This is a genomic window from Chloroflexota bacterium, assembly GCA_016197225.1.
GTDB lineage: Bacteria > Chloroflexota > Anaerolineae > Anaerolineales > VGOW01 > VGOW01.
The window spans coordinates 1-56,331 of the sequence record JACPWC010000102.1 but is presented as its reverse complement, the minus strand read 5'-3'; the positions used below and the strand labels follow the sequence as shown (position 1 = coordinate 56,331).

The following is a 56,331-nucleotide window of genomic DNA, read 5'->3' as shown; positions in this document are numbered from 1 at the left end:
AGGATTTTGACTCGCGGATGTTTGTTGGCCAGTTCAATCGCCTCCAGCGGATCAATGCCCAAATTCTCAGCTACTGCCGCAAACTCGTTGGCCAGGGCAATGTTCACGTCGCGATAGGTGTTCTCCATGAGCTTGCAAAGCTCGGCGGTCACATCGTCGGTCTGGTACAAGTTGCCTTTGACGAAGGTGGCATACACGGCTGTCGCCAGGTCGCGCGCTTTTTGATCCGCCGCGCCGATGATGCGATCATTGTGGACAATTTCGTAGAACACGTCGCCCGGCAGGATGCGCTCTGGGCAGTGGGCGAGATACAAGTTTTCGCCAACCTTGAGGCCGCTCTTTTCAAGAATCGGAGTCATAAAATCGCGGCACGTCAGCGGCGGCACTGTGGACTCGAGGATGACGACGTTGCCGGGTTTGAGGTAAGGCACAATGGACTCGGTGGCGTCGCGCACGTATTTCATCTCGGCCACTTTTTTGCGGTGGTCAACCGGGGTGGGAACGGCGATGAGGAAAACGTCGGCTTCGGCGGGCATGGTTTGGGCGCGCAGGTTGGCCCGCACTTCCGGCTCGTCCATAATCGCCTGCAGTTCGTCTTCTTTGATATGCAGAACGCCTTCGTTGATGGCCCGGACGATGTTCTCGTTGATGTCCACGCCAATGACGGCGTGGCCGGCGCGGGCCAACAGCAGGGCGGCGGGCAGGCCCACATAGCCCGTGCCGATGACGACGATGGTTTGTTTATTGGTCTTAGTCATTTGGTTCTCTCGACAATTGGTTATTGGTTATTGCTTTTTGTAAACTTGTTTTTGCCACTCGATAGTGCGCGGGATGCCGACCGCGAGCGGAACCGTCGCCACATGGCCTAAATCGCGGACGGCTTTGGCCGTCGTCGTCTTCTTGTCGCGAGTGTTGTGCGCTTCCAGCGGCACGTACTTCACCTGCCGGTCGTCCTTGCCCAGATAATTCAAAATCATATCGGACAAAGCCTTGATGTCGTGATACTCGTCGCCGGCGATGTTATAGACTTCGCCCGGCTTGAAGCGTTCCGAGATGTTGGCCAGGGTGCGCACGGTATCGTCAATATAGGATGAAGTGCGGTGATGATCCAGGTAGACGGTGTAGGGCAGGTCATGCAGGGCGCGATAGACGAATTGGCAGACGACGCTACGATACTCGGAGTACGGCTCGCCCGGCCCGTAGGTGTTGAAGAGCCGCACCCGCACCGTCTCGGTTCCAAAGCGGTCGGCCGAGTTCATGATCTGCATTTCGTTGACCCACTTGGAGACGGCGTAATCGTTCATCTGGCGGATGGGGCGCTCCATCAGCACCTCTTCGCTCATCACCCCACTCCAGTCGCCGTACACTTCGGAACTGCTGGTGAAGACCATGCGAAACTTGCGCTCTTCCTGAAAGCGAAGAATGTTTTTAGTGCCGATGGCATTGGACTGCCAAACTTTCTCGTAGTAGTCCTCGCCGTTCCAGCGGCCAAACTCGGCGGCGAGGTGGTAGACAAACTCGAAGTCAACCCGGTTGAACACGCGCTGAACCTGGCGGTAGTCGCCCACGTCACAGCGCATGTAGTTGGGGCCTTCGGCGTGAGGCAAATCGCAGACCCACACTTCGTGGCCGCGCCCTCGAAGTTCGCGCGCCAGCGGTGCGCCGACTGCGCCCAGGCCGCCTGTTACAAGAATCTTCATAATCCAGTATTGCCTTTCTTCTCAAAGTTCCGGGCGTTTCCCTATTTCCTGGCGCGGGAAATGAGGGGACGAGTGGAACTTGGAAAATGTAATTTTGTTCGCAATTCCGCCGCCACAAAGGACGCCGCCCAGGTTGCGGCAGGAATGCCTATCGAAAGCGCCGGAAGAGTGAAGCGGATTGGATCGATGGTAAAAACGAAGGTGCTGATGTGCAGACCGAAGCTGGCGAGCGGCGCGCCGAACATGATCAGGGCGGCGAAACTGCCGCACTGCCGCCAGCAGCGAATGAACAGGTAAATGGCCGCCACTGCCACGGCGGCTTCCCCGGTTGCCACCAGCCAATTCCCGCGTGTGAGCATGTTCAGGCTGTCGCCGAGAAACTGCGGCGAAAAGTGCATCAAGGTGTAATTGAAGTAGGCCTGACCGTTCTTGTCGAAGCCGAGCCAGCCGCTGATATAAGGCATGTTCAGAACGTGGCCGTTGGCAATAGCGTTGTACCAGAATTGCGGCGTGAAGCCGATCAGCAGGCCGAGGCCGCACAGCAACAGGCCGCGCCATTGCCGCACCCACAGTAAGGCAAGAAAGACCATGCCCAAAATGGCGGTTGACTGAAAACGAAAGACGGCGGCCAACCCCAGGGTCAGGCCGCCAATGAGAAAGAGCGCCGTTTGCCTGCGCCCATCCGGCCTCATTTCCTTTGCCTGCACTACCAGTAATAGGCCGAGCAAGGACATGAACAGCGCCGGCGGATCCGTCAGGCCATTCATCCATAGTTGGCGCGGAACATACACCGCCCGCAATTGTCTCGCTTCGCCGTGCAGGCCCAAGACCAGCCACAGGGCATAAGCCGAAAACGCCCAGAGGCCGGCAGCGGCCAAAGCCAACCGCCGGTCGTGAGTTAGGCGGTAAGCAAGTTGGGCCATCACCCACACGCTTAACCCGCCTAGAACAAAGCCGTTTATGATTACCAGCCAGGGCAGGATGTCTCGAAAGCTGGATGCGCCCGTTAGCTTGAGCAATCCAGCCATCACTAGCGGCTGGCCAATGCCAAGTGGCAAGGCAATCGGCTGGCCGGCGGCCAGCGACTGGGCCATTTTGAAATATAAGTCGTTATCGCCGCCGTGCGGGAAATACCAGCCGTCGTGTTCCTGAAGTCTGGGGATGTCGTTTAGAAGAATCCAGCTCATTGCCAGCCGCGCCAGCACCAGAGCCAACACCACCCCCGGCCACCACCGGGCGCGCGCCATGTCAGGAGGAGCGGTTTGTGTCGTCACGTCCAATCATCTCCAAAATTCGTTTTGCCCGCTCTGCCCAGGTGTAACGTCTGGCAGTTTGTTGAGCCTCGGCGGCTAAACGATTAGCCAGAGCCGGGTCGCGCAAAACGCGCTCAATCGCCGCGCGCAGTCCAACCGCATCGTCGGCCCCAACGAGCAAAGCATTCTTCTCGTGGGCCAGCACGGTGCGCAGAACCGGCAAATCGCTGGACACGATCGGGCGGCGGGCGGCCAGGTATTCAAACAACTTCATCGGCGAAATCCATTCGGCAATGTCTTCACCGCTCGGCGTCATCACCCGTTTGCCGTAAGGCATTGCCAGCACGTCGGCGGCAAACAAGTAGAGCGGCACACGCGCCGGCGGCTGGTAGCCTTCAAAACGAATACGGGTTGCTCCAAGAGACTCCGCCCGTTCGCGCCAGACGGCAACTTCTTCGGGGGAACGCCCACCTGCGATTAACAGATTCACGGGCAGGCCGGATACTGCCGTGAAGAGCGACTCCAGCCCTCGCCCCTCGTACAACCCGCCAACGTATACCACCCACAGCCCCGACTCCAATCCCAACTGCTCTCGGGCCTGGGCAGTCGTCAGCGACGGGTTGAACCGGCTCATGTCCACTGCATCGGGAGCGACGTGAGTGACCAGGCCGTAATCGCGCCGGTAAATGTCCTGAAGCGGCTCGGAAATAGTAAACAGCCGCCCACGCGGATGACGGCCAATCCATTTCAACATGACTCGCTCGCGCAACGTCGCCGGGCGGCCATGCACTTCCACTGCCGCCTTTGCGCCGCGCGCCAGAGCCAGCACTGGCGCTGTTAGATCGCGAATGCGCGAATAGCAGATCCAATCGGAGCCTTGTTCGGCGAAGACGGCTTGAGCTTGAAGCAGATCGGTGGGGCGCGGCCAGCGAGGCAATGGCCGGGTCTCGAAGCTGAATATGGGCGGAAGGCCGTAATGCGCAAATACATCCGCGTTAATTTGTGTTGCCGCCTGGCGTGCCACCAATTTTACCAGAGCGCCAACCTCGGCAAATGCGGCGCACATTTGCATCACCTGCACCGACGACGCTTTCGGCGCCGGAAAGGCGGCGGTGGTGATGTACGTCAGACGCGGGCTGTTTGCCATGTGTCGTAAACCTGGGCCGCCCACAGCGCCGCCCCGCCCAACCTGGCTCCGTTGCGAGTCTCCACCTTTTGCCAGTTCAACATCGGCGACGAGAATCCTTTTTTGCGGCGGCTGAGGATCGGCCCGGGCAAGATGCCGGCCAACGCTTCGCGAAAGATGGCTTTGCGGAAACGAAATTCGGAGGGCAGGGACGCCGTCAACTCCACCCACTCGTGATCCAGCAAAGGAACGCGAGCCTCAAGAGAAGCCGCCATGCTGGCCCGATCCACTTTGGTGAGAATGTCATCCGGCAAATAAGTCTTGAGGTCAACGTATTGCAAGCGCGAGAGCGGATCAAGATCGTCACGCCAGTAGCGGCGCAAGTGCCAGTAGTCGTCGTAGCCGCGAAACTCGCGGGCCAGGTCGGGCAGGAGTTTCGGCTTTTGATAAGTTTTGATCGGGCTGATGATTGCGCCGTAACGGTCTACGCCATCTTTGCCGCGCACGTCAAGGCTGGCAAGGTTGATGACGGCCTGTATCTTGGGCAGACCGGCCAGCGGCTTCAGCAGGTTCAACGCCACATCGTCGAATATCAACTTTCTCAGCGCCGGACTGCCGCGATCCTGGGCCGCCAACTCCAGCCAGCGCCAGTATTTGAAGTATCCGGCCAGCGTTTCGTCGCCGCCGTCGCCGGCCAACACTACCTTCACGTGCTTAGCAGCCAACTCCGAGACGGCCAGCGTTGGCAACCCCGAAGTTTCGGCGAACGGCTCGTCGAACAAAGTGATCGTTCGGGCCAGCCCCTCGGCCAGACTCTCTTGTGACACAATGCGAGTCCGGTGGAGCGTGCCAAAGGTTTCGGCGGCTATTTGGGCAAATTCCAGTTCGGAGTGTTCAAGCACATCGAAGCCAATCGAAAATGACTGTAAGGGCGACTCGGGTGGCCGCCCTTTTGTTGCTGCCGCAGTCACCGCCGTTGAGTCCAGCCCGCCGGAGAGCAGGACGCCCACTGGCACGTCGGCGATGAGGTAAGCTTTCGTCGTCTCAAACAGCTTTTCACACACGGCCTCGGCGGCCTCGGGCCGGGTCAGAGACGAAGCGCCCCACTCTTTCACATCCCAGTATTCTTTTATTTCCGGCTCATGGCCGTTGAACTTGAGAAAGTGGGCGGGCGGCAGTTTGCGGATGAATTTGTAGACCGTCTTGGGCGTAGGAATGTAGAGGTAGGTGAAGTAATCCCACAACGCCGAGTGATCCAGATCGGTTTTCAGGTTTGGCAGGGTGAGCAGTGATTTGATTTCGCTGGCGAAGGCGAAACGTTCACCATCCCAATAATAGTGCAAAGGCTTAATGCCAAGCCGGTCGCGGGCAATGAAAAGGCTCTGATTGGATTCGTTCCAGATAGTAAAAGCAAACATGCCCCGCAAACGCTGGAGCAAGCCCTCGCCCCATTCTTCGTAGCCATGCAGAATTACCTCGGTGTCAGAGGTCGAGCGGAACTCGTGCCCGGCGCGAACCAACTCCTGGCGCAAGGTGGGATGGTTGTAGATTTCGCCGTTGAAGACGATCCACAAACTGCCATCCTCGTTACTCATCGGCTGGTGGCCGCTGGGCGAGAGGTCAATAATCGCCAGCCGCCGGAAGCCGAAGCCAAGGCGACGGTCGGCGTTGCAATACACGCCCCAATCGTCCGGGCCGCGATGCGCTTGCCGATCGCTCATTGCTCTGAGCGTTGTTTCATCCACCGGCGTGTTTCGTTGCCACAGGCCGCAAATGCCGCACATGTCTCAATGCTCCCCGTTGCCCGTTTTCTGCGCCACCAGCAAATATCCGGCAGTCATGAACGGGCCGGCCACCCGGCGATTGACATGTTGATAACGTTGCCCCTTGGCCTCGGCGGCTAAACCGTAGATCAGGTGAGCCAACAGCAAGTAGAAGTAATGTCGCAGTCGCGAGTCCTGCCGTTGAAACGCGATCCGCTGAATCAAAATCGCCAGCGTTTGTTCTTCGTCGAAGAGCGGCTTGATTTGACGAATTTGAAACCCGGCCAGGTCGAACAACCGGGTCAGGCCGTAAACAGTGAAGCGTTGATAATCGTAAGGCGCTTCATGCACCGGGTAGACGAACGGCGTGGTAAGAAACAACTGCCCGCCGTCATTCACCACCCGCCCCATCTCTCGCGCCGCCTGCGCCGGGTCGGCGAGATGCTCCAGCACTTCCGAGCAGACGATTTGCTGAAAGCTATTAGCGGCGAACGGAAGATAATGAGCATCGGCGATGACGTGGACGCCCCGCCCCGGTTCAATGTCCATGCCGACTCGGTTGGGGAAAGCGCCGGCGTTGGGGGAGCGGCCACAGCCCAGGTCGAGTGTCTGCCGGTTGTTGGCAAAAGCCTCGACCTCGCGGCGGATGACGTGCTTGCCCACTTTGGTTTCGAGGCGGCTGAGGATGGGTCTTAACAGCATCATCCCGCCAGAGCCTTCCGGGTCGCCGGATAAGTCAGGCTGAGCCAGGTGACGTGAAAGCTCACCAGGGCAATGGCCGTGCCGACACTGCCCCACCGCCAGGTGAGCACCAGCAGGAGCGTCAACATGACGAGCGAGCTGATGGTGTTGATGGCGGTGAGTTGTTTGGCCCGGCCAGCCGAGAGCAGAACGCTGGGCGCCCACAGCATAATGGCCAAAATGTTCGTCAACAAAATGATGTAGAACAACGGAATCGCCGGAATGTATTCCGAGCCAAAAATGACGGGAACCAGCCACCCTGAGAACAGATAGGCGCCGATAAATGAACCGGCCAGCCCGATCGCGATCCCTCGCGTCAGGCGAGTCACCATCGCTCTTACTCGCGCCGGGCCTTCGGTCGTGTAAAGTTTTGCCACCTCAGGGAAAAGTGTGTCGTAAACCGGATTAGTGAGGCGGCCAAAATAAGAGGCCAGTTGTTTCGCCAACCGGTAAACGCCGGCCTGAGCCGGGGTGGTAAACCAGCCCAGCACCACGAGATCGGCGTTGTTCATTGCGATCTTTCGCAAGGTGTCAATGTTCATACTGAAGAGCATGACCCAAATATCGTGCCAGTCTTCGCGCAGAGAGCGCAAGTCTGCCGTGAACCAGTGGCGGCGGAACCTGGATTTGAGTTCACGGCCAGCCAGGAAAGTCAGGATCAGCGTTTGGCCCAAATTGGTCAGCGTCGCCGCGATGATCATCCCGGCCACCCCGCCTCCGAGCGCCAGCATGATCACCGACAGCGCGAACAGGGCAATGGCCGACACAACGTTGTAGGCGGAAATAAATTTGAAACGGTCAAACACTCGCAGGAGCGCCATCCACACGCTCATGCTCACCAGAACCAGGGCATGAAACGCTTGCAGGCGGATCAGATCAGCGCCGTCAGGTCGTTTGACCACCAACGCGGCCAGCCAGCCCGCCGCGAGGCTGATAACAGCAAAGATGATGGCGCTCATGGAGAAGTCTATGAAAAGGCACAGCTTGAGGATCGCCAGCGCGCGTCCTTCGTCATTCACCATCAAATATTTCGTGAAGTATTTGATGACGGTCTCCCACAACCTGAACGAGAGCAATTGCCCGACCAGAGCCACCGAACTGATGACGATGCCCAGCGCACCATAGTTTTCAGCGCCCAGCCAGCGAGTGACGAGCGGGAACTGCACGGCGCTGATCAACGTCACCAGCGCTTCAGCGCCGAACAGAAACGATGCGTTTTTGATCAGCCGCTTGAGCGCGTTATCGCCAACCCAGTTGCTCAGGCGGGCACGCAGGTTTCTAGTCATGCGCTCTCATCACAAAATCTAAAATTGTCTTCGCCCGCGCATCCCAAGTATAAGCCTCAACGTCGCACCAGGCCTGGGCGGCCAGACGCTGTGCCAGTGAGGCCTCACTCAACAAACAGCGCAAGCCGTCCGCCAACGCAACGACATTGTCTGGCTCGACTAGAACCGCATTCTCGCCGTCGCGCAACACTTCGCGCAAAGCGGGCAGGTCGCTGGCGACGATGGGCCGGGAGGCGGCCATGTACTCGAACATCTTAAGCGGCGACATCCAATCCGTCGTCACCCCGCCGGGGGCAACCGTGCGGCGAGAATAGGGCATCGCCAGCACATCTCCCGCCGCTAGATAAAGCGGCACTTCGGCGGGTGGCCGGTGGCCCTCGAATCGGACGTTGGTTACACCTGCCTGGGCCGCGTAGTTTTTCAACCGCGTGACGGACTGCCGATCCTGCCCGCCGACGATCACCAGCACTGCCTCCACTGTCTTAATGGCGACGATCAATTCTTCCAGCCCGCGCCCCTGGTACAGGCCGCCTGTATAAACCACCAGTTTTTGTTTCAAAGGCAAGCCAAGCCGGGCGCGAGCCTCCGCTTTAGTGAGCGCCTTTGAAAAACGCGACAGTTCGACGCCGTCGGGAGCAGTGATGACCGACGCCTCCGGCAAACCCAGCGCAACATACAACCTGCCTAACGAATGGCTAATCGCCACTGTTCCCCTCACCCGATTCAATACCCGTCGCCGGAATAAACGACCCAATGACGACATGGGCAAAGTATGCGCTTCAAAGAGCATTTGCCGGCGCGCTTGTGGCAGACCGAACGCCAACAATGCCAGCACGAATGGATCACGAGAATAGTAGATGTCGGCAGGTGAGCGCCACAGGCTAACCAGCAATGCCGCCCCAAAGGTGAATGTTTGTACCATGAAAATGAGCTGCTCGAGCGGATGTCGCTGGTTGTTGGGAGCGATCCAATCTATGCAAGGAACCCGGCGTGTCTGAAAGTTGCGGGGCACGCCATAATATTCATACAGATCAACTGCGGCAAATGTGTTGCGGCGGTCAGGATAATAAAGCGTCACGTCCGCCCCGGCGGAGGCAAAGGCGGCGCACATCTGAGCCGTTTGCATGGCATTAGCCCGCTCGGACGGGATGCGGGCGTTGGCGATGAAGGCCAGCTTCATAATGCTTCCAGCGCGCCGAGCACCCGCCGGGCGATCGGGACGGGCGAATAGTTTTCAACCGCGTGGCGGTGTCCCTGCTTGGCCAACCGGGCGCGTAATTCTGAGTTATGCCTCAAAAGGAGAATCGATTCAGCCAGCGATTCGGGCGAGCCAGGCTCGCACATCAGCACATGCTGGCCCGATGAAAAAAATTCGCGGGCCGGGGCTGTGTTTGCCGTGATCGCCGCCCGGCCAACGGCCAGCCCTTGATAGAGTTTGTTGGGGATGGCGCGATTGGCTTTCTCGTTATTGCCAAACACACCCAGGGTTATATCGGCGCCGCCAATCAGCGCCGGAAGTTCGGCGGCGCTGACGGGCGGCATAAAATTCACATTGCCGATCTGGAGCGTCTTGATCAGGTTTTTAGTTTCTTGCAAAGTCTGGCCGGCTCCGAGGAGCGTGAAGTGAATCGTCGGGTCGGCGGATGTGACTATCGAGGCGGCGCGGGCGATCACATCCGCGCCATGCGAAGGAATGAAGGTGCTGTAAAAGAGAATACGGAATTTGTCGTCGGGAAGGCGGGGCGGGGCAAGAGTAAAGATGTCGTCTTCAAAGCCGAGCGGCACAACGACAAACTTGGCCGGGTTGGCGCGAAACGCTTGCGCGTAAAAGTCGCAATGAGCCGACGTGTCCACCAAAATCCTGGCTGGCAGGCGAGTCGCCAGCCAGTCCAGCCCCCACATCATCAGCGAGCGGGGCGACAACGGCGAGGCCTGCATCCGATCACTGGCAATAGAGTCATAGAGCGAGATCAAAAAATCGTAAACAAGTGGAAGCTTGTGTTTACGGGCCAGATACCAGGCCTGAGGCAGAACAGCGTGATTGAACTCGGCAACCAGCAGAGCGTCAAACTTGCCATTGAGTTTGGCAAATTCGGTCCACAGCGCCGATCTGAGTTGATAGCCGCTCAGGCGGTGCGAGACGAAACACTCCACAACATCCACGCCCAACTGCCTCAAACCTCTCGCAATCACGCGGTGGCGCGGGTAGCTGGGGCGGGCCATGCCAAAGTAGCAAATCCGCATACACGACTTAGCGTTTACCTCGTTGCCACGGCAGAGTCTCACGAAAATTTTCGCTCCAGGGATACGCCTTCTCGAAATCGCCAGTGAAGCATTCGATGTCTTTAGTCTGGCCTTTGACAACCGCCGGAACACCGACGGCAAACATTCCGTCCGGCACATCCTGAGTGACAAGCGACTTGGCTCCTATCACCGCGCCCTCGCCGACGGCCACGCGCGGCATGATGGTGGCGTAAGCCGAGATCACCGAGTAGCGCTTGAGGGTCGGCCCCTGGCGGCACAGCCCGCACGGCGGATGCGGCGAGTCCAGCGTAGCGGCAAAAGGATACACGCACACAAACTCTTCAATTTCTGTAAACGAGGCCAGGAAGACGTTGTTGTGAAAACGCGAGTGATGCCCGACTTTGAGATGCCCGTCGGTCTGAGAAAAACTTCCATACGAGCAGTGGTCGCCGAAGATCGAGTACTCGCGCATCACCACGTTGTGGCCGGTTTGGAATTCTGCTCCTAGTTCGCACCCGGCGTAAATGATAGTGTTGGAGCGAATAGTAGAGTCCGGGCCGAGGCGAGTGGCCGGGTTCTCGTAGTTGGGATCGCGATAGTAGCCGGCCAGCGGCTCGCCCAGAGTCACCCGCGCGCCAATAAAGGAGCGGTCGCCGACAATCACATTGTCGTAAATAATCGCTCCCGGCCCGACGACGACGCCCTGCCCAAGCTGGGCTGAGGGGGATACTTCTGCTGTCGGATGGACTTGGGGCTTTGTGGCGCGCGGATGCTCGAGTTTGAACATGTTAGTTCTTTCCGACTCTGTCTCTTATACCACACACAAAATCCGCCCCGAAGGGCGGAGCGCTCATTATACTTCCAAAGTCACAGTTTCAAGGAATTTGTTCGGTTTAGACATAAGAGTCAATCCTCTCCTTGAAGACTTGAATGAGTTGATCCATCAATCGCTCAAGGCTGTGCGCCGCCACAGCCCGCGCTCGCACTGCGATGGCTCGCTCCGCCGAGCCAACCGGGTCGGCCAAAATCATCGCCAACTTGTCAGCCAACACTTCGGGATCATCAACGGCTTGCCAGTCTGCGCCCTCTGCGCCGAGCAGGGAGGCAAAGGTCGGGTCTGCGGCCAGCACCGGCCTTCCGCAGAACATGGCCTCCAACGTCGTTTTGTCCATTCCTGTTTTAGCAGAGAGGTTGACTGCGACCGCGCTCCGAAAATACCATTCGGCAATTTGCGCGTGCGGCACCGCCCCCACAAATTCAACATCACTGGCGGCCAGCGTTCGCAACTTTTGCTTGTAGGATTCGGCGCCGGGCGGCGCAACGCCGACAATAGCGCAACGAAATTCAAGGCCACGCGCCCGCAAACGCTTCACAGCCTCTATCAACAATTCATAGCGTTTGATTGACGAGAGGCGGCCCACAGCCAGTATCAACGGCGGTTCTTCTCCCGCCAGTGGAAGAGGGGAGAATTGCGCCGGATTGATGCCATGCCCAAGCACGCGCGCTTTTGGCGTTGCCAATTGTAAACTCTCGCGCGAAGCCGTGACGACCACGTCGCTCAATGCTACTGCCAGCTTCAATTGAAGAGTCACGGCCCGGTGAGTGTGCCACATCACTAACGGGATACGGCGTAACTTTGTGAACGGGGCGGCGGCGATGGCAAACGGCGGACTCATGTGAGTGAACACGCCGTCGGCTTCCCCGATGGTGGCCGCCATTGCCTTGGCAAAGTTGATCGCCCGCCCGGCCCGACTCGCGCCGCGTTCTTTGCCCAGCGAGATCACCTTCACGTTTGAGGGCAAATCCACTTCGCCTTTTGCCAGGCAAATTACCGTGAGTTGCTCCACCCGAGCCGCCAGTGACTTCACCCAGCCGTGCGCAAAGCCCAACAACCAGTCGGCGCGATCTACTTTCTGAGTGATGAAGAGCAGTCTCATCGCGTAGCGCACATCTGCCAGGCGCGGATGATCGCCGCCTGCAATTTCTGCGAGTCAAACTCCTGAGCGGCAAATTGCGCCCCGCGCTGGCCCATCGCCCGCGCCCGCGGCAAGTCGGCGGCCAGGGCCAGCATATGCTCGGCGAGCGCCGCCGAGTCTCCCGGCTCGGAAAGAAAACCGGTCTCCCCGTGCGCGACGGCATCCCACACGCCCGGCGAGCGGGCGGCGACAATTGGTAGTTCGCTGATCGCCGCTTCCATCAACACCCGGGCCAGGCCTTCGTACCACGAAGGCAACACGTAAACATCGGCGGCCCGAAACGTGGCCGGAATGTCGGCATGAGGAACCGGGCCGGGCCAGATCACGTTTTCGCCAAGCTTGAGCGAGTCCGCCAAAGCAATTAATTGAGGCGCGCGCGAAAAATCGCCAATCAGCACCAGCCGCGTCTGAGGCATCTGGTCGAAGACAGTGCGCGATGCGCGCAGAAGGGTAGGCAAATTCTTGAAAGGGACCGGGCGGCCTGCCCACAAGAACACAGGCGCGTCGTCCGTTACGCCCCAACCGGCGCGAATGGCTTGCCGCTGTTCGGCAGTGATTGGCTTTTGAAAATTTTGAAAGTTGACCGGGATCGGAATGCGCCAGACGCGGTCGGCGGGCAGGCCCAGCGCCAGATAACGCTCCTGTTGGTGAAGGTTAGAGACGCGCCAGCCGTTTGCCTGCCGCAAAACCTGCTTGCCCACAACATTTAGCGCGCCGTGAATCATCGGGCGCTCGGCGATCCAGTGCGGGTTGTCGAAGAAGGTGCTGTGGCTCTGAATCTCAAGCGGCCAGCCGTAACGCTTTTTGAGAATCGTCCCGATTAACCCGCCGACGAACGGGTCTTGCACCGTCACCAGATCAACTTTCTCACGCCTGGCAATTTCGCCGGCAACACGAACGGCATTCGGAATGAAGAGAGGCCAGTTGGGCTTGGAAGCTGTATAAACTGTGAGCGACTCGGATAGGGCGACCGGCTTTGCGCCCGTCCCGCCCTCGCGGGGCAGAATCAAACGAAGCGAGCCGATGGCTTGAGCATAACGCATCTGCCGCTGACGCGCGTCGTCGGTGTTGCTAGTGAGCACACTCGCCGCCAGCCCCACCGAAATCACATTCATGGCTCAAGGACTCCCAGCAGAGTCGACTCATATTCGTCCACCAGGCGCGACCACGAGAATCGATCCAGCCGGACGAAGGCGGCGGCGGCCCGGGCCGCCGCTTGCTCCGGGTGACTCAGCACGTCTATCATCGTTGACGCCAGCGCCTGCACATCCCCTTTGGGCACAACCCAGCCCGTTTCGCCGCGCGTCACCACTTCCTGATTGCCGCCCGCATCGGAAACCACCACCGGGGTTCGGGCTTGCATAGCTTCGAGCACCGTGTGCGGCAATCCTTCGTAAGTCGAGAACAACACAAACACATCGGCGGCCAGCAAATATTGTCTTACGCGCTCCGGCGGTTGAGCGCCGGCAAACTGCACGGCTTCGCCCAGCGGTGCGGCCTGCGCTTCAAGCGCCGCTCTCTGCGGCCCATCGCCGACCACCATCAGTTGCGTCGTCGGAAACTTGCGCCGCACAATCTCCAACGCCCGGATCACTTCGGCCACACCTTTCCACGGCGCAAGGCGGGCAACCGTCACCAACAGCGGGCCGCTCACGTCCAACGCCTGCTTCGCCGTCTCGCGCCTCGGTTCCTCTGCCTGCTCAAGCGCATTGTAAATGACGCGCACGCGGGCCGGGTTGATGCCCCAGCCCTTCACCAGCCCTGCCGAATAATGGCTGGGGGCAATGACGCGCAACGCGGCGCGGGTGTACCACCTTTGCGCAGCACGTAAAAGATTGACGCGCAAAGAATGCGGCGCAGTCTGAAAGTCGTCAATCGTCTGCCCGGCAGGTATCCAGCCGTGCCGGGTCGAAAACTCCCAGGCGAAGTCGCCAACATTTTTCAGCGCCAACGGTTTACGCAAAAAAAGATTGACGAGGGCGACCGGCAAGCCGTAATCGCTGACAAAGAAAACGTCGGCCCGGCGGCTGGCGCGCAAAACGGCGAGGATAAAATTCAACAGGCGGATCGGGATGGAATGGCGGCGCGAGATTCGGGTGACGGGGTAGCCGTAGTTTGCCGGGGAGCCAGGTTCGCCGTAGGTGATGACTTCTACCGTGTGGCTCCGTTCCACCAGTTTAGGCAGAAGGTGAAAGAGGAACGTCGGCGGCCCGCCCGGTTCGGGATGAAAGGTGCCGGAGACAACACAAATGCGCATTTTAGATTGCGGATTTTAGATTGCGAATTGAGCAGCAATCCCCAATCCGCAATCTAAAATCCAAAATTACAGTAAGACGACGCGCGCGCCCTTCACCCCTGCCCGGCTCATGGCGTTGCGCGTGTCCACGATGAGCTTGGCCTGGCGGCCCAGGGCGGCATAGTCAAACGTGGAATGATCGGTGATGATAACCAGGCAGTCGGCTTCGCGAACGGCGGCTTCGACCAGCGGCGCGGATTTTTTCTCGCCATGCCCGCCGGCGTGCTCAAGCGAGATAGACGGAATGAACGGGTCATGATACTCCACCCGGCCGCCGCGATCTTCGAGAAGCTTGATCACGTCCAGCGCCGGCGACTCGCGCACGTCGTCAATGTCTTTCTTGTAAGCCACGCCCAGCACCAGGATGCGCGAGCCTTTGATAGGCTTACCGTCTTCGTTCAGAGCTTCAGACACTTTGCCCACCACGTGGCGGGGCATGTTCATATTGATCTCGTCGGCCAGTTCAATGAAGCGGGCATTGTAGTTGAAGGACTTCATCCGCCACGAGAGGTAGAGTGGATCAATGGGAATGCAGTGGCCGCCGAGGCCGGGGCCGGGATAAAAAGGCATGAAGCCAAACGGCTTGCTCTTGGCGGCGTCAATCACCTCCCACACGTTCACGCCCAGCTTGTCGCACATGATGGCGACTTCGTTCGCCAGGCCAATGTTTACCGCCCGGAAGGTGTTCTCCAAAAGTTTGACCATCTCGGCGGCCTGCGTGCCGTTGACTTTGACGACGGTGTTGATCGCCGTCGAGTACAGGGCGTGGACGGCGTCGGTGCAATCGGGGGTGAAACCGCCGACAACTTTGGGCGTGTTGCGGACGCCGTAAGTTTTATTGCCCGGATCGATCCGCTCCGGCGAGAAGGCGAGGAAGACATCAACGCCGACGTTGAAGCCGCGCTGCTTGAGCCGGGGCAGAAGGATCTCGTCGGTCGTTCCAGGGTAGGTAGTGCTTTCGAGGATGATGAGCAAGCCGAGGTGGGCGTGCTTGGCGACTTCGTCGGCAGAGGCAATCACGTACGACATGTCGGGGTCGCGGGTTTTGCGGAGAGGGGTGGGCACACAAATGCTCACCGAGTCCGCCTCACGCAGGGCGGCGTAATCGGTGGTGGCGGTGAGCTTGCCAGACTTAACCAAGGCGGCCACTTCTTCCGTCGGCACGTCGGGAATGTAACTGCGCCCGGCCAGAATGGCCTCTATCTTGCGCGAATCCAGATCGATGCCGATCACCTTGAAGCCTTCTTTGGCAAATTCGACGGCCAGCGGCAGGCCTACGTAGCCCAGCCCGACAACGCTCAATACGGCGGAACGATTTTTTACTTTTTCAAGGAACTCTGTTTTTAGGGTCATAGTCATCCTTCAGAATAAACTCATTTGTTGTGGGTCTTCATCTGCCGTCGTCGGTGTTTCCATCGCTTCCATTTTGGCGATCAACTCCGGCAGTTTTTTGAAATCCTGCTCTATCAGCGAGCGGTACTGCGGCTGGTGCAGGGCCGCGGCCGGGTGGAACATGGCCACCACCAGCCGCCCGCCAATCGTCCGCGCCTGGCCATGAATGGCCGAAATTTTTGCGCCGGGGAAAAACTTTTCCATTGAGTAGCGGCCCAGAGTGACGATCACTTTAGGTTTGATGACGGCGATCTGCCGCTCCAGATAAGCATTGCAGGCTTTAAGTTCTTCCGGCTCCGGGTCCCGGTTCTGCGGCGGGCGGCATTTGACGACGTTGGTGATGAAGACCTCTTCGCGTTTCATGCCAATGGCGGCCAGCAGTTCCGACAAGAACTTGCCCGCCGCGCCCACGAACGGCTTGCCCTGCTCGTTTTCGTGAAAGCCGGGGCCTTCGCCGATAAACATGATCCTGGCCGTGGCCGGGCCGTCGCCGGGAACGGCGTTCTTGCGCGTGGCGTGCAGTTTGCACTTCTCGCACACCGACACTTCACTGGCAATCTGTTGCAGGTTATCAGCAGATTCAATCATGGGTGATCTCCTCATCAACGGATTTGCCGGGTTTGGGAGAACAGAACAAATCCGTTCAACCCGAAGAGGGTAAATCCGTTGATGAAATCACTCAAACAGTCCAGCGTTCGCGCTCACCCACTCCCACAGGCGGCGTACGCCCTCCTGCGGCGACACTTTTGGCCGCCAGCCAAGTTCCTGCCCGGTCTGGCGAATGTCGCTGACGTATACCTTCTGGTCGCCGGGCCGCCAGCCGCCATGTTGGGTTTCGATCTTTCGCCCGGCCAGCGCCTCGAGCAGGGGCCGCACTTCCGTCCAGATCGAAAGTGTGAACTCCGGGCCGCCGCCGATGTTGAAAATTTTGCCGGCGATCTTGTCGGGCTGGTTGAGAGCAATATCGTACGCGTTGAGCAAATCGTCAATCCACAACATGTCACGCACTTGCTTGCCGTCGCCGTAAATGTTGATCGGGCGGCCCTTGACGGTGGCGATGACAAAGTGCGCCAGCCAGCCCTGATCTTCCACGCCAAACTGGCGTGTGCCGTAGATACAACTTTGGCGAAACACCACCGTCGGCAAGTTGTAAATCCGCGCGTAGTCGCGAACGTACTGGTCGCCCGCGCCTTTTGAACAGCCGTAAGGCGAGTGGAAGTCGAGCGGCTGAGACTCGGGCAGGCCGAGCGGCAGATCGGTGTAACGATAACGTGTCGGCCCTTCGCTCACTCGCACATCTTCCATGCCGCCATACACCTTGTTGGTCGAAGCATAGACGACGACCGGTTGAGTGCCCGCCAGCCGGGCCGCCTCCAGCACGTTGAACGTGCCGAGGGCATTGATCTCAAAATCTTCGCGCGGGTTGGCAACCGAAGTCGTCACCGCTACCTGGGCCGCCAGATGATAAATAGCCTGATGGCCTTTGGCCGCCTGCTCCAGGGCCGCCGCGTCACGCACATCGCCATAAATAAAGTTCAACTCGCCCCGCGACTTCAGCCATTCTAAATTGGTCTGAGCGCCTTTACGCGAAAGATTGTCGAACACCGTTACGTCGTGACTCTCGTGCATCAATCGCGCCGCCCAGTTGCAACCAATGAAACCGGCGCCGCCTGTTATCAAAACTTTTGCCATCCAGTCTATCCTTTATGAATTCACAATGCGTAATTCTCAATTCGCAATCATGACTTTTGCATTGCAATTTGCAAATTGAGCCTTATCGGTTTGGCCGTCATCAACAGGGCGTCTTCGCCGTTGTCACGATAATAGCCCTTGCGACGGCCCACTTCCTCAAAGCAATACTTGCGATACAAGTTCTGAGCCGCCGCGTTCGACTGGCGCACTTCGAGCGTCGCCAACTGCGCGCCCAAGCTCAACGCATGTTCCAGCGCCGTCCGCAGTAACCGCTCGCCCACGCCAGTTTGTCGCCGTGTTGGATGCACCGCAATCGTGCTGATGTGAGCTTCGTCCACAATGTACCAGTATCCCACAAAGCCCACCACCCGCCGCGCTTCCTTCAAGCCAAGCCACGACCGCCACCCGCGTCGCTCGCCGTCTACAGCCACAAAAAAATGAGCGTCGTCATTCTCCAGCAACTCGTGCCGGTACGAGTTGGCCGACCACGGCAACGGAAACGACAGGTAATCAATCTCAACCACCTGCGGAATGTCGGCTACGGTCATCGGCTGAATCGTAATCATCACCCTCCCGAAGCCGGCTGGTGAGCGTAGATCGGGGCCAGGATTGCGGCATCGTCGGTTGCCCCATCATGCCACCGTTCCCAGGCGATCTCGGCCAGGCAGGCGGCCCGGCGCACATTTTGCGAAAGCGATCCGATCTTGATCTGATGACGACTCAACACCTCAAGGCCGTCCGGATCGATCTCGCCGACGACGGTTTCACCGCCGCTCGCGTGGATTGCCACATCGTCCCACGTTCCCAGCACAGTTGGAGAAGCCGCCCGTCCGTTTTCATACTTCGCCCAGATCACCCGCCTGCGTCCGGCCTGAATGGCGGCAATCAAGTTCTCGCCCGGCAAAGCCCGCGCCAGCACGTCCAACGTTGGCACGCCGATCAGCGGCAGGTTGTTGGCTAAGGCCAAGCCTTTCGCCAGGCCCAGTCCGATCCGCACGCCGGTGAACGAGCCGGGGCCGATGGCAACCGCAACTGCCGTCAGGTCTTTCGCCGAAACATTCTGGGCTGTCAGCATCCGTTCGAGAGCCGGGGCCAACTCGACGGTGTGATTGTTCTGCGTGTGCCACGTCGCTTCGGCCACGATTGCGCCTTCTGAAGCCAGGGCCAGGCTGATGTTGCGAGTGGCGGTATCAATTGCAAGAATCACGTTCCGAAACATCAAACGTCAAACGTCAAACGAGAATCTGCCCTTGTCGCTTGACGTTTCACGTTTCATCCCATCATTTTTATCAACTGTCGGTATCGTTCACCGCTCGCCTCAATCCGCAGTGCCCTTGTTTCTTCGCCCGTCCACGTCAACTCGATCCACAACCGTTCAGGCGGCAGGCAGGCCAGGGCGCGCTCCGGCCACTCGATGAGAAGGGTGCCGGCCGTGTCGTTCAACATCTCAGGCAGGCCAATGCTCTCGGCGTCTGCCGCGTCTCGCAAACGGTAAGCGTCCACGTGATAGAGGCGGCCTCCCCCGGCGTTGCTGTATTCGTTGACGAAGACAAAGGTGGGGCTGTTCACCGCTTCCAAGGCTCCCCAGCCATGACCGATTCCCACCACCAGAGTCGTTTTCCCGGCCCCCAACTCGCCCGCCAGGCAGATCACATCTCCGGGCTGAAGCAACTGGCCCAGCCGGTTTCCGATCTGTTGTGTTTGAGCCGGGCTGTGGGTGGAAAGTTCGAGCCTGTCAGTCACTTGGGCGATTATAACATTGACCATTGGACAGAATCAGGGCGAGCGGCTATCATCTGCGCCATGCGCGTTTTGATTATTTCCGACATTCATGGCAATTTGACTGCCTTAGAGACGGTGCTGGCCGACGCCGCCAACGATTATGATACGGTGTGGTGCCTGGGCGACTTGGTGGGCTACGGCCCCGACCCGAACGAGTGCGTCAACCGCATTCGCGCCCTGCCCAACCTGACCTGCCTGGTGGGCAACCACGACCGGGCCGCCATCGGCAACATTGACATCTCGGCCTTCAACGTGGACGCCCGGCTGGCTATTGCCTGGACTCAGCGGGCGCTGACAAACGAGACTCGCGACTATTTGATCAACCTGCCGGAGCGCTCGCTTCACGGCGATTACACCCTGGTTCACGCCAGCCCCCGCCAGCCGGTGTGGGAGTATATTCTCGATCGCCACACCGCCGACCAGAACTTCGCCCACTTCAACACGCCTTACTGCGTGGTCGGCCACACCCACATGCCCATCATGTACATCAAGCTCAATGGCGACGTGATGGAAATGCGAGCCAACTATGACGAGATTCTGGCTTTGGGCAACGACCGGATTATCATCAACCCTGGCAGTGTGGGCCAGCCCCGCGACAGCAACCCCGACGCCGCCTACGCCATGCTCGATTTTGAGACCCACCACTGGGAATTCCGGCGCGTGCCTTACGACATCGCCGCCACTCAGGCCCGCATGTCCGACGCCGGTCTCCCCTCCCGCCTCATCGCCCGGTTGCAAAAAGGCTGGTAGTCGCTCTCCATCCCGATCACATTTCGCCATGACAGTTATTCGCTCCGCAGTTGCACTGCGGAGCGTTTGTTTTGTCATCTCTTTGTCAGTCGTTTATCAAGCCTGGCAGCGCGCGTTGTGCTATGCTGATAGCAATAGAACACAGGAGGAGACCACCATGAAAACCAAACTATTCACCCTGACTGTCATTTGCGTTTTGGCCCTGGCCGCCTGCGGCGGAGCGGCGGCAACGCCTGAACCTTCTTTTGCCGCCAATCTAGCGTCGGCTACTGCGGCACCTGCCGCCACAGAAGCCCCGGCGCTGGCTGGCGGCGGCGGAGCAACCACCGTCGAACGCCTCGTTATCAAAAACGCCAGCCTGTCAATTGTGGTGGATGACCCGACCGCAGCCGTGCGGAGCATCACCAGCCTGGCTGAAGGCACGGGCGGGTTTGTCGTGTCCACCAACACATTTCGGATTACCACCGGCCCTGATGCGAAGTCTGTCCAACAGGCGAACATAGCGATCCGTGTGCCGAGCGGGCAGTTTAACAGCGTGCTGGAGCAAATTCGGGCGATGGCCGTCGAGGTACAGAACGAAAACATCTCCGGCCAGGACGTGACCGCCGACTACGTTGACCTGCGAAGCCGCCTGAAGAATCTGGAGGCCGCCGAAGCTCAATTGCAGTCCATCATGGAGAAGGCGACCAAGACTGACGATGTGTTGAATGTTTACAACCAGCTTGTGTCCACTCGCGAGCAGATCGAAGTGATCAAAGGCCAGATGAAGTATTACGAAGAGGCCGCGGCTCTGTCGTCCATCAACATTGAACTCACGCCAAACATTGTCACCCAGCCCATCGAAATCGGCGGCTGGCACCCTGAAGGCACGGTCAAGCAGGCCATTGAAGTTCTGGTTCGCATCGTGCAAAGCCTGGTTGACCTCGTGATCACCCTGGGCATCATCTGTGGGCCGTTCGCCGTCGTGCTGGGCCTCCCAGCCCTGTTCGGCTGGCGCTGGTGGTGGAACCGCCGCCAGAAAGCCAAAGCGGCGGAGGCGCAACAGAAGTAACTGGCCTTACGCAAAGGTGACTGTCACTGGCTACAAAGCCTTGAGATTCCGGGCACTCAAAGCCAGTGACAGTCACCTTAGGGCAACTCCCCACCAGAGCCAGGGCAAGGGAACTTCCGGCAAGGGGCGCGCGTCCTTCCTTCACGAACGCAAGTTGTCATCATTGTCAAAAATTGAAAGGACGCCACCCATGAAACGCATCGTTATTACAATCACCCTCCTTGCAACTCTGCTCCTCGCCGCCTGTGGCGGCGCGGCCAGCCCGCTCCCGCGCGAAAGTGTAGTCAGCGGCGAAGCCGCACCTTCCACCGGGTTCAGCGCCCCCGCCGGGCTACCTGCTCAGGTAGCGCCTGCCGCCGACGGGGCCTTCTACGCCCCCGAAGCTCAGGACGTTGCCAGCACCGTCGCCCTTGCTGACCGTCTCGTCATCAAAAACGCCAACCTGTCCATCACGGTAGACGACACAACAGCCTCGGTAGATGTCATTAGCCATCTGGCCGAGAGTCTGGGCGGTTACGTCGTTTCGCTCAACACCTTCCAGACCACTTACGGCCCGGACGCCAAACCCGCCCAACAGGCCAACCTGACTATCCGCGTGCCGAGCGACAAACTCAATGAAGTGCTAAGCCAGATCAAAGGGATGGCCGTCGAGGTGAAGAGTGAAACCATCTCCGGCCAGGACGTGACCTCTGAATACACCGATCTGCGAAGCCGGCTGACCAACCTTGAAGCCGCCGAGAAACAGTTGCAGTCCATTATGGCCGAAGCCACCAAAACCGAAGACGTGCTGGCCGTGTACAACCAGCTTGTTTACACCCGCGAGCAAATTGAAGTGATCAAGGGCCAGATGAAATACTACGAAGAGTCGGCCGCGCTCTCGGCTATCAACCTCGATTTGATCCCGAACATTGCCACCCAGCCGATTGAAGTGGGCGGCTGGCATCCGGACGGCGTCGCCAAGCAGGCCATCGAAGATGCCCTGCGCTTCCTGCAAAACTTCACCGACGGCCTGATCTATTTCGGCATCGCCCGCCTGCCCTTCCTGCTCATTGTCGGCCTGCCTGCCCTGTTTGTTGGCCGCATGTTCTGGCGGCGGACGAAGAAGAACGCGCCGAAAGCGGCCACGACCGGAACCGACTAACGACCACGAAAGTTGATTGAACGGCAAAGGCGCAAAGAAGTTCCTTGCGCCTTTGCTGTGAAATGGAGATTTTGAAAATGATGTTGTTGAGAACCCTCGCCACCTTTATCTTGAGCGCCATTCTCGTAGCCTGCGCCCTTTCGACACCGGAACCCACGCCCGCTCCCGACTATTCCGATCTGGTCATCACCCTCCAACGGACGCCGTGCTTTGGGACTTGCCCGATTTACAAGTTGACGGTGTACGGCGATGGCCGGGTGGAATACGAAGGCGAACAGTTTGTGGCCGTGGAAGGGACACAGACCGCCACGATCACGGCTGACCAGGTGAAGGCGCTGGCGGCGGCATTTGAGCAAGCCAACTATTTCACTTTACCGGACAACTACACCGCGCTCGTCACCGATTTGCCGACGACGATCACCTCCGTCACCTTCAACGGACAGACGAAGACGATTGAAAACTATGGCGGCTGTTTCGAGGAGATTGACAGCCTCAACAAAGCGCCGCAAGCCCTGTGCGACTTCGAGGCTTTGATTGATACGGTGACCAATTCGGCGCAGTGGGTTGGCAACTGACACCCTACCTCACCTTTTTACGATTGAGACCGCCTCGGCGCGTAAATCATCAGCGCCACAAACACAACCGCATCCAACAACAACGCCGAGAACACAATCATCATCGTCACCGGCGGGCCGGCGCGCTCGAACAACTGCCCGATCAGCCACGGCAGAAACATCGCGCCCAAACTTCCGCCGACAAAGAAGAGGCTGGTGAGGCCGCCGGTGATCGTCATGCGCCGCTCGACGAAGGTGAGGGTGGTAGGAAAGACGGAGGCCATGAACAGGCCCAGGCCGCCCGCGCCGACCCAAACCGCCACCGCCGAGTCGGCCCACCCCAGAATCAGGCCCACGCTGAACAAACATCCCAGCAAATCAATCGCCAAAATTGTGCGCGGCCTGAGTCGCGCCGCAACCGGAATCGCCAACAAGCGGCCTGCCGTGAGCGCGCCCCAAAACGCCGAGGTGAGATAAGCGGCAGTGGCCTCGTCAGCCAGCTTCAACCTTGTTGCGTACGTGAAGATCCATGAGCCAAACCCCACCTCGGCTCCAACGTACAAAAAGAAAAAGGCCGCGACCAGAGCAACCAGAACATAGTTGACTCGATCTTCGCGCGCCGCCCTCGCCGCAACATGTGCCGCCGGGCTGGGGACGCGCGACACCCACAGCGCCGCCGGGAAGACCAGAAAAGCCAGCACCCAAAATGCCCAGGTGATGCCGCCGCTCAACAAGATGACCCGGGCCACGATCAGCGGCGCGATGGCCGCCCCGGCCCCAAACATGAAATGCAGACCGTTCATGTACGGCCCGACCTTTTCGCCAAACACCCAGACGAGCAAGGTGTTGCCGCCAACATCAATGGCGGCCTCGGCCATGCCTAAAGCCAGAATGACGACGAACAGCACCCACAACAGCGGCGTGAAAGGGATCAGGATCAGGCTGGCGGTGGCAAGCAGAACGGCCAGAGCCAGGATGGGATGGCCGGGCAGGCGATCATATAAACGGCCCGACAGCAGTGAACCAGCGATGTAGCCGACGGACTTGGCGACGAACAACACGCTGATTTCGCTCAACGTGGTTCGAGTCTGCGCGGCCAGGCCGGGCAATGTCGGCCCCAGAATCGCGCTCATCAGCCCCAGGCCGATGAAAGCCGCATAATAGCCGACCAGATAGGCAACTGTTCGGGGCCGTTTGATAGAAACTGAAGAATCCAGAGACATATTTATCCCTAAAATCGAAGCGGGCGGCCTGTCAGTGACAGGCCGCCCGCTTTTCAGACTTCCGAAGTTTTGGTGCTTGTCCACTTCGGAAGTCTGAATTACACCTCGTTCACAATCGCAAACACCATCGGTCTGCGTTTCATCTCTGAATAGAAGAACTCCGAGAGGCGCTCTTCGACCGAGCGAGCCATGCCGGCGCCGTTGGCGTTGAAAGCGGCCACCTCGGCTTTCTTAGCCGCCATCGAAAACAACTCTTCCGAGTCGCGCACGAAGACAAAGCCTTTCGAGAGAATGAGCGGTTTCTCCACCAGCTTGCGGGTCTTGCGATCCACCAGCAGATTGACGACCACGAAGCCATCGCGGGCCAGGTTCTCGCGCTCGCGCATCACTTCGGGGCCGATGTCGCCCACGCCGGTGCCGTCCACGTAAACGTAGCCGCCCGGCACGCGCTCGCCAATATTCATCGCGTCTTCGGCGAACTCGACGACGGTTCCATTTTCGATCACGGCGATGTTTTCATCAGGAATACCGACCTCGCGGGCCAGGGCCGCGTGCTGGTGCAGTTGGCGCAGTTCGCCGTGAATGGGCACGAAGAACTTGGGCCGCACCAGGTTGATGAACAGCTTCTGTTCTTCGGAACTGGCGTGGCCGGAAACGTGGACGGGCAGGATGGGGTCGTAGATCACGTTGGCCCCGCGTTGGAAGAGACGGTTGATCGTCCGGGACACCATCTCTTCGTTGCCCGGAATCGGGTGGGCCGAGATCACCACCGTGTCGCCCTCTTTCAAGTCGAACTGCCGGTTGCGGCCTACCGAGAGGCGGCCCAAAATGGATGACGGCTCGCCCTGGGAGCCGGTGGTCATGATCACCACCTTGTCGTCGGCCATGTTTAAGGCCTGATCCATCGAGATCAACAAACCGTCAGGGGCTTCAAGGTAGCCGAGCTTCTGGGCCATTTTTGCGTTCTCGACCATCGAGGTGCCGACGAGCGTCATCTTGCGGTCGTTGCGCACACAGGCGTTCACCACCTGCTGGATGCGCGAGATGAGCGAGGCAAACGTGGCAATGATGACCCGGCCCGGCGCGTCGCGCAAGACCTTGTCGAGCGCGCCATCAATCACCGCCTCTGATGGAGTCCAACCGGGCTTGGCGGCGTTGGTCGAGTCCGAGAGCAGGGCCAGCACGCCCCGGCTGGCAAACTCGCCCAGCTTCGAGAAGTCGGTTACCCAGCCGTCCACCGGGGTGTGATCGATCTTGTAGTCGCCAGAGTGGACGACGAGGCCGACCGGCGTGGTGATGCCCAGGCCGACGCAGTCGGGGATGCTGTGGCAAACGTGGAAGAACTCGACGGTGAACGGGCCGATGGTGACGGTGTCGCCGGCCTGCACGGTGTTGAGCGTTGCCTTGTCCAGCAACTTCGCGTCGCGCAGTTTCACTTCCAGCAGGCCGCGGGTGAGCGGCGTGGCATAGATCGGCGCGTTCAGTTCTTCGATGACGTGCTTGATGGCGCCGGTGTGATCCTCGTGGCCGTGAGTGATGATGATGCCGCGAATGATGTCGGCCTTGTCGCGCAAGTATGAGTAGTCGGGGATGATGTAGTCAATCCCCAGCATGTCGTTTTCGGGGAACATGAGGCCGGTGTCCACGATCAGGGCGTTGCGCCCGTACTCGAACACCATCATGTTCTTGCCCACTTCCCCGAGTCCCCCGATGGGGATAATTCGTAATTTATTTGCCATATGTTTCTCCTGTATCTGGCAAGACCTGTGAGGTTTTGAAAACCTCACAGGTCTTTCTAAAAGCGAAGCCCCGGTAGAGTCTGACTCCGCCGAGGCTAGAATGTTTTATGAGTGCTGACAACTATTTACAACTGAAACTTCAACACCTTGCGCAGGTGTTGGTAGTAGGTTTGCAAAATCATCGTCTGCGAAACGTAATCAGACGCTGGAGAGTTTAGCACAGGGTGGGAGGACTGTCAAAAGGTTTACTTTTGGCAGATTTCACCCTATCATTTCAACCGTTGTGGAGATGATTGCAACCACTGCCTCGGTCAGTAAGGCCGCCGAGGTTCAATATTCGGGAAAGGCGCAAAATGTCTGGTGTTGAGAGTTGCCAGTTGCAACCCATGCACTTGAGCAGTGGCGGCGATGAGGCAATCGAAGAAACCCGCGCCATGACTCAGGTGGAACTGGCGATAAAGACCAAGAGCCGTTTTTGAGATTTCTTCGTCAATCCAGAGCATTGAGTATAAAGCCAATTCGCGTTCCACTCGCCGCTGTTCGCTTTGGTTGCGGCAGCCAGCCAACAACTCGGCGGAAGTGATCACCGAAACTCAGCGAGCGTCATCCGATAGCGAGTCGATCCAGTCCTGGGCTGGCTTGTAGCCGCGCAGGATGTCAATCAAAATCGAAGTGTCTAACAGCCACTCTAACTCAGCGGCCATCCTCTCGCCTCTCCACTTTACGTCTCAACTGAGCCGCATAGTCTCCGGAATCGGTGATGTCCTTCCGCTTAGCCCACATACCGAAAGCCGGGTGTGTTTTGCGCCTCGCGCGGCGGGTTTGAACTTTGGCAGATGGCTCGTGGAGCAAAATGACTTCCACCTCGCCGGGCGCAATGTCTTTAGGCAGTTTGACAATCAATTGCTTGTTTGTCGTTACTTTCCCTCGTAATTTTACGGCTACCATGGTCTTATCCTCCAGCAAAGTCAGTTTACTACAATTTCAACCGTTGTGAGTACACGTTATAATCGGCTACATGCCTGAACCCTCACTCGAAGCCCAAATTGGCGCCCTCCTCGCCGAACGCAAACTCACCCTGGCCGCCGCCGAATCCTGCACCGGCGGCCTGATCGCCCACCGCCTTACCAACGTCCCCGGCAGTTCAACCTACTTTCTCGGCGGCGTGGTGGCCTATGCCTACGACGCCAAAGAGCATTTGCTCGGCGTGCATCACGCCACGCTTTACGATCACGGCGCGGTGAGCAAAGAGACGGCGATTGAAATGGCTCGCGGTGCGCGGCGCATCTTCAGCGCCGACATTGCCGTGGCCGTCACCGGCATTGCCGGGCCGGGCGGCGGCCTGCCCAACAAACCGGTCGGCCTGACCTGGATCGCTCTCAGCACCCGCGAGGGCGAAACGGCGCAACAATTTATCTGGGGCAAGGATCGGGAGGGGAATAAAGCCGAGTCAGCTGAGGCGGCGTTGAGGATGGTTTGGGACTATTTGCAGGGAACAAGCGGCGAGTGATATACTCCAACCAACATCGGTCAGGCATTAGGCCGTTCCCTTGAAGCAAGAGAGCGGCAAGGAGGAGTTATGAAATCCCTGGCCTCCGTTATCCTCGCTCTGAGCCTGCTGGCATCATTGGCTCTCCCTGTCTCCGCGCAAACCTGCGCCACACAGCACACCGTAAAACTTGGCGAGAACTTGTTTCGCATCGGCCTGAAGTACGGTGTGAGCTGGCCCGACATTGCGAAGGCCAACAACCTGGCAGACGGCAATAAAATCAAAGGCGGCCAGGTGCTGTGCATCCCGGCCAAGACCACGTCGCCGGTCATCTCCCCGTCCCCGACCGTCATCCCCACATTCACCATCACCGGCGTCGTGCGCGATCAAACGATCACCATTCAAACGTCCAACTTCCCGGCCAACCAGAAGTTCGATGTGTTGATGGGGCCGATTGGCACACACGGCGTGAACGGCACGAAGGTGACCACCACCGACTCTGGCGCTGGCGGTTCGTTCACGGCAACCTACAACATCCCTGCCAACTTGCGCGGCGCGGCGCAGATCGCAATCCGGTTACAGAGCACCTCGGGCTATTTTGCTTACAACTGGTTCCACAACAATTCGACGATCAGGTGAGAATGCTCAACGAAGGGCGGGGACGATAAAGCGATACAAGGCGAACACATCTAACGCGGCCATCGCGATCAGGGCGACTGCCCCAACGACCCAACTCATGTCTCGCCGGGTCAGCCGACTCAATATCCCGCCCCAGCCACTTAGCCCCACCGCCGCCGCCAGCCCAAGCGGAATCAGCGCCGGGAAGAGGTAGCGGCCCTGGTGCTGGACGTAGGAGAGGTTGTAGTAAAGATAGAGGCCGAGGGTGAGGAGGCCGGAAGTAATTAGTAAATAGTAATTAGAGATTAGAGAATTGGACGCTTCGCGTGGAGAATTCTCTAATCCTCTATTTCTCCAATAACCAATAACCAATCCCCCAATCAACAACAACGTGTAAACCAGCAACACTGTATAAACCCGCCCATCCATCACCACCCCCATCCAGCCAAACTGGCCCCAGAAGCTTTGGAAAGTGGTTTGAAAGAAGCGGCGCATTACTTCGGTTGAGCCGAACTCGGCTACCCACTGGCTTGTGCGTGGCTGGTCGGCGACAACCAGGTTGTGGCGGGAGGCGGCCATGAAATCGGGCCAGCCGTAGACAGTGATGTTGCGCCACCACATCAGCGAGCCGATGAGGAGGGCGGGGATAAAGACGACGACGAGCCGAGTGGATAGTGAGCGTAATTGGTTATTAGTTATTGGTAATTGGAGATTGCGCCGCCAGGCCAGCAACAGCATCAGCCCTGCCACCGGCGCAAGCACGTAAGCCTGTGATTTGGTGATGAAGGCCAGGCCAATCACAAATCCCAAAATCCCAAATCCCAAATCCCAAATTTGGCGATTGATTCTCAAGATTAGCCATAAGCCAATCGCAATCAGCAGTTCGGAGAGGCTGTCGTTGTTCACACCCGCCATCATGGCAACGTGTTGCGGGATGAAGGCGATGAACCCGGCGGCCAGCAGGGGCAAGGGCGACTCATGAGTCGCCCCTACAGTCACCCCCACTGCTTCGCGCACGGCAAGAAAGGCAAAGACGATGACGCCCGCGCCGAGTAATAATGAAAACACGCGCAGAGGCAAGAGCGCCCCATCAAACAAAAGGAAGATTGGAGAGGCAAGCAAATAATACAGAGGCGGTTGCCACGACTCGTAGTCAACCGAGTCTACCGAAAGTTCGGGCGGGAAGCCTTGTGAGGTCAGCTGGGAAAGATAAGTCTGATCGTAATCGCCGACGTTCAGCACCGGCAGAGCGCCGTGCTCGGCGATGGTGCGAACATAGTTGTAGTGCGCCGGTTCGTCTGGCACTTGCCAGGCAGGGGTGAGGAGGGCGTACTGGAAGCCGATGGCAAGGTAGGCGGCGATGATAAGCGAGACAAGGAGAAGGGGAGAAGGGGAGACAAGGAGAAACCCGTCTCCTTGTCTCCTTGTCTCCTTGTCTCCCTGTTTAAGTATTGCCATGCAACCTCGCCACTTCCTCCTCTGCCACCTTCTCCTCCAGCTTCTTGAACAGCGGCGCGGGCGGGCGCAAGACTTGATGCGGCCTGAGTTCGCTCGGTTGCCATTTGCCCACAGCGCCGGCCGGATCGTAAGTCAGCGCTTCGTGAGCGCGAGACGGCTCTTCGTAAGTCACTATCTTTTGTGTTCCGAAGAGCGCGCCGGGATAGCCGAAGTAGCTGTGCAGTTGCTCCGACGAGAACGGCAGGAACGGCGCAAAGATGACTTTGAGCGAGTCGATGGCTTTGAGAGCGGTGTACACAGTTTTGGCCGCCGCGGGCCGGTCGGCTTTGATCTCGCTCCAGGGCGCTCGAACGTCAAGGTAGCGGTTGACTTCGCTCGCCAGGCGCAAAGCTTCAGCCAGCGCCGCCCGCAGTTTCACCGCGTCGAGCAACGCGCCAACACTTTCAAAACCGGCGTTGATGCTGGCAATCAACTCGCGATCTTCGGGGCGAAGCGGGCCGGGGTCGGGCACTTCGGCCTCGAAGTTCTTGTAAGCAAACGACAGGACGCGATTCGCCAGGTTGCCCCACGTGGCCACCAGTTCGTTGTTGTTGCGAGCCACAAACTCGCTCCACGACCAGTCGGCGTCTTTGGACTCTGGCATGTTGGCCAGCAGGTAGTAGCGCAGAGCGTCCGGGTCGTAGCGTTCGGCAGAGTCCAGGCCCCACACCGCCCAGTTGCGGCTACCCGAAATCTTTTGCCCCTCAAGGTTCAAGAATTCGTTGGCCGGAACGTCGTAGGGAAGGTTGAGGGTTTTGGCCGGGTCGGTTTCGTAGAGGCGGTTGGCCCCGATGAGTTGCGCCGGCCAGATGACGGCGTGAAAGGGGATGTTGTCCTTGCCGATGAAGTAATATGTTTTTGCCGCCTTGTCGTACCACCAATCTTTCCATGCTTCAGGCTTGCCGTTGTTGCTCGACCATTCAATCGAAGCCGAGAAATAACCAATAACGGCCTCAAACCACACGTAGAGACACTTCCCACTCCAATTATCTATTGGAACCGGAATGCCCCAATCGAGATCGCGAGTGATGGCCCGGCCATGCAGGTCGGCCACGTCCTGCCGCGAGCGGTTGATGACGTTGGGCCGCCAGTGCTCCTTGCCGTCATTGAGGTAGCGGCTTAACGCGGGCGCGAGCTTGCCGAGATCGAGATAGAAATGCTCAGTCTCACGCAGTTCAAGCTGGCCGCCATCTTTGGCGCGTGGATTGATCAGTTGAACCGAGTCGAGCAGGTTGCCGCAGTTGTCGCACTGGTCGCCGCGCGCGTTGGGGAAGTGGCAAATGTAGCACTCGCCTTCCACGTAACGGTCGGGCAGGAAGCGGCCCTTGCCCGGCTCGTACCACTGCTGTTCCTTCTGAGTGTAAAGGTAGCCGTTCTCTTTGAGCGCCAGAAAGATGTCCTGCGACACCTTGAAGTGATTCTCGGTGTGGGTGGTGGTGAACAGATCGTAGGCCAGCCCGAACTTGACGAACAGATCGAGAAAGCGGCGATGGTAGCGTTCGTAAATTTCCTGCGCCGACACGCCCTCGGCATCCGCCCGGACGGTGATGGGCGTGCCATGTGCGTCGGTGCCGGAGACCATCAGCACCCGGTTGCCCTTGAGGCGATGGTAGCGGGCGAACACGTCGGCGGGCAGGTAAGCACCGGTGATGTTGCCCACGTGAATGTCGGCGTTGGCGTAAGGCCAGGCTACGGAAACGAGAATGTTTTCGGTCATGTCAGTCTCCTCAACAGCTTGAGATTATATCCGCAGATTACGCAGATTTCCGCAGATCATTTTTATCTGCGCGCGAAGCGTCTGCGAAAATCTGCGGATTAAACAAAACCGCCAGCCGAGGCTGGCAGTTCTTGGTGTTACAGGGAAATCGCGCGCGTGCGCGACCCATCACGGTCAGGCGGCCCCGCCGCCCGACCGACACGGTCGGCCACACATCAACATCGAGAACGTCGAACTGAATTTGAACATGGCGCTATTCTATCACAAGTTTTTTCAGGCGCATCAACTTTTATACAAATTTTCCGTAGACTAAAGCAGTCAGGGGTTAGCCACATCTATAACCCACGCTAAACCCAAGCGATCAATATAAACATCCTGGTTTACAAGCACGAAACGATCATCAGGAGACCAATCGAAATACTGGTATAGCCAAAAGTCTTGGGGCAAATCAACTGCCAATTGATAAAAATCACCTTCAGTATTCATCAAAGCAATGCTTGTTGTGGAATTAGCGAACACCACTTGCTTTCCATCATGTGACCAAGATGTTGGCACAATTTTCATTGACCAAGCAGGGTTGCCATAATAAGCCGAACCAGAGATCATCCTGATAGATTCTATGGCCGATGTTTCACTATTCCACATTCCCACTTGGAATAAATGCGGATCGTCGGTTGAAACAACAATCAACGCCCACCTGTGATCGGGGCTCATTTCCACCTGTCTGGCATTTTCAACCAGCATTAGAGATTTTCGAGTCAACGGATCGAAAGCCATAAACCCGAATGACGAGTTAGGATCTTCGGCTGAAGCCATATCGGTTGGCAGAGTGACAAAATACAAAACCGAATCATCGTCTTTCCAACCCAAAAATTCAACGAACTTGCCAGCCCCACGTGAACGACGAACATTCCCTTCCCACTTGTGATCGAGATGAGCAGTAGTCAACACATAGTTCTGGCCGGTTTGGAAATCAAACACGCTATAGGAAAACTCATCATGCGATTCTTCGGACTTGCCAGTATCCAATGCAAGCCAGCGATAATTAAAGGAATACATCGGTAGCTGATGTCGAGGCGACGGGTTTCCGCCAGCGGCAGTACTCCATGAAACCAAGAATTCGCGGGTACTAACTCGATAATACCTATAAGTGCTACTGGAGTTGTGGCAAACACAACTCACTAAAATATCATTAGTCAACCACCAAAAATGAATATAGTCACCAAAAGCAATATTAAATGGGGAGCTTAAAAGAGGTTGGCCTTGCTTGTCTATCAACATGATAGAAGCTAAACGATTCCACTCATCCTTTGATTGCGCGTAAGCTATGCGGTTGCCATCAGGCGACCAAGCCATTCCACCGAACGGCACGGTAGTTGCTATTTTGCGAGGTTCACTTCCATCAATACCCCAAACGTGAATTCCATCTGTTTCATCTTCAAGAATCGCCACGGCCGAATTATCTGGCGACCAGATAGCCGAACAACCACCAGACGAAGTTTGAATGGCCGCGTGTCCAATTTGTTGATTATCAGGAAGATGAAACAAATCTATGCCATTGTCACAAACAATGAGATATTGCCCATCAGGCGAAAGGAGACGGTGGCGATCATCAAGTTCCTCAATTAATATATCAGCAGGCATATCGGGTTTCGTAACATCTAAAATCGCATCTCCTCTGTTAGAACCTTCAAACCTCAAGGAGGTATCATTGTGCCATGAGATAAACTCATATCCAAATCTAGCGGGCTTCACTTGCCACGCTTTAATGAACCACTCTCCTATTGTTGGCGACACGAGCCTGGGCACTAACTCACCTGGCGAGAAAACAGGAGAGTTGGCTGGAAGAGTTGGTGGCGGGGTGTTAGCATCTGCGTACTTGACGGGCGAAGATGTGATAGCGACTGATTCAGTTGTCGCCGTGCTCCCTGGCCGTCCGCTGACACAAGAGGCCAGCAACAGACAGATCGCCAGATTGACCCATAAAGTTTTAGACTGGATTTTCATTTCCTTCATCAGCCAGAGTAGTTTACCACGCCAACAATTCTGTCACTGAGTTGGCGGCGGTGCGGCTGATGGCGGCCTCCGACGGTGAAACCGCCACTGCTAGAGAAGGTGTTATCTCAGGGGTGGCGGTCGGCGACGACTTCAAATGATTTTGTGAACGCCACGACTTGTGTCAGCGTGGCGTCAATCGGTTGCTCAATGCCAACTTCAAACGTGCCGCCGTAGGCCGACAACAGCATTGCAACAGCAACGCTCAAACCATAAATGGCAAGAAGTTTTCGGCTCTCCATTCACTTGCTAGTTTAGATGCTTTTCAGCCGTCTAACCATCAACCAAAAACAGACTGCCGACGATGAAGAATGGCACAGGATAGATGAAAGCCAGCACCAGGCCCTCCCAGGGCAGGCCGGTGACAAATGTCGAGTACAGGGCCGCCACACAAAGCGCTAACGCCCCGGCAACCACAATCCGCCCGCCGGGCCGAGTCCAGCGGCAGGCGCTGAAAACGCCCAGGATACAAACGGCCAGACAAACAATGACGGGCCATCCCTGGGGCGGCACGCCATCCTCATTGGTCAACGCCAGCAGGAGGATCAGCAAAAAGAAGCTGTTGATCATGACGCCGAGGGCGCGAGTCATCCAGCGGGTGGTGGGCAAGTAATCATGGGTAGGCATGGGCAATGTTCTCCTTGTGATCGGGCGCGGCTTCTTGTTAGACGCCAGAGGGGCCGGGCAGGTTTCCGGCTCGGAGAACATCGTAGCAAATCAACGTCACACCGGTTTTTCAGGGCGTGACAGGCTTGCTATAGCGTGTTACAGATTTGTCACAAGGGGAGTCAGACTCAGACTTCCGAAGTCTTCGAGACTTCGGAAGTCTGAGTCTTGGGGAACTAACTTTTGATGGGCAGGCGCACGGTGAAGACCGTGCCCTGCCCGGGGCGGCTTCGGACGACGATTTGGCCGCCGTGCCGCTGGACGATGGCGCTGGTGAGCGCCAGCCCGAGGCCGCTGCCGGGTACGCCGCGCGCGCCCTGACCCCGGTACAACTCTTCCCAGATGTGGGGCATGTCTTCTTCGGGGATGCCGGGGCCGGTGTCGGCCACTTCGATCACGACGGCGGCCCCGTCCTCGAAGGCGCGAACTTCAACCGTGCCGCTAGGCCGGGTGAACTTCAGCGCATTGTCGAGCAAGTTATGGACGACGAGCAGTAGCAGATCATGGTCACCGAAGATGGCGGGCAGAGGCCAGGGTGCTTGCGGCAGTTGCAATGAGAGGCGGCGAGTCCCGGCCTCAGGCCGTTCTTGCGCCAACTCGAAGACTTGTTGCAAAAGGTCGGCCATGTCTACTGCCGAGCGTTCGAACGGGCGCGTTTCGAGTTCGGAAAGTTTGCGAAGGTCGGCGGTGAGGCGGCTGATGCGTTGCACTTGAGCCTGGATGCTGGACAACGTTTCGGCGGAGTCGCCGTCCCCCACATTCACCAGCCCGGCCCGAATCGCCGTGAGCGGATTTTTCAGTTCGTGATCGAGTCTCTGCAAAAAGCGGCGGCGGTCGGCGGCAACTCGAAGGATCGTTTGCGTCAGCGTTTGGCCGTGTTGATTCTCCAACCAGGCCCAGCCGCCCAACGCCAACATGAGCAACGTGGAAAGGCCGATGCCCAGCAGGAGCGACAGGGTGCCAAGATCAGCGCGCAGGTAAAGGATCGGGTTGTTGAGTTGACCCAGGGCCAGGGTTGCAGTAACGGTTGCCCCGATGCAAGCCGGTATCAACGAGACGGCCCACAACGCGAGTCGCTTCACGCCACACCCTCAACCGATCCCACGAACCGATAGCCCTGCCCCGGCACAGTTTCGATGAAGCGCGGCTCGGATGGATCGTCGTTCAGAGCGCGGCGAAGTTCGGCGATGCGAGTGTCTACCGTTCGCGTGCCGGCCGGATACTCCCAGCCCCAAACAGCATCGAGCAACCGCTCGCGGCTGATGAGTTCGTCAGGATGAGTCATCAGGTATTCGAGCAGGGCGCTGGCTTTGGGGGTGAGCGTCACTTCGTTTCCGGCGAGCCAGGCGCGGCGTGATGTGCGGTCGAGCAACAGGTCGCCGCTGGCGATGCGGGAGGCGGTGGCGAGCGGCGGCTGGCCGGGCCGCGCCCGCCGGAGCACGGCCTTCAGGCGGGCCACCAGTTCGTGCGGGTCGAAGGGCTTGTTGAGGTAATCGTCTGCGCCTTCTTCGAGAGCCATTGCCCGCTCGCTGGACTCGCCAACTTGGGTCAGCAGAATAACGGGCGTCCAGTTTCCGGCGCGGCGCAGGCGGCGCAGGGCTTCACGGCCATCCAGAACCGGCATCAGCACATCCATGATGACGATTGCCGGGGTGGAAGCCGCTACCTGACGCAGAGCGTCTTCGCCATTGGCCGCCACGACGACCTCGAACCCCGACCGTTCCAGGAACGGGGCCAGGTTGTCGGTGATGGCGGCTTCGTCGTCCACCAGCAGAACACGAGGTTTTTCTTCCATGAGGCGGAGTCTACCATGCCCTTGACAGCCTTCGCTCACCCGATTAAGATTGTTCCACATACTGAAACATAGTTCATATAATGAAATCGCCAGAAACCTACCCCGGCGCGCAAACCGTCCAGCGCGCCGTCTCCCTCCTCAAAACATTCACCGACTCCCAATCGGAGCTTGGTTTAGCCGACCTGGCCCGCGCGGTGAGCCTGAACAAAACCACCACTCACCGCCTGCTGGCCGCTCTTGAACGAGAAGGCCTCATCTCCCGCAACCCGGCCAACGAAGCTTATCGTCTCGGCCCCGAATTGATCGTGCTGGGCTGGCGGGCGCTGAGGGCCAACGACCTGCGCACTGCAAGCCACTCCGAATTGCAATTGCTGGCCCAGGAAACCGGCGAGACGGTGACCCTGGAAGTGCTGGCCGACAGCGACACCTTGATTCTCGACGAGGTGATCAGCCGCCACATGATCGGCGGCACCCCTTCCATCGGCACGCGCTGGCCGGCCCACGCCACCTCCACCGGTAAGGTCATGCTGGCCTTTCTATTAGATGCTGAACGCGAGGCGCATCTTCAAAGCCGCCTGACCAAAATGACCGAGAACACCATTTCGTCACGCGAGGCGCTCAAGCGCGAACTGGCGCAGGTGCGCGAGCAAGGCTACGCAATTGCCAACGAAGAATTGGAGATCGGCTTTGTGGTAATCGCCGGGCCTGTGTTCAACCACGAAGGCCAGGTGGAGGCCGCCATTAGCGTGGGCGGCCCCGGCGCGCGGATGACCGATAATCGCCTGCCGAAAATTGCGGCGCTGGTCAAGGAATCTGCTAGCCGAATTTCGCAAAAGCTCGGATACCGATCTGAACAATAGTCGCTCTCGCTGGATTTCGCGGAGCGTCCAGCGGCGGACTACAAATCCGCCGCGAGCAAACCCAAGAAAGGACACTCATGCAAGCCTTCGAACTGTCTCAATTGATTCCCAAATTTCAACGAGAAAAACATTTCTATCAAGAGTTCCTGCGCCCGCCAAGCGGGACGATGAGCGTGGGCATCTACACCCTGGCCGCCGGCGCAACCGACCCCCAACTACCGCACGCCGAAGACGAAGTCTATTACGTCGCCAGCGGGCGCGGGCAGATTCAAGTGGCGGGAGAAGATCGCCCTGTTCAGTCCGGTTCGATCATCTTCGTCAAAGCCGGAGAAGACCACCGCTTTCACAGCATCGTCGAAGACTTGACCCTGCTGGTGTTCTTCGCGCCAGCCGAAGGAACATCGTAGACGAAAGACGAAGGGCGGTAGACGAAAGAAACCACCTTCGCCATTCGTCATTTGTCATTCGCCATTTGTCATTATGCTTACAGGCACTCCCTTTCACTCCCGCACCTCCCCTCTCTGCCAGGCCCAGAACTGGCGGCGCTGGGGCGGCCATCTCGTCGTCAGCTCCTACGAGCTTTTGCCCGACCGCGAATACTGGGCCATTCGCAACAGCGCGGCGCTCATTGACGTCTCGCCGCTCTACAAGTATCGAGTCAGCGGGCCGGACGCTCTGCGCCTGCTCAACCGCGTCGTCACTCGCGATCTGTCCAAGCTCGCCGTCGGCCAGGTGGCTTACACGCCCTGGTGCGACGAGCACGGCAAGGTGATTGACGACGGCACCATCGCCCGGCTCGACGATCAAATTTTCCGCCTGACCTCCGCCGAGCCAAACTATCGCTGGCTGTGCGACAACGCAATGGGCCTAAACGTGACGATTGAGGACGTGTCGAGCCGCACCGCCTCGCTGGCCCTGCAAGGCCCGCGCTCGCGTGAAATTCTCAAGGCCGCCTCGTCGGGCGCAGATTTGGACAGGCTGAAATATTACCGGCTGGTTCGGGCCGACATCGGCGGCTGCCCCGTCGAAATCTCGCGCACCGGCTACACCGGCGACCTCGGCTACGAAATCTGGATCGAGGCCAAACACGCCGAGTCGATCTGGGACACGCTGGTCAGTAAAGGCAACGGTTACGGCCTCACGCCTGCTGGAATCTGGGCGCTCGACGTGGCGCGGATCGAGGCCGGGTTGATCATGCTCGACGTGGATTACGTCTCGGCCAGGCGGGCGACGATTGAGGCCCAGAAGTCGTCGCCGTTTGAGATCGGCCTCGGTTGGGCCGTCAACCTGGACAAACCCAACTTCATCGGACGCAAAGCCTTGATGAAAGAAAAAGAGCAAGGTTCAACGTGGCAGTTCGTGGGCGTGGAAGTGGAGTGGGACTCGCTGGAGCGACTCTACAACGATGTTGGCCTGCCGCCTCAACTGCCAACGATTGCCTTTCGCGCCAGCGTGCCAATTTTCTCTGCGGGCCGTCAGGTGGGCTACGCCTCCAGCGGTTGCTGGTCGCCGATTCTCAAGAAGTACATCGCCCTGGCCCACGTCGAGTCGGCGCACGCCAAACCGGGCGCGCTGGTGACGATGGAAGTGACGGTTGAACACCGCCGCAAATTCGCGACGGCGCATGTTGCGAAGATGCCGTTCTTTAATCCTGAGAGGAAGAGGGCCTAATCTCCAATTCTCCAATTCTCGAAATTCGAGAATTGGAGAATTAGAGAATTAGCACGCTCAGAGTCTAACTATGTCAAACACCTACGACGCAATCATCATCGGCGGCGGGCACAACGGGTTGGTGACGGCGGCTTACCTGGCTCGCGCCGGAAAAAAAGTTCTGGTGCTGGAACGGCGGCATCTGGTCGGCGGGGCGGCGGTCTCTGAAGAAATATACCCCGGCTTCAAGTTCACGGTCTTCTCTTACGTCGTCAGCCTGCTCAGGCCGGAATTGATTCGTGATCTGCAACTGCCGAAGCACGGCCTGGAGATTCTGCCTCTGCCCAGCACGCTCACGCCTTTGCCGAACGGCGACCACATCGCCTTCTGGGACGACCACGACGAGACGCGGCGCGAGATTTACCGCCACTCGCCCAAAGACGCCGACGCCTACGACGACTTCGGCCACCTGATGCACCACATGGCCATGGCCGTCAAACCCATCATCGGCATGATCCCGCCCGACCCGACCTCGCTGAGTCCCAACGATCTCGCCGGGTTAGCAAAGTTGGGCGGTCACATGCGCGGTCTGGGCGAAGAAAAATTCACCGCCCTCTTCAAACTCATGACGATGAGCGCCGCCGATTATCTCGACGAGTGGTTCGAGACCGACGCTCTCAAAGGCACCAAGTCGGCCAGCGGCATCATCGGCACGTTCATGGGGCCGCGCTCGCCCGGCACGGCTTACGTGCTTCTGCATCACTACATGGGCGAGATTGACGGCGCGTTCCGGGCCTGGGGCTTTGCCAAAGGCGGCACGGGCGGAATCAGCGAAGCCATCGCCAGCGCCGCCCGAAGTTTCGGCGTTGAGATTCGACTCAACGCCGGCGTGTCACAGGTGATCGTTAAGAACGGGCAGGCCGTCGGCGTGGCGCTTGAAAACGGCGATGAGGTTTACGCCAAAGTGATTGCCTCCAGCCTTGATCCAAAGCGCACCTTCCTCAAGATGATCGAGCCGAAAGAATTGCCGACTGATTTTGTGGACGGCATTCGCAAGTACAAGATTCAAGGATCGTCAGGTAAAGTGAATCTGGCGTTGGACCGCCTCCCCGACTTCACCTGCATGCCCGGCGTGGGGCGGCATCATTATGGCGCAATCTCCATCAGCCCCAGTGTAGACTATATCGAACGCGCTTATGATGACGCCAAGTACGGGCGCTTTTCACAGCGGCCTTACATTGACATGATCATCCCTTCGATGATCGATTCCAACATGGCCCCGCCCGGCAAGCACGTCATGTCCTGCTTCGTGCAGTACGCGCCGAGTTCCATCGAGGGCGGCTGGGATGAGGCCAAGCGCGAAGCCTTTGGCGACGCCGTGATTGACACCATCGCCGAGTACGCGCCCAACATCAAAGACATCATCCTGCACCGGCAAGTGCTTACGCCCTGGGACATCGAACAGATGACTGGCCTCACCGAGGGCAACATCTTTCAGGGCGAACTGCTTTTGCATCAACTCTTCTTCCTGCGCCCGACTCAGTCGTGGGCCAAGTATCGTAGCCCGATCCGCAATTTCTACCAGTGCGGCTCAGGCACGCACCCCGGCGGCGGCATCATGGGCGCAAACGGGCGGCTGGCGGCGGGGGAGATGTTGAAGGATGGGAAAGTGTGATTAGAGAATTGGGGGATGGGAGGATTCTCGAATTCGCCAATCCTCCAATTCTCTTATATGGAGTGACCATGAGCAATTACGATGCCCTCATCATCGGCGCCGGCCTGAACGGGTTGACCGCCGCCGCTTATTTAGCCAAAGCCGGACTCAAAGTGTTGGTTGTAGAAAAACGCCCTGTGCTCGGCGGGACGGCGGCCACTGAGGAAGTTTTTCCGGGGTTCAAGTTCGACACCGTCGCCCACAAAATCGGCGGCTTGCGATCCGACATCGTTCGCGATCTCGATCTGGCCAAGCACGGTCTCGAAATCCTGCGAAGCGAGGTCAACACCTTCACGCCTCTGCCCGACGGAAGGCGCTTGACGCTTTGGGAACACAGCGGCAAGACTATCGAGTCGATCCAGCAATTCTCGAAGAGTGACGGCGAAAAGTGGCTGAAGTTCAGCGCTCAGATGACGAAGCTGGCCGGCTTTCTGGACGCGATGTACTCGGCGGGAATGCCAGGGTTGACCGCCACTGACGGTGGCGACCTGATGACACTGCTTGGCCTGGGCGGCAAACTGCGCCAGCTTGGCAACAAGGACATGATGGAGATGGTGCGCCTTTTGCCCATGTCGGTGGCCGAACTGCTCAACGACTGGTTCGAGGGCGAGGCGCTCAAAGGCACGCTGGCCGCGAGCGGAATCACCAGCCTTCATCAGGGGCCGCGCGCCGCAGGCACAGGCTACAACTTTTTGCACCATCACGTCGGATGCAAGGAAGGATCATTCCGCCCGACCGCGTTTCCAAAGGGCGGCATGGGCGCGCTGGCCGAGGCGCTGGCAAGTGCGGCTAAGGCAAGCGGCGCAGAGATTCGGACGAGCGCGACGGTGATGCAAGTGATTGTGAAGAGTGACCGGGCAACCGGCGTGGCGCTGGCAAGCGGCGAGGAGATTTCGGCTCGCATGGTCATCTCCAGCGCCGACCCGCGCAACACGTTCTTCGGCCTGAACGATCCCTTCAACTTCGATCCGAGCTTTGTGCAGAGCGTGCGCAACATTCAATTCCGGGGCGTGGTGGCGAAGGTGAATCTGGCGCTCGACAAATTGCCGAACTTCACTGCCCTGCCTGGCGATAGGCCGCATCTTCGTGGTTCCATTTCAATCAGCCCCAGCCTCAACTATTTAGAGAAGGCTTACGATGCGGCCAAGTACGGCGAGTTCTCGCAGAAGCCCTACCTTGAAGCCGTGATCCCGTCATTGCTCGATCCGTCGCGCGCGCCGGAGGGCAAGCACGTGATGTCGGTTTGGGTGCAGTATGCGCCGTATCACTTGAGAAATGGGAAATGGGGGGAAATGAGGGAAAGGTTAGGTGACGTGGTGATTGAGACGTTGGCCGAATATGCGCCCAATCTTCCATCGGCCATTTTGCACCGGCAGGTGATCACGCCGCTCGATCTTGAAGAGACTTACGGCTTGACTGAAGGTAATCCGTATCACGGCGATATGACCCTCAACCAACTTTTCTTCATGCGGCCTGTGCCGGGTTGGTCGCAATATCGCACGCCGCTCGGCGGGTTGTACCTGTGCGGCTCTGGCACACACCCTGGCGGCGGCCTGCCCGGCGCGGCGGGGCGCAATGCGGCGAAGGAGATTTTGAAAGGTATGAAAGCGTCCTGAGCGAAGTTCTCTGTCAACGAATTTCCAACGAATAAACGAATGCCCACGCCGCACGACATTCGTTTATTCGTTCGCGAAGCGTATTCGTTGACAGATAGGCCCACCTTTCGATTATTTCTCGGAGTAACGCCATGCGACCCACGCTCAAGGTGATTCCCGACGACCTCATCCCAAAGATTCTCGACGAGGCCAAGCGTATCCTGCACGAGATTGGCATCGAAGTGCGCGGGCAGGGCCTGCGCCAGCGCCTGCTCGACTATGGTCTGCGACAAGACCCTTCGAGTGGCCGCGTGCTGTTTACGCCCGATGTAGTGGACAAGGCCATCGCCAGCGCGCCGCGATCCTTCACCCTGTATGATCGAAATGGCAAGCCGCACACTGAACTTGGCGGAAACCGAGTCCACTTTGTGCCCGGGTCCAGCGGACTCAAGATTCTCGACCATCGTTCTGGCGAGACCCGACTTTCCAAAACACACGACTTCGTTGAGTATGTGCGGCTGGCGGATGGGCTTTCGAACATCTCATATCTCGCCACCGCCTTCTCGACGAACGACATCGAGCCGCAAGTGTCAGATGCGTGGCGGCTGTATTTGTGCTTGACGAACTCGCTCAAGCCCGTAGTGTCTGGCGCGTTCACCGAGCATGGCGTGCCGCGCATGACCGAGATGATGGGACTCTTCCGGCGCGACAAGGCCGACCTGATCGCCCGCCCGATGTCCATCTTCACCATCACCGCCACCGGCATGTTTCGCTATAGCGAAGACTCGTGCCAGAACTTGGTGGACTGTGTTGAGCTTGGCATCCCGGTTGAAATTGTGCCAGTCACGCTCATGGGCCTCATCGCGCCAGTGACTCTTGTCGGCGCAACGGTGAGCCACTGCGCCGACGTGCTGGCCGGGCTGACGATGGCCCAGATCATCAAACCGGGCGCGCCTGTGTTGTTCGGCGGCGCTCCGGCCACGTTCCATATGAAGACGGCGTCTGCGCCGATGGCGGCGATTGAGGCCCTGCATCTTGATGTCGCTTATGTGGAAGTCGCCAAATCGTTGGGCCTGCCGACTCAAAGCTATATGGCCTTGAGCGAAGGCAAGTTCCTCGACGCGCAGGCCGGGGCCGAGACGTTTGGCAGTGCTTTGCTGGCGGCGTTGGCCGGAGTCAACTCGGTGTCCGGGCCGGGCATGTTGGATTACGTGCTGACCTTCAGCCTGGAGAAGCTGGTGTTCGACGACGAGTTGTGCGGCCAGGCTTTGCACTTCATGCGCGAGTTCACGCCGCTGGAAGATTTGAACACGGTTGATCTCGTTCGTCACTTGCTTGAAGAGCAACATATGATTACCGCCGAGCACACTCTCAAGTATTGGCCGCAGGAGCTTTACCTGCCGGGGCCGACGGTGGATCGAGTCAACCGTGAGACGTGGATGAATCAGGGCGGCCTGAGCTTACAGCAGAGGGCGCATCACGAAGTTGAACGGCGGCTGGCAACTTACACGCCGGTTGAAACTGATTCGGCGGTTGATGCCGAACTGCGGCGCATCATTCGATCCGGCCTGACCACCGACGCCCCGTTCCCGGAAACCCCTGCCCCGGCAGTGGCGGCCTCCACTGGCGACTCGCCGGGTCGCCGGGCGCGGCGGCGTGGGCGAGAGAAAGTCAACTAACCTTATGCTATGATCAGCGCCGGGAGGCTCTATGCTCAACAAACTTCGCGAACCCGTCAACGGGTTGACTCACTACTTCGCCGCAATCCTGGCCGCCGTCGGCCTGGCGGCGCTGGTCATCATCAGCCGCAACGATTGGCCTAAACAGCTTTCGTTCGTCGTCTACGGCGCCAGCCTGACGCTGTTACTGCTGGCCAGTGCCGCTTACCATCTCATCAAAGGCTCGCCGCAAAGAATCCAGTTCTTGCGTAAGCTCGATCATACGGCGATTTATTTTTTGATCGCCGGGACGTACACGCCAATTTGCTTCAACATGTTCACCGGATTTTGGAGGTGGGGGCTGTTGTCCATCATTTGGGCTATCGCGCTGGCCGGAAGCGGCTTCAAGATCGCCTTCATCAAAACGCCGCGCCTGCTCACGGCGGGCGTGTACGTGATCATGGGCTGGTTGGCAGTGATGGGCGTCAACGAGATCATCCGAGTGTTTCCAGTGGCGGCCATCCTCTGGCTGGTGGCGGGTGGTCTGTTCTTCACCGTCGGCGCGGTTGTGTATGTCACCAAGACCTTCAACTTCGTCCCTGGCGTGTTTGGCTTCCACGAAGTGTGGCACCTATTTGTGATCGGCGGATGCGCTTGCCACTTCATGGTGATGTTGCTCTACGTTGCGCCGTTCCCTCGCCCGGCCTGACCGGTTTGCTCCGGCTTCAACGGTAGAGACCGCTTCCCCAACATCGGGGAAGCGGTCTCTTTTTAAAGGCCGTGACATTTGGCACTGGCCGTTAATGAACTTCATACTTGACTCTACCCCAAAAAGCCGGGTAAAATGCCAATAGTTTACCCATCCCCCCTGGGGGGGGTCTAGCTAGAAAGGGCGAGCGACATGGAAGACAACAAGAGAAAAGCGGACACCTTGCGGCGGCTGAAGAGTGTGGCCGGGCATGTGAAGGGCGTGGAAAAGATGATCGAAGACGATGCTTACTGCATCGAAGTCATCGCCCAGATTCAGGCCATTCAGGCCGCGCTCAACAAAGTGAAAGCGCAGATACTCGACGAACACCTGCACCACTGCGTGATCACCGCCGTGCGGGGCGAAGACCCGAACGAGCGCGAACGGGTGCTGGCCGAGATCGCCGACGTGTTTGAGACGGCGACAAAGGTGTAAAGATGCCAACTTGACGATAGACGGTGGACGGCAAACGACAGTCGTCTTTCGCCAATCGTCCGTCGTCAGAATCATATCAACAATCTAAGGAGATTCCTACAACCATGACCACCATTACCCTCAAAGCGCCGGCCATTTCGTGCGGCCACTGCGTGAAGACGATCCAGAACGAAGTGAGCGAACTTGTGGGCGTGAAGAGCGTCGTCGCTACGCAGGATAGCAAGCTGGTGACGATTGCCTACGACGACCCGGCGACGAAAGAGCAGATCGAAGCCTTGATGGCCGAGATCGGCTATCCAGTAGAAAAGTAAACCTCGCCATGAGCCAGGGCGACAAGTACATTCCGGCGCTGGGACACAAAAGCCTGACCCCGCTCTACGACCCGTTGCTCAGTTGGGTCATGCGCGAGGAGACGTTCAAGCGCGCCCTGATCAAGCAGGCCAACATCGGGCAAGGCCAGCGCGTGCTCGACCTGGGCTGTGGCACGGCTACCCTCACCATCCTCGTCAAGCAGACTCACCCTGAGGCTGAGGTCGTCGGGCTGGATGGAGATACGCAGGTGCTCGAAATTGGCCGGGCCAAAGCGGCAAAGGCCGGGGTGGACATCAAGCTGGATCACGGCCTGGCCTTTCAGTTGCCTTACCCTGACGCCTCATTCGACCGGGTGCTGTCCAGCCTGGTGTTTCATCACCTGGCCAGAGAAGATAAACAGCGCGCCCTGAACGAGACGTTTCGGGTTCTGCGGCCCGGCGGCGAGTTACATCTCGTGGACTTCGGCAAGCCGCACAATGCGTTTGCTCACTTCATCTCTCAGTTTGTCCGCCGACTCGAACGGGCGGCTGATAACATCGAAGGCCGGTTGCCAGAGATGATGCGCCACGCCGGTTTTGAAAAGATTGAAGAGCCGGCGTGGTTTACAACCGTCTTCGGCTCACTCTCTTCTTACAAAGCATTGAGAAGCAAGGAATAAGTATGCCTACCAAACAACTCACCCTCCCCGTCACCGGCATGACCTGCGCCAACTGCGCGGCGACGATTGAGCGCAACCTCAAGAAACTGCCGACGGCGGCCAACGTCAACGTCAACCTGGCCTCTGAAAGGGCGACGCTCGAATTTGATCCGGCACAACTGACTCAGGATCAAGTCATCGCCCGCATCGAGAAAGCCGGCTACGGGGTAGCCGTCGCCGAAGCCGTTTTGCCGATCAAACGGTTGAGCGATGACAACGACGCCCGCCGTTTGGAAAAAACCTTGAGCAGGCTCGATGGCGTGCTGTCGGCAAAGGTCAGCTTTGCCACTGAGAAAGCGGCAGTGAATTACATTCCCACGCTCGTGAGCCAGGGCGATTTGAGATCGGCCATCAGTAGTTCGGGGTTTGAGGCGGTAATTGCCGAAGGCAACGTCGAAGACGCGGAACGGCAGGCGCGCGAGAAAGAGATCAACCACCAGAAACATTTGCTCATCGTCGGCCTGATCCTCAGCGTGCCGCTGTTCGCGCTTTCGATGATGCGCGACTTTGGCGTACTGCCTTCGTTCTTCCTCGACACGACTCATGTGGCGATGGCCGGGATGAAGCAAGAAGCTGTGTGGTGGTTCAATTGGCTGTTATTTGCCCTGGCAACGCCGGTGCAATTTTACGTCGGCTGGCAGTATTACGTTGGCGGCTACAAGTCTTTGCGCAACGGCTCGGCCAACATGGACGTGCTGATCGCTATGGGCAGTTCGGCGGCCTACTTCTACTCACTGCCGATCCTGTTCGGCTGGTTGAGCGGCCACGTCTACTTTGAAACCGCCGCCGTCATCATCACCCTGATCGTGCTGGGCAAGTTCCTCGAAGCGCGGGCCAAGGGCCGAACCAGCGAAGCCATCAAAAAGCTGATGGGCCTGCGGGCCAAGACCGCCCGCACCATCCGCGACGGCGTCGAAGCCGACATCCCGATTGACGACGTGCGGGTGAGCGACCTGGTCATCGTTCGCCCTGGCGAGAAGATTCCAGTAGACGGCGTCGTCGTCGAAGGCAAGTCCACAATTGACGAGTCGATGCTGACCGGCGAGTCAATGCCGGTTGAAAAAAGGGCCGGCCTGCCCGTGATCGGCGGCACCATCAACAAACAAGGGTCGTTCAAGTTTGAGGCGACCAAAGTCGGCAAAGAGACGGCGCTGGCCCAGATCATCAAACTGGTCGAAGAGGCGCAGGGCAGTAAAGCGCCGATCCAAAAGCTGGCCGATCAAGTGTCGGCGGTGTTTGTGCCGATTGTCATCGCTATCGCCGCCTTGACGTTCCTCGTTTGGTGGGCTGTATCGGGCAATTTCACAACGGCGTTGATCAATGCGATTGCCGTCCTCGTCATCGCCTGCCCGTGCGCGCTGGGCCTGGCCACGCCCACGGCGATCATGGTCGGCACCGGCAAGGGCGCGGAGCACGGCATCCTGTTCAAATCGTCCGAGGCTTTGCAGAACGCGGGCAAGATTCGGACGGTGGTGCTAGACAAGACGGGGACGATTACAAAAGGCAGGCCGACGGTCACCGATGTAGTGATTGGTAATTCGTTATTGGTTATTGACTCACAGCCAATAACTAATAACCAATTACTAACTTTGGCCGCCTCTGCCGAAAAAGGCAGTGAGCACCCGCTCGGCGAAGCCATTGTGGCGGCGGCCACGGAGCGCGGGCTGTCGCTCGAATCGGTTGACGGCTTCAACTCGGTCAGCGGTCAGGGCATCACGGCTCACATCGGCGGGCGCGAAGTGCTGGTGGGCAACTTGCGGATGATGGAGTCGCGTGGGCTGTCGGTAAATGGCTTGGGCGCGGACGTAGCCCGCTTGCAGGCCGAAGCCAAGACGCCGATGCTGGTGGCCGTGGACGGCGAAGTTGCAGGCGTGATTGCCGTGGCCGATACGATCAAAGAAGGCTCGGCGGAAGCGATTGCGGAGCTTCATCGTCTTGGTTTGGAAGTGGTGATGCTGACCGGCGACAACCAGAAGACGGCGGAAGCGATTGGCAAAGCCGCCGGCGTAGACCGCGTCATCGCCGAAGTTTTGCCGGGCGATAAGGCGGCAATGGTGAAGCAGTTGCAAGTAGGGGCAATTCATGAATTGCCCGTACGGGCAAACGGTAGGATTGTGGCGATGGTCGGCGACGGGGTGAACGACGCCCCGGCCCTGGCCCAGGCCGACGTGGGCATCGCCATTGGCACCGGGGCCGACGTAGCCATGGCCGCCGCCCCGGTGACGCTGATAAGCGGCGACCTGCGCGGTGTGCCGCGCGCCATCGGCCTCTCCAAGCAGACGATGCGCACCATCAAGCAAAACCTGTTCTGGGCCTTCTTCTACAACATCATCCTGATCCCGGCGGCGGCGTTCGGCTTCCTGGTTCCGGTGCTGGCGGCGGGGGCGATGGCCTTCAGTTCAATTTTTGTGGTGACGAATAGTTTGAGGTTGAGGGGGTATAAGTTGTAAAGCACAAAGACCTGACAGGTTCGCTTCGCGAAAAACCTGTCAGGTCTTCGCTGGAATATGAGCATTGAGACATTGGCTCCCGCTGGCGAACAACTTGAAGGCCAGGAGTTATACAAGCGGCAGAAAGCACTGCGCGCAGGGCGGTTGCTCCTACCCGGCCCGACGATTGTGGCTGCCGGACTGCAAGTGTCAGAAAACATCGGCGCGGTGCTCCGCTTGGCCGACGCCGTTGGCACGCAACAGGTGATCTTCGTCAACGAAGCCGAACCGGATTTAACCCGCATCCGGCGGACGGCGCGCAGTACCGAGGCGCTGGTTCGTTGGGAACGATTCGCCACGGCAGAATTTTTGGAGCGGGTCTCGTCGTTTCAACCGCTCATGGCGCTGGAGTTGACGACAACTTCTGTCAGCATCTTTGAGACTGAACTGCCAACAATGTGCACCTTCGTGATTGGGAGTGAGAAGCATGGTATTCCTGCTCCCCTGCTCCGCCAGTGCCAGCAAGCCGTTCACATCCCAATGTTCGGCGTGAACGGCTCGATGAACGTGACCCACGCGCTGGCAGTAGCGCTGTTTGAGTGGCGACGGCAACATTTGGAGTAAGCTGTCTACCGTGACGACCCCAACAGCCCCAGACTACATCCCCTACCTCAAACACCCCCGCGAGCAGGCCGCCCGCCGCCGGGAGGCCGCTACACGCCGCGAACGGAATTGTTGGCCTTCGTAGAGTTTCTGGAAGGCATCAGCCGCGCCGACGACAATGCGGGTGAATGGCCGCTTTTGAAGGACCTGCAAAAAAACAATCGCCCCGGCCTGCAAACCGGGGCGATTGTTTTCATTTACCAATTGCTATTTACCAATTACCTTCACGGACTCGGCGTCGCCGTCGTCGCCACCCCGATTCCCGTCCAGGTGAACGTCCGCATGTCGCTGGTGGCCCCGGCCGGCTCGTAGATCGGGTCGCCCTTGTCGTTGGTGCCGGTTTGCCGGGCAGTGACCACCGACCATTTGAACACGTGCGGGGCGGCCTCTTCGGGCTTCATGTCCACGTTCACGATGTAGCGAGTCGCCGTCGTCGTGTCCAGCTTGCGCCGGGCGCAGTTGCAGGTCACGTCCTCGATGCTCACCAGATACACTTCACCTTCCTGCAAAATGTCCACTGCGTTCCATTGCAACGTCACCGTTTGCTCGATGGGCGAAATGGCCGCGCCCTCTGGCGGGCTGAGCAGAATCGGGGCCGGGTACGGCGGCAAGGCCGTGGCCGTGGGCGACGGCCCAACCGTCGGCGGCGGGCGGTCAAGGGGAATCGTCAGCACCAGCCCGACCGTGATCGGATAGTCCGGCGGCGGAATTCCGTTTTCAGCGGCCAGCGCCGCCGGGTCAACGTTATAAAACGCGGCAATGCTAAACAGCGTGTCATTGGCGACAACCGTATAGGTGGTGCGCGGGCGGGCAGTTTCGGTGAGGGCAACGGCTTCGAGTGTGTTGGTGGGCAACGGCGTGGGCGTGTAAGTAGGTTGCGGAACCGTGAGCTTCTGACCCACGATCAGCGGGCAGGCTTGCGAGAGTCCGTTCACCTCAAGCAAAGCCTGCAAACCGATGTTGGCGTTGAAGGCGATGCTGATGCAAGTGTCGCCCGAAGTCACCGTGTACTCAACCGGCGGCAGAGGCGTGGGGCTGGGGGCCGTCGTCTCGGTTGCCGTTGGCGCAAGAGTCAACGTCGGCGGGACTGTTGGAGTCAACGTTACAGTGGGCGTGGGTGGACTGCCAAACGAGATGATGCCCGTCGCCCCCAGCACCAGCACCGTCCCCATCAACAAAAAGATGAGGATGACGGCGACGGCAATTGGAAGGGACAGGGTAACTCCGCGACGGCCCTGCGCCGGGGCTGTTGACGAAGGTTGAGCCGCCGGCCCGGTGGGAACACCCGAGGGCGGGGTGGTGGTGGTCGGCGAAGGCGGAGACAAAGGCTGATCGGCGGGGCGCATGAATGACGGGCGCGGCGGCAGGAGTGAACGACGGAGGGCGCGCTGAGGCTGGGTGTTCGAGGCCGGGCCGCCGAGATCAGCGCCGCACACGATGCACTTGGTAGCCAGGTCGCCGACGCGCGTGCCGCAAGTGGGGCATAATCGCGGCGGCGGCGTTGAAGGCGCTGTTTGTTTTGCCATATCGAGCGATTATACCAGAGCGAGATTCGGGAAAAATTCAGCAGACCACCGAGTCACTCGACGTAGAAGCCTATGACCGCAAAGTGATCCGCGACTTCAGCAAACGCGACGGCTCGCTCAAAGAAATTCCGGCCCAGCAGAAGAAGTTTCAGGCCGTGCTTCGGCGCATCGTCAAAGAGTTCGAGACGGGCAAGCAGTACAGCGAGAAACAGGTCAACGAGATCGTGGCCCGCTTTCACGCCGACACGGCCAGCCTGGGCCGGGGCCTGATCGAATATAAGTTGATGCAGAGAGCGGATGGGAAATACTGGCGGCTGTAGAGAGCGCCTAAAACGCCGCTCCAAGCCTGCGTCCTCGCAGGGGACAATCGCGGGGACGCGGTTGGAGAGCAACCAGCCGGGTCTATGACGAAGGCCGCATCAGCCCCAGATAGAGCGCAATTGCGCCGGAGGTCAGATGCAAAATATGGCCGGGCGAATTGAGCGGGACCAATCCCAGGAACGACTGGTCAATTGGAAAGCCTTCGAGGAACGCCTGAATCATTCCGGCGACAAACAGGAGCAACAACACTGCCCCGGCGATCTTGCCCCAAAGCTGGGCGTTGGCGAAAGACCGGGCCGCCCACAGCGCCGGCAGGCCGATGGCAAGGTGAATGATATTGTGCAGAGCGTTGATGGCAACCAGGTTCACGAGATAGCGCGCCCCAATGCCGTCGTGATGCACCGGGTTGATAAAATCAATCGGCAGAAACCCGGCCACGCCCAGCGCCACGTACACCACGCCAATCAGCCACATGCCGTATTGCACCAAAGTGGTTTCTCGATTTTGAATCATTGGCCTCTCCTCATTCTCGAAATGTAGAGCGACGCGAAGCGGTCAACTCGCTCTACAACCACCGCTCTATTGTTTACGATAGACGACGTGTAGCGCCAGCGAAGTCAGGAACCACTCGGCGAACATAACGGGCAATAGAATTCCGAGCGGAGCAGACCAGTTGTATTCCACCCTGCCGGCCAGCAGTCCAACCAGATGCAAGAGACCGAGCGCGCCGCTGAAGACCAGGCCCAGCCGCAGGCGTTGCCAAGAAACGGTGGCGATGGCCGCCGCCCCGCTCAACCCGACCACGGCGATGAATCCGGTGAACACCCGCAAGTCCAGCCCCGTGGTCGGCCACGGCCAAACGTTCCGGGCCGTGTCTACGAACAAAAAAATGAACAGGGCTACCGCCAAATAGAAAATCCCGCGAATGCTTAGCCAGGCTCGCCAGGGCGGAGCCACCTCAACCTCGCCCTCGCTTGCGCCCTGCGTGATTATGTTCTGCGAGCGGGCAATCATGGGCACAAACAACGGGTTGGCATAGTAGTAGAACAGCCAGGCCAGCGTGATCGGGTGGTAAGCCCGAAAGGCAGACCAGTCGGTGCTGGTGGCGAAGAGCAAGACCAGCGAAAAGACGATGAGGTTCAGGGCGCCGTTGCGGGCCTGCACCCAATCGTTCTGGCGCAGGACGGAAACGTAATAGATGGCGGCGCTGAGGTAACCTACGCCGATGAGGATGGCCGAGCGCGGGTGAGAGAACACCCAGGGCGCATAGATTTCGGTGTAGGTGGGAAGAAAGAAGAGCAACAGCCCAAAAATGACGGCAACCCCCAGGTTGGCCCAGATGAGAAAGCGAAACTCGAGGCTGAGAGCGGAGCGCATTGTTCGATTCTCCTGTCGCAAAGGGTTCGACTATTTAGTACAATTACGCGAACGGAAGCCATTATGATTCTGTTTCAAATCAGGAGAGCGAAATGCAAAAACTGCAACAATCACCGGCGCAAAAATATGGGCGAGGCTGTCTGGCACTGTTTGCGCTGGTGTGGACCGGCTTTTCCTGTTTCGCTTGTATTGTACCGCTGAGCATTAGCCTGGTATCGCTCACGTCCGGCTCCATCGAAGACGTGGCGACGGTGTTATTGAGCACAGTCGGGCCGGCGCTGTTTACGTTGCCGTTCCTGGTGATTGGCGTTGGCCTGCTGGCTTACGCTGTCTGGCCGTGGATCGCCCGCGCCCGCGTCTCCGCGCCCGACATTGCGATCTCCAACAGCACCCCGCGCCCCGGCGAGGAACTGACGCTGGTTTACACGCAGACGTTCAAGGCCGCGACCGAGGTCAAGCGCATTGCCTTTCAACTGATCTTCCGCGAGACGGCCACCTACCAGCGCGGCACCGATACGGTGACGGTTCACCACGACAACCTCATTCAAGAGTTTGAGATTCCGGCCCGGCGTTTCGAGGCGGGTGAGACGTTCCGCGATCAGCGCCGCTTGCAGATTCCGCCGGAGGCCATGCACACCTTCCTCGCCCCGCGCAACAAGTTACAGTGGTTTCTCAAGGCCAAAGTAGAAATGGCCGGCTGGCCGGACTTCAACGAAGACTATCCGATCACGGTGCTGGCAGAAAGGGCATAAATAAGCGATGGCAAACGCAACGATTCAAATTTCTCTGAGCGGCGGCGAGGCCGAAGGCGAGTGGATGCGCTTTGAGCCAGGAAGTGTTTTGCAGGGCACGGCGCAGATCGTGCCGCAGGGCGACATCCGGTGCAACCATGTTTACGTGCGCTTGCAATGGCACACCGAGGGGCGCGGAACCCGCAACGAAGGCCGGGTGGGCGAGATTGATATGGCTCAGGGCACGCTGGCCGCGAACACGCCCCTCAGCCAAAATTTTCACTTCACCCTGCCCAAAGAACCCTGGAGCTACGCCGGGCATTACATCAACATCGTCTGGGAAGTCGTCGTCAACATTGACATCCCGCTTGCGCCCGACCTCAACTTCAGCCAGCCGTTCATTTTGGCTCCGGGCCGAAGATAGCGGCCTGGGTTCGCAAGTAATCTGCCGTGATCGCGCCCTTGCTCTTGAGCCGCTGGAAGACTTCGTAGAGGAAGTATTGCATCGCCCGCAAGTTTCCGCCGAACGTTTCGTGAAGGTAACGCGCCGCGTCGGGAGTCAGAATCACGCCTGGCGCGTTGTTATCGAGCGCGAAGTAAGACAGCCGCTGTTCCAGCACCGCGCTCAGATGATCAGGGGACGCCGCCTTGTCAAGATGAGCAGTAGTGAGCGAGAGGCCGCGCTTCGCGAACAGCGGCGCGAGATCGTCATGACTGCTCATCACTAAGGTCAAGCCGCCTCTTGCCTGTTGGGCCGCCGACAACAAACGATCCCGCTCGCCCCGGTTCAACCGTTGCGCCTCGTCGAGCAGAAACACCTCAAGCCCGCTCAAGCTCGCGTGAAATTGCGTTTGTCCTTCAGGCAAATACTCGTAAACAACGCGCTTGCCATCCTGCCGGAACCGCGCCGCCAGCCCCAGCAGAGTCGTGGTCTTGCCGTGACCCAACGCACCCAGCACTTGAAGATGAACGAAGCCCGCCGCCACAGCCGACTCGACAGCCCCGGACAGAACGGCTATCTCGGCCCACTCGTCGTCGGTAACCACCCGGAACGGATTGCACCGGAAGCCGAGGGCGTGGAAAGGGAAGTAGGGATTGATCATAAGTTGCCGTCGAGTATACTTCCAAATAAGTTCGCACCTGGGGTGCTAACTCCGCTGACAACCTTTGTGTGTATACACAATCATTATCAAATTGCGGCTCTAATCCGCCCTCAACCTGTTGTCTAACATTTCGGCTTTGATCTGCCGGGCGGCGTCCCCAACAGAACCAAGTTCAATTGAGCACAACAGTAAGGAACGGATTAGATGGCCTCGCTATCAAACTCACATGGCAGAAAACGATACTATCCCTCTCGGCCAAACCAACCTTCGCCTCAGCGCCCTCGGCATCGGCGCGTGGCAGTGGGGCGACAGGTTCTTCTGGGGCTACGGCCAGAGCTACACCGACGCCGACGTGCAAGCCGCCTTCGCCGAAACCCTCAAGGCCGGCATCAACTTCATTGACACCGCCGAACTTTACGGGCCGTGGACTTCGGAGCGCAAGCTGGGCGAGTTCATCCGCAGTTCTGCCGCGCGCGAGAAAGTCGTCATCGCCACCAAGTTTTACCCCTTTCCCTGGCGCTTGCGACGCGGCGATTTACTGTGTGCGCTTCGCGGAAGCCTCAAGCGACTCGGACTGCAACAGGTGGACTTGTACCAGACTCACTGGCCTCACCCGCCGGTTCCGGTGGAAACGTGGATGGAGGCCATGGCCGACGCCGTCGGCGACGGCCTCACCCGCAGTGTCGGCGTCTCCAACTACAGCGCCGATCAAATGAAACGATCACACGACACGTTGGCCAGGCGCGGCCTCCCTCTGGCTTCCAACCAAATTGAATACAGCCTCCTGCATCGCCTGCCTGAGCGAAACGGCGTGCTGGCAACGTGCCGCGAGCTGGGGGTGACGCCGATTGCCTACAGCCCGATTGCCAAAGGCATCCTGAGCGGCAAGTACACGCCGGGCAGGCCGCCGCCCGGCCTGCGGGCTATGCGTTACAACCGCGAGTATCTCACTCGCGTTCAGCCCCTCATCGGCCTCGTCAAAGAAATCGGCCAGGCTCATCGTAAGACTCCTTCGCAAGTTGCCCTCAACTGGTTGATCTGCAAAGGCGCGGTTCCCATTCCCGGCGCGAAGAACGTTCGGCAAGCACACGAGAACGCAGGCGCGCTCGGCTGGCGGCTGGCCGAAGCTGAAGTGGCGGCGCTCGACGCCGCGAGTGAGAATGTAAGCTGAACTGAGAAGAGCGGCGCACACTGTCCAGAAAGAAAATACACCAGACCAAGAGGCCTGGTGTATTTTATTCCTTCAGCGCACACTACAAAGCACTTGTCACTTGTTTATTACTGTGCCGGTGAACTCCCACGGGCCAACGATCAACCCCGTTGAGCTTTCGGTGTCGAAAAACCTGTTGAGGTTGCCGCTCTTTACTTGTTCAGGCTACCCGTGAATGTCCACGGCCCATCTATCCAGCCGCTTACTGCCTTGGCAATTGTTACATTCGCATCATCTATACTCATGGAAGCCGGTTTGCTGATGATGGCAACCTGAGCGCCTCCATCTTGTTGTTTGCACTGAGCCTTAATGCCAAGTTTGTTTAGGCTGGGGGCATTTTGCAATCTTGCGTTATATTCTTCGCATTCGTGGCCTTCAAGCGGCGGGATCAATCCTATGCTCCCAATGCTCAGACTAAGCGTCGATAGATCCGCCTGAGGTGGAATCTCGTCAAATTCGAGCGTCACACAACGGCGTCCTGGTTGTCCATTCGCTGAGGCAAGTTCAATAGATGTTTCGTGCACCCAAAGATTCGATGTCTCTCCATTGGCGTACTTGAGAGTAACTGCATTGATATCCCAAACGCCTTTCCCTGGAAGCTGGTAGCACACATTGGCAAATACGCGGCCTGCCTCTTGATAAAAGTCAGATGCCGTAAACTCAACTCCGTTAATACGTTGAATTTGGGATTTGATCTGTAAACGGGTTTGAATAGTTGGATTGAAGAGATAACCCGGCCCAGCGAATGTATAGCCTGTATCTGGACTGATCGTTGGACCGGAAGCCTGAGAAGTGATAACTGGGGTTGGTTGCAGTGCGCTTTCGGCTCTTGCAATGCTGTTCGTAACGGATAGGGTCGTGTTCTCCACCAGCCAAAACCTGATAGAAACACCCAGCAATAACATTGTAGATGCAACGAAGATTGTGGCTACAGTGTTGGCAAGAATCCGATTCTGATTTGGTTTATGTAATTTTATTCCGGACATGATATTTTCTCCTCAGTTAAGTGATGGACTCTGCTACCACCTACCACGATCCTGTACAATAACTGCTGGTTGATGGTGATGTTCCTCCCACTGGTAACGAAATGCTGGAACTCGATACTCGGCCACAAGCCAACACAGAGGTTGCCGCCCCAAAGCCTTTCATTGGTGTATACACGGATTGGTTATTGGCAATGGGCTGAGAATTTGGTGGGTATCCTCCGGATTCAACGCTTTGGTCAGAACAATAGTTGGTGCATCCATACCTTGTGCTACCAGCAGTATATTTTGACGCACCTGATACGTTGGTGACTCTCGTCCAGTCAGCATCACATCCGTCCGAGTGACGACGCTCAATTTTAGCGCCGCTGGCGAGCTTATAATTCGGATCGCTAGCATTGTTGGCAGTACAACCCGCAGAGCCTGCATATAGCCCTGTACAGGCATCACCGCTACATGCCGCAAGAGCTTTAGGCAATGGCAATGGCACCCACAGCCCTAATAACAAAAGAGTTGCAAATAGGAGTATACGTAAGGGCTTCCATGCTGATTCGAGTTTGATTAACATTCGCTTGTTTCTCCTTTGAGTCTTTGAGTCTGGGAAGATTGACTGGAAGATTGTAGGATTGTTTATATCTCCCGTTTCGAGTAAAATTTTAGGGTTAAAGTTGAATTAGGTGAGTTATGCTGGGGTATATGATACCCCAGCTCCCCATAACCTCGACCCGAATAGATGACATTCCGTTATTGATCGGCATGCTGATTCAAATGGG

General features: G+C 58.3%; 59 protein-coding genes (1 of these 59 only partly in view). 23 read left to right on the top strand and 36 right to left on the bottom strand.

Translation table 11 applies throughout. From position 1 onward, the window contains the following. The 19 genes from HYZ49_17320 to tsaE all read right to left on the bottom strand — a co-directional run. A protein-coding gene (locus tag HYZ49_17320; protein MBI3244046.1) for a nucleotide sugar dehydrogenase crosses the window boundary here: on the bottom strand, positions 1-758 show its 5' portion. 463 nt of this gene lie to the left of the window's left edge; 758 of the gene's 1,221 nt are visible here — the first part of the coding sequence; its start codon is at positions 756-758; the stop codon falls past the left edge of the window. Positions 759-785: 27 nt separating this feature from the next. Further along, positions 786-1,703, bottom strand: coding sequence for an NAD(P)-dependent oxidoreductase (locus HYZ49_17315; GenBank protein MBI3244045.1), 918 nt, complete (start codon positions 1,701-1,703; stop codon positions 786-788). Positions 1,704-1,741: 38 nt separating this feature from the next. After that, positions 1,742-2,974, bottom strand: coding sequence for a hypothetical protein (locus HYZ49_17310; protein ID MBI3244044.1), 1,233 nt, complete (start codon positions 2,972-2,974; stop codon positions 1,742-1,744). After that, entirely contained in the window at positions 2,949-4,100 is a 1,152-nt protein-coding gene (locus tag HYZ49_17305; protein MBI3244043.1) for a glycosyltransferase family 4 protein, read from the bottom strand. The genes HYZ49_17310 and HYZ49_17305 overlap by 26 nt, the downstream gene beginning before the upstream one ends. Beyond that, positions 4,079-5,863, bottom strand: a complete 1,785-nt coding sequence (gene asnB, locus HYZ49_17300) for an asparagine synthase (glutamine-hydrolyzing) (protein MBI3244042.1) — start codon at positions 5,861-5,863, stop codon at positions 4,079-4,081. The genes HYZ49_17305 and asnB overlap by 22 nt, the downstream gene beginning before the upstream one ends. 3 nt (positions 5,864-5,866) lie before the next feature. Next, a complete protein-coding gene (locus tag HYZ49_17295; protein MBI3244041.1) occupies positions 5,867-6,547 on the bottom strand; it encodes a class I SAM-dependent methyltransferase in 681 nt (226 codons plus the stop codon). Further along, positions 6,544-7,869: an oligosaccharide flippase family protein gene (locus tag HYZ49_17290; GenBank protein MBI3244040.1), complete on the bottom strand. Its 1,326-nt coding sequence runs from the start codon at positions 7,867-7,869 to the stop codon at positions 6,544-6,546. The genes HYZ49_17295 and HYZ49_17290 overlap by 4 nt, the downstream gene beginning before the upstream one ends. Next, positions 7,862-9,049, bottom strand: a complete 1,188-nt coding sequence (locus HYZ49_17285; protein ID MBI3244039.1) for a glycosyltransferase family 4 protein — start codon at positions 9,047-9,049, stop codon at positions 7,862-7,864. Before HYZ49_17285 ends, HYZ49_17290 begins: the two co-directional genes overlap by 8 nt. Then, entirely contained in the window at positions 9,046-10,092 is a 1,047-nt protein-coding gene (locus HYZ49_17280; protein ID MBI3244038.1) for a glycosyltransferase, read from the bottom strand. Before HYZ49_17280 ends, HYZ49_17285 begins: the two co-directional genes overlap by 4 nt. Positions 10,093-10,120: 28 nt before the next feature. After that, positions 10,121-10,900: a hypothetical protein gene (locus HYZ49_17275; GenBank protein MBI3244037.1), complete on the bottom strand. Its 780-nt coding sequence runs from the start codon at positions 10,898-10,900 to the stop codon at positions 10,121-10,123. 106 nt (positions 10,901-11,006) lie between these two features. Beyond that, entirely contained in the window at positions 11,007-12,050 is a 1,044-nt protein-coding gene (locus tag HYZ49_17270; GenBank protein MBI3244036.1) for a glycosyltransferase family 4 protein, read from the bottom strand. Beyond that, on the bottom strand, positions 12,047-13,204 hold the full coding sequence (locus HYZ49_17265) for a glycosyltransferase family 4 protein (GenBank protein ID MBI3244035.1): 1,158 nt from the start codon (positions 13,202-13,204) through the stop codon (positions 12,047-12,049). The genes HYZ49_17270 and HYZ49_17265 overlap by 4 nt, the downstream gene beginning before the upstream one ends. Next, positions 13,201-14,346 (bottom strand): glycosyltransferase family 4 protein, encoded by a 1,146-nt coding sequence (locus HYZ49_17260; GenBank protein ID MBI3244034.1) that lies wholly within the window; start codon positions 14,344-14,346, stop codon positions 13,201-13,203. The genes HYZ49_17265 and HYZ49_17260 overlap by 4 nt, the downstream gene beginning before the upstream one ends. 66 nt (positions 14,347-14,412) lie before the next feature. Further along, the gene (locus tag HYZ49_17255; GenBank protein ID MBI3244033.1) at positions 14,413-15,744 is read right to left on the bottom strand and encodes a nucleotide sugar dehydrogenase; all 1,332 of its coding nucleotides are present in this window, start codon (positions 15,742-15,744) and stop codon (positions 14,413-14,415) included. Between the two features lie 3 nt (positions 15,745-15,747). Continuing rightward, entirely contained in the window at positions 15,748-16,365 is a 618-nt protein-coding gene (locus HYZ49_17250) for a uracil-DNA glycosylase (GenBank protein MBI3244032.1), read from the bottom strand. An 87-nt stretch (positions 16,366-16,452) separates the two neighbouring features. Further along, the gene (locus HYZ49_17245) at positions 16,453-17,469 is read right to left on the bottom strand and encodes a GDP-mannose 4,6-dehydratase (GenBank protein MBI3244031.1); all 1,017 of its coding nucleotides are present in this window, start codon (positions 17,467-17,469) and stop codon (positions 16,453-16,455) included. A 47-nt stretch (positions 17,470-17,516) separates the two neighbouring features. Next, complete coding sequence (rimI, locus tag HYZ49_17240) at positions 17,517-18,035, bottom strand: ribosomal protein S18-alanine N-acetyltransferase (protein ID MBI3244030.1); 519 nt, start codon at positions 18,033-18,035, stop codon at positions 17,517-17,519. Then, entirely contained in the window at positions 18,035-18,676 is a 642-nt protein-coding gene (gene tsaB, locus HYZ49_17235) for a tRNA (adenosine(37)-N6)-threonylcarbamoyltransferase complex dimerization subunit type 1 TsaB (protein MBI3244029.1), read from the bottom strand. Before tsaB ends, rimI begins: the two co-directional genes overlap by 1 nt. 65 nt (positions 18,677-18,741) lie before the next feature. Then, positions 18,742-19,236, bottom strand: coding sequence for a tRNA (adenosine(37)-N6)-threonylcarbamoyltransferase complex ATPase subunit type 1 TsaE (gene tsaE / locus HYZ49_17230; GenBank protein ID MBI3244028.1), 495 nt, complete (start codon positions 19,234-19,236; stop codon positions 18,742-18,744). Between the two features lie 36 nt (positions 19,237-19,272). Here tsaE and HYZ49_17225 point away from each other — a divergent pair, with 36 nt between their 5' ends. The 4 genes from HYZ49_17225 to HYZ49_17210 all read left to right on the top strand — a co-directional run bounded on the left by HYZ49_17225 (position 19,273) and on the right by HYZ49_17210 (position 22,768). Then, positions 19,273-20,001 (top strand): metallophosphoesterase family protein, encoded by a 729-nt coding sequence (locus tag HYZ49_17225; protein MBI3244027.1) that lies wholly within the window; start codon positions 19,273-19,275, stop codon positions 19,999-20,001. Between the two features lie 157 nt (positions 20,002-20,158). Further along, positions 20,159-21,052, top strand: coding sequence for a DUF4349 domain-containing protein (locus tag HYZ49_17220; protein ID MBI3244026.1), 894 nt, complete (start codon positions 20,159-20,161; stop codon positions 21,050-21,052). Positions 21,053-21,242: 190 nt separating this feature from the next. Then, on the top strand, positions 21,243-22,193 hold the full coding sequence (locus tag HYZ49_17215; GenBank protein MBI3244025.1) for a DUF4349 domain-containing protein: 951 nt from the start codon (positions 21,243-21,245) through the stop codon (positions 22,191-22,193). Between the two features lie 77 nt (positions 22,194-22,270). Further along, positions 22,271-22,768, top strand: a complete 498-nt coding sequence (locus HYZ49_17210) for a hypothetical protein (GenBank protein MBI3244024.1) — start codon at positions 22,271-22,273, stop codon at positions 22,766-22,768. Positions 22,769-22,785: 17 nt separating this feature from the next. Here HYZ49_17210 and HYZ49_17205 read toward each other — a convergent pair whose 3' ends face one another. From HYZ49_17205 to HYZ49_17190, 4 genes are all read right to left on the bottom strand, one after another. Further along, positions 22,786-23,970, bottom strand: a complete 1,185-nt coding sequence (locus tag HYZ49_17205) for an MFS transporter (GenBank protein MBI3244023.1) — start codon at positions 23,968-23,970, stop codon at positions 22,786-22,788. 98 nt (positions 23,971-24,068) lie between these two features. After that, positions 24,069-25,709 (bottom strand): ribonuclease J, encoded by a 1,641-nt coding sequence (locus HYZ49_17200; GenBank protein ID MBI3244022.1) that lies wholly within the window; start codon positions 25,707-25,709, stop codon positions 24,069-24,071. Between the two features lie 311 nt (positions 25,710-26,020). Continuing rightward, positions 26,021-26,296, bottom strand: a complete 276-nt coding sequence (locus tag HYZ49_17195; GenBank protein MBI3244021.1) for a type II toxin-antitoxin system VapC family toxin — start codon at positions 26,294-26,296, stop codon at positions 26,021-26,023. A gap of 106 nt (positions 26,297-26,402) precedes the next feature. Further along, on the bottom strand, positions 26,403-26,657 hold the full coding sequence (locus HYZ49_17190; protein MBI3244020.1) for a hypothetical protein: 255 nt from the start codon (positions 26,655-26,657) through the stop codon (positions 26,403-26,405). A 70-nt stretch (positions 26,658-26,727) separates the two neighbouring features. Between HYZ49_17190 and HYZ49_17185 the strand changes: the two genes are divergently transcribed. Both HYZ49_17185 and HYZ49_17180 read left to right on the top strand, forming a co-directional pair. Then, entirely contained in the window at positions 26,728-27,219 is a 492-nt protein-coding gene (locus HYZ49_17185) for a CinA family protein (protein ID MBI3244019.1), read from the top strand. Positions 27,220-27,288: 69 nt separating this feature from the next. Then, a complete protein-coding gene (locus HYZ49_17180; GenBank protein ID MBI3244018.1) occupies positions 27,289-27,837 on the top strand; it encodes a LysM peptidoglycan-binding domain-containing protein in 549 nt (182 codons plus the stop codon). Between the two features lie 6 nt (positions 27,838-27,843). On the opposite strand, the gene HYZ49_17175 is transcribed toward HYZ49_17180, so the two are convergent. The 7 genes from HYZ49_17175 to HYZ49_17145 form a co-directional block, all read right to left on the bottom strand. Continuing rightward, positions 27,844-29,274: a glycosyltransferase family 39 protein gene (locus HYZ49_17175; protein ID MBI3244017.1), complete on the bottom strand. Its 1,431-nt coding sequence runs from the start codon at positions 29,272-29,274 to the stop codon at positions 27,844-27,846. After that, complete coding sequence (locus HYZ49_17170) at positions 29,261-31,030, bottom strand: methionine--tRNA ligase (protein ID MBI3244016.1); 1,770 nt, start codon at positions 31,028-31,030, stop codon at positions 29,261-29,263. The genes HYZ49_17175 and HYZ49_17170 overlap by 14 nt, the downstream gene beginning before the upstream one ends. Positions 31,031-31,348: 318 nt before the next feature. Beyond that, positions 31,349-33,037, bottom strand: a complete 1,689-nt coding sequence (locus HYZ49_17165) for a PD40 domain-containing protein (GenBank protein MBI3244015.1) — start codon at positions 33,035-33,037, stop codon at positions 31,349-31,351. Between the two features lie 116 nt (positions 33,038-33,153). Beyond that, positions 33,154-33,327: a hypothetical protein gene (locus HYZ49_17160; GenBank protein ID MBI3244014.1), complete on the bottom strand. Its 174-nt coding sequence runs from the start codon at positions 33,325-33,327 to the stop codon at positions 33,154-33,156. Positions 33,328-33,358: 31 nt separating this feature from the next. Beyond that, positions 33,359-33,712 (bottom strand): hypothetical protein, encoded by a 354-nt coding sequence (locus HYZ49_17155; protein ID MBI3244013.1) that lies wholly within the window; start codon positions 33,710-33,712, stop codon positions 33,359-33,361. Between the two features lie 215 nt (positions 33,713-33,927). Next, positions 33,928-34,833 carry a HAMP domain-containing histidine kinase gene (locus HYZ49_17150; GenBank protein MBI3244012.1) on the bottom strand — a complete coding sequence of 302 codons (906 nt, stop codon included), beginning with the start codon at positions 34,831-34,833 and terminating at the stop codon, positions 33,928-33,930. Beyond that, positions 34,830-35,546: a response regulator transcription factor gene (locus HYZ49_17145; protein ID MBI3244011.1), complete on the bottom strand. Its 717-nt coding sequence runs from the start codon at positions 35,544-35,546 to the stop codon at positions 34,830-34,832. Before HYZ49_17145 ends, HYZ49_17150 begins: the two co-directional genes overlap by 4 nt. Positions 35,547-35,626: 80 nt before the next feature. On the opposite strand from HYZ49_17145, the gene HYZ49_17140 reads away from it, so the two are divergent. From HYZ49_17140 to HYZ49_17080, 13 genes are all read left to right on the top strand, one after another. Then, a complete protein-coding gene (locus HYZ49_17140) occupies positions 35,627-36,406 on the top strand; it encodes an IclR family transcriptional regulator (GenBank protein ID MBI3244010.1) in 780 nt (259 codons plus the stop codon). A gap of 77 nt (positions 36,407-36,483) precedes the next feature. After that, the gene (locus HYZ49_17135; GenBank protein MBI3244009.1) at positions 36,484-36,813 is read left to right on the top strand and encodes a cupin domain-containing protein; all 330 of its coding nucleotides are present in this window, start codon (positions 36,484-36,486) and stop codon (positions 36,811-36,813) included. A 73-nt stretch (positions 36,814-36,886) separates the two neighbouring features. Then, entirely contained in the window at positions 36,887-38,077 is a 1,191-nt protein-coding gene (locus HYZ49_17130; GenBank protein ID MBI3244008.1) for an aminomethyl transferase family protein, read from the top strand. A gap of 70 nt (positions 38,078-38,147) precedes the next feature. Then, positions 38,148-39,731 carry an NAD(P)/FAD-dependent oxidoreductase gene (locus HYZ49_17125; protein MBI3244007.1) on the top strand — a complete coding sequence of 528 codons (1,584 nt, stop codon included), beginning with the start codon at positions 38,148-38,150 and terminating at the stop codon, positions 39,729-39,731. A 68-nt stretch (positions 39,732-39,799) separates the two neighbouring features. Then, complete coding sequence (locus HYZ49_17120) at positions 39,800-41,386, top strand: NAD(P)/FAD-dependent oxidoreductase (protein ID MBI3244006.1); 1,587 nt, start codon at positions 39,800-39,802, stop codon at positions 41,384-41,386. A 131-nt stretch (positions 41,387-41,517) separates the two neighbouring features. Next, on the top strand, positions 41,518-43,044 hold the full coding sequence (locus tag HYZ49_17115) for a trimethylamine methyltransferase family protein (GenBank protein MBI3244005.1): 1,527 nt from the start codon (positions 41,518-41,520) through the stop codon (positions 43,042-43,044). A 31-nt stretch (positions 43,045-43,075) separates the two neighbouring features. Continuing rightward, a complete protein-coding gene (locus HYZ49_17110) occupies positions 43,076-43,732 on the top strand; it encodes a hemolysin III family protein (GenBank protein MBI3244004.1) in 657 nt (218 codons plus the stop codon). 192 nt (positions 43,733-43,924) lie between these two features. After that, positions 43,925-44,206: a metal-sensing transcriptional repressor gene (locus tag HYZ49_17105; protein ID MBI3244003.1), complete on the top strand. Its 282-nt coding sequence runs from the start codon at positions 43,925-43,927 to the stop codon at positions 44,204-44,206. Between the two features lie 104 nt (positions 44,207-44,310). Then, positions 44,311-44,517 carry a heavy-metal-associated domain-containing protein gene (locus HYZ49_17100; protein MBI3244002.1) on the top strand — a complete coding sequence of 69 codons (207 nt, stop codon included), beginning with the start codon at positions 44,311-44,313 and terminating at the stop codon, positions 44,515-44,517. A gap of 8 nt (positions 44,518-44,525) precedes the next feature. After that, positions 44,526-45,176, top strand: a complete 651-nt coding sequence (locus tag HYZ49_17095; GenBank protein MBI3244001.1) for a methyltransferase domain-containing protein — start codon at positions 44,526-44,528, stop codon at positions 45,174-45,176. 2 nt (positions 45,177-45,178) lie between these two features. Further along, on the top strand, positions 45,179-47,665 hold the full coding sequence (locus HYZ49_17090; GenBank protein ID MBI3244000.1) for a copper-translocating P-type ATPase: 2,487 nt from the start codon (positions 45,179-45,181) through the stop codon (positions 47,663-47,665). Between the two features lie 57 nt (positions 47,666-47,722). Further along, positions 47,723-48,268 carry a TrmH family RNA methyltransferase gene (locus HYZ49_17085; GenBank protein ID MBI3243999.1) on the top strand — a complete coding sequence of 182 codons (546 nt, stop codon included), beginning with the start codon at positions 47,723-47,725 and terminating at the stop codon, positions 48,266-48,268. A 108-nt stretch (positions 48,269-48,376) separates the two neighbouring features. Then, complete coding sequence (locus HYZ49_17080) at positions 48,377-48,619, top strand: hypothetical protein (protein MBI3243998.1); 243 nt, start codon at positions 48,377-48,379, stop codon at positions 48,617-48,619. On the opposite strand, the gene HYZ49_17075 is transcribed toward HYZ49_17080, so the two are convergent. Continuing rightward, positions 48,532-49,833 (bottom strand): LysM peptidoglycan-binding domain-containing protein, encoded by a 1,302-nt coding sequence (locus HYZ49_17075; protein MBI3243997.1) that lies wholly within the window; start codon positions 49,831-49,833, stop codon positions 48,532-48,534. The genes HYZ49_17080 and HYZ49_17075 overlap by 88 nt on opposite strands. Between HYZ49_17075 and HYZ49_17070 the strand changes: the two genes are divergently transcribed. Next, positions 49,827-50,153: a DUF2087 domain-containing protein gene (locus HYZ49_17070; GenBank protein MBI3243996.1), complete on the top strand. Its 327-nt coding sequence runs from the start codon at positions 49,827-49,829 to the stop codon at positions 50,151-50,153. The two genes, HYZ49_17075 and HYZ49_17070, sit on opposite strands and share 7 nt — an antisense overlap. Positions 50,154-50,235: 82 nt before the next feature. On the opposite strand, the gene HYZ49_17065 is transcribed toward HYZ49_17070, so the two are convergent. Together HYZ49_17065 and HYZ49_17060 are read right to left on the bottom strand one after the other, a co-directional pair. Then, positions 50,236-50,667, bottom strand: a complete 432-nt coding sequence (locus HYZ49_17065; protein MBI3243995.1) for a DUF4383 domain-containing protein — start codon at positions 50,665-50,667, stop codon at positions 50,236-50,238. Positions 50,668-50,733: 66 nt separating this feature from the next. After that, positions 50,734-51,531, bottom strand: coding sequence for a hypothetical protein (locus HYZ49_17060; protein MBI3243994.1), 798 nt, complete (start codon positions 51,529-51,531; stop codon positions 50,734-50,736). Positions 51,532-51,623: 92 nt separating this feature from the next. Between HYZ49_17060 and HYZ49_17055 the strand changes: the two genes are divergently transcribed. Both HYZ49_17055 and HYZ49_17050 read left to right on the top strand, forming a co-directional pair. Continuing rightward, a complete protein-coding gene (locus tag HYZ49_17055; GenBank protein MBI3243993.1) occupies positions 51,624-52,283 on the top strand; it encodes a hypothetical protein in 660 nt (219 codons plus the stop codon). Positions 52,284-52,290: 7 nt separating this feature from the next. Beyond that, entirely contained in the window at positions 52,291-52,686 is a 396-nt protein-coding gene (locus tag HYZ49_17050) for a hypothetical protein (GenBank protein MBI3243992.1), read from the top strand. Here HYZ49_17050 and HYZ49_17045 read toward each other — a convergent pair. Continuing rightward, on the bottom strand, positions 52,661-53,365 hold the full coding sequence (locus tag HYZ49_17045) for an ATP-binding protein (GenBank protein MBI3243991.1): 705 nt from the start codon (positions 53,363-53,365) through the stop codon (positions 52,661-52,663). The genes HYZ49_17050 and HYZ49_17045 overlap by 26 nt on opposite strands. A gap of 226 nt (positions 53,366-53,591) precedes the next feature. Between HYZ49_17045 and HYZ49_17040 the strand changes: the two genes are divergently transcribed. Continuing rightward, on the top strand, positions 53,592-54,536 hold the full coding sequence (locus HYZ49_17040; protein MBI3243990.1) for an aldo/keto reductase: 945 nt from the start codon (positions 53,592-53,594) through the stop codon (positions 54,534-54,536). Positions 54,537-54,727: 191 nt separating this feature from the next. Here HYZ49_17040 and HYZ49_17035 read toward each other — a convergent pair whose 3' ends face one another. Together HYZ49_17035 and HYZ49_17030 are read right to left on the bottom strand one after the other, a co-directional pair. After that, on the bottom strand, positions 54,728-55,561 hold the full coding sequence (locus HYZ49_17035) for a hypothetical protein (protein MBI3243989.1): 834 nt from the start codon (positions 55,559-55,561) through the stop codon (positions 54,728-54,730). 40 nt (positions 55,562-55,601) lie between these two features. Then, positions 55,602-56,126: a DUF2690 domain-containing protein gene (locus HYZ49_17030; protein ID MBI3243988.1), complete on the bottom strand. Its 525-nt coding sequence runs from the start codon at positions 56,124-56,126 to the stop codon at positions 55,602-55,604. Positions 56,127-56,331: the final 205 nt, after the last annotated feature.

Bases quoted from the DNA above. Each gene is read 5' to 3' on its own strand.
- HYZ49_17305 (MBI3244043.1), bottom strand. From the start codon at position 4,100: ATGGCAAACAGCCCGCGTCTGACGTACATCACCACCGCCGCCTTTCCG.
- asnB (MBI3244042.1), bottom strand. From the start codon at position 5,863: ATGTGCGGCATTTGCGGCCTGTGGCAACGAAACACGCCGGTGGATGAA.
- HYZ49_17295 (MBI3244041.1), bottom strand. From the start codon at position 6,547: ATGATGCTGTTAAGACCCATCCTCAGCCGCCTCGAAACCAAAGTGGGC.
- HYZ49_17290 (MBI3244040.1), bottom strand. From the start codon at position 7,869: ATGACTAGAAACCTGCGTGCCCGCCTGAGCAACTGGGTTGGCGATAAC.
- HYZ49_17285 (MBI3244039.1), bottom strand. From the start codon at position 9,049: ATGAAGCTGGCCTTCATCGCCAACGCCCGCATCCCGTCCGAGCGGGCT.
- HYZ49_17280 (MBI3244038.1), bottom strand. From the start codon at position 10,092: ATGGCCCGCCCCAGCTACCCGCGCCACCGCGTGATTGCGAGAGGTTTG.
- HYZ49_17275 (MBI3244037.1), bottom strand. From the start codon at position 10,900: ATGTTCAAACTCGAGCATCCGCGCGCCACAAAGCCCCAAGTCCATCCG.
- HYZ49_17270 (MBI3244036.1), bottom strand. From the start codon at position 12,050: ATGAGACTGCTCTTCATCACTCAGAAAGTAGATCGCGCCGACTGGTTG.
- HYZ49_17265 (MBI3244035.1), bottom strand. From the start codon at position 13,204: ATGAATGTGATTTCGGTGGGGCTGGCGGCGAGTGTGCTCACTAGCAAC.
- HYZ49_17260 (MBI3244034.1), bottom strand. From the start codon at position 14,346: ATGCGCATTTGTGTTGTCTCCGGCACCTTTCATCCCGAACCGGGCGGG.
- HYZ49_17255 (MBI3244033.1), bottom strand. From the start codon at position 15,744: ATGACTATGACCCTAAAAACAGAGTTCCTTGAAAAAGTAAAAAATCGT.
- HYZ49_17250 (MBI3244032.1), bottom strand. From the start codon at position 16,365: ATGATTGAATCTGCTGATAACCTGCAACAGATTGCCAGTGAAGTGTCG.
- HYZ49_17245 (MBI3244031.1), bottom strand. From the start codon at position 17,469: ATGGCAAAAGTTTTGATAACAGGCGGCGCCGGTTTCATTGGTTGCAAC.
- rimI (MBI3244030.1), bottom strand. From the start codon at position 18,035: ATGATTACGATTCAGCCGATGACCGTAGCCGACATTCCGCAGGTGGTT.
- tsaE (MBI3244028.1), bottom strand. From the start codon at position 19,236: ATGGTCAATGTTATAATCGCCCAAGTGACTGACAGGCTCGAACTTTCC.
- HYZ49_17225 (MBI3244027.1), top strand. From the start codon at position 19,273: ATGCGCGTTTTGATTATTTCCGACATTCATGGCAATTTGACTGCCTTA.
- HYZ49_17220 (MBI3244026.1), top strand. From the start codon at position 20,159: ATGAAAACCAAACTATTCACCCTGACTGTCATTTGCGTTTTGGCCCTG.
- HYZ49_17215 (MBI3244025.1), top strand. From the start codon at position 21,243: ATGAAACGCATCGTTATTACAATCACCCTCCTTGCAACTCTGCTCCTC.
- HYZ49_17210 (MBI3244024.1), top strand. From the start codon at position 22,271: ATGATGTTGTTGAGAACCCTCGCCACCTTTATCTTGAGCGCCATTCTC.
- HYZ49_17205 (MBI3244023.1), bottom strand. From the start codon at position 23,970: ATGTCTCTGGATTCTTCAGTTTCTATCAAACGGCCCCGAACAGTTGCC.
- HYZ49_17200 (MBI3244022.1), bottom strand. From the start codon at position 25,709: ATGGCAAATAAATTACGAATTATCCCCATCGGGGGACTCGGGGAAGTG.
- HYZ49_17190 (MBI3244020.1), bottom strand. From the start codon at position 26,657: ATGGTAGCCGTAAAATTACGAGGGAAAGTAACGACAAACAAGCAATTG.
- HYZ49_17185 (MBI3244019.1), top strand. From the start codon at position 26,728: ATGCCTGAACCCTCACTCGAAGCCCAAATTGGCGCCCTCCTCGCCGAA.
- HYZ49_17180 (MBI3244018.1), top strand. From the start codon at position 27,289: ATGAAATCCCTGGCCTCCGTTATCCTCGCTCTGAGCCTGCTGGCATCA.
- HYZ49_17175 (MBI3244017.1), bottom strand. From the start codon at position 29,274: ATGGCAATACTTAAACAGGGAGACAAGGAGACAAGGAGACAAGGAGAC.
- HYZ49_17170 (MBI3244016.1), bottom strand. From the start codon at position 31,030: ATGACCGAAAACATTCTCGTTTCCGTAGCCTGGCCTTACGCCAACGCC.
- HYZ49_17165 (MBI3244015.1), bottom strand. From the start codon at position 33,037: ATGAAAATCCAGTCTAAAACTTTATGGGTCAATCTGGCGATCTGTCTG.
- HYZ49_17160 (MBI3244014.1), bottom strand. From the start codon at position 33,327: ATGGAGAGCCGAAAACTTCTTGCCATTTATGGTTTGAGCGTTGCTGTT.
- HYZ49_17155 (MBI3244013.1), bottom strand. From the start codon at position 33,712: ATGCCTACCCATGATTACTTGCCCACCACCCGCTGGATGACTCGCGCC.
- HYZ49_17145 (MBI3244011.1), bottom strand. From the start codon at position 35,546: ATGGAAGAAAAACCTCGTGTTCTGCTGGTGGACGACGAAGCCGCCATC.
- HYZ49_17140 (MBI3244010.1), top strand. From the start codon at position 35,627: ATGAAATCGCCAGAAACCTACCCCGGCGCGCAAACCGTCCAGCGCGCC.
- HYZ49_17135 (MBI3244009.1), top strand. From the start codon at position 36,484: ATGCAAGCCTTCGAACTGTCTCAATTGATTCCCAAATTTCAACGAGAA.
- HYZ49_17130 (MBI3244008.1), top strand. From the start codon at position 36,887: ATGCTTACAGGCACTCCCTTTCACTCCCGCACCTCCCCTCTCTGCCAG.
- HYZ49_17125 (MBI3244007.1), top strand. From the start codon at position 38,148: ATGTCAAACACCTACGACGCAATCATCATCGGCGGCGGGCACAACGGG.
- HYZ49_17120 (MBI3244006.1), top strand. From the start codon at position 39,800: ATGAGCAATTACGATGCCCTCATCATCGGCGCCGGCCTGAACGGGTTG.
- HYZ49_17115 (MBI3244005.1), top strand. From the start codon at position 41,518: ATGCGACCCACGCTCAAGGTGATTCCCGACGACCTCATCCCAAAGATT.
- HYZ49_17110 (MBI3244004.1), top strand. From the start codon at position 43,076: ATGCTCAACAAACTTCGCGAACCCGTCAACGGGTTGACTCACTACTTC.
- HYZ49_17105 (MBI3244003.1), top strand. From the start codon at position 43,925: ATGGAAGACAACAAGAGAAAAGCGGACACCTTGCGGCGGCTGAAGAGT.
- HYZ49_17100 (MBI3244002.1), top strand. From the start codon at position 44,311: ATGACCACCATTACCCTCAAAGCGCCGGCCATTTCGTGCGGCCACTGC.
- HYZ49_17095 (MBI3244001.1), top strand. From the start codon at position 44,526: ATGAGCCAGGGCGACAAGTACATTCCGGCGCTGGGACACAAAAGCCTG.
- HYZ49_17090 (MBI3244000.1), top strand. From the start codon at position 45,179: ATGCCTACCAAACAACTCACCCTCCCCGTCACCGGCATGACCTGCGCC.
- HYZ49_17085 (MBI3243999.1), top strand. From the start codon at position 47,723: ATGAGCATTGAGACATTGGCTCCCGCTGGCGAACAACTTGAAGGCCAG.
- HYZ49_17075 (MBI3243997.1), bottom strand. From the start codon at position 49,833: ATGGCAAAACAAACAGCGCCTTCAACGCCGCCGCCGCGATTATGCCCC.
- HYZ49_17065 (MBI3243995.1), bottom strand. From the start codon at position 50,667: ATGATTCAAAATCGAGAAACCACTTTGGTGCAATACGGCATGTGGCTG.
- HYZ49_17060 (MBI3243994.1), bottom strand. From the start codon at position 51,531: ATGCGCTCCGCTCTCAGCCTCGAGTTTCGCTTTCTCATCTGGGCCAAC.
- HYZ49_17055 (MBI3243993.1), top strand. From the start codon at position 51,624: ATGCAAAAACTGCAACAATCACCGGCGCAAAAATATGGGCGAGGCTGT.
- HYZ49_17050 (MBI3243992.1), top strand. From the start codon at position 52,291: ATGGCAAACGCAACGATTCAAATTTCTCTGAGCGGCGGCGAGGCCGAA.
- HYZ49_17045 (MBI3243991.1), bottom strand. From the start codon at position 53,365: ATGATCAATCCCTACTTCCCTTTCCACGCCCTCGGCTTCCGGTGCAAT.
- HYZ49_17040 (MBI3243990.1), top strand. From the start codon at position 53,592: ATGGCAGAAAACGATACTATCCCTCTCGGCCAAACCAACCTTCGCCTC.
- HYZ49_17035 (MBI3243989.1), bottom strand. From the start codon at position 55,561: ATGTCCGGAATAAAATTACATAAACCAAATCAGAATCGGATTCTTGCC.
- HYZ49_17030 (MBI3243988.1), bottom strand. From the start codon at position 56,126: ATGTTAATCAAACTCGAATCAGCATGGAAGCCCTTACGTATACTCCTA.